Origin of the sequence: Mycobacterium sp. NPDC050551, from assembly GCF_040674075.1 — a bacterium.
In the GTDB taxonomy this organism is placed as follows: domain Bacteria; phylum Actinomycetota; class Actinomycetes; order Mycobacteriales; family Mycobacteriaceae; genus Mycobacterium.
In genome coordinates, this window is sequence record NZ_JBFARC010000002.1 from 282,612 (window position 1) to 340,282 (window position 57,671).

At 67.9% G+C, this 57,671-nt stretch carries 53 protein-coding genes and 2 pseudogenes (2 of these 55 cut by a window edge); 29 read left to right on the forward strand and 26 right to left on the reverse strand.

The genetic code is table 11. From position 1 onward, the window contains the following. A protein-coding gene (locus tag AB0K11_RS07990; protein WP_364974442.1) for an aminotransferase crosses the window boundary here: on the forward strand, positions 1–1,945 show its 3' portion. Its footprint begins 998 nt before the window's first position; 1,945 of the gene's 2,943 nt are visible here — the last part of the coding sequence; the start codon falls outside the window, past its left edge; its stop codon occupies positions 1,943–1,945. Positions 1,946–1,954: 9 nt separating this feature from the next. Here the strand turns inward: AB0K11_RS07990 and AB0K11_RS07995 are convergent, their stop codons facing one another. Continuing rightward, positions 1,955–3,526 (reverse strand): DUF222 domain-containing protein, encoded by a 1,572-nt coding sequence (locus tag AB0K11_RS07995; RefSeq protein WP_364974445.1) that lies wholly within the window; start codon positions 3,524–3,526, stop codon positions 1,955–1,957. A 120-nt stretch (positions 3,527–3,646) separates the two neighbouring features. Between AB0K11_RS07995 and AB0K11_RS08000 the strand changes: the two genes are divergently transcribed. The 3 genes from AB0K11_RS08000 to AB0K11_RS08010 are packed head-to-tail and all read left to right on the forward strand — an operon-like array spanning position 3,647 to position 5,295. Continuing rightward, entirely contained in the window at positions 3,647–4,078 is a 432-nt protein-coding gene (locus tag AB0K11_RS08000) for a hypothetical protein (protein ID WP_364974448.1), read from the forward strand. A gap of 40 nt (positions 4,079–4,118) precedes the next feature. Further along, entirely contained in the window at positions 4,119–4,493 is a 375-nt protein-coding gene (locus tag AB0K11_RS08005) for a limonene-1,2-epoxide hydrolase family protein (protein ID WP_364974450.1), read from the forward strand. Positions 4,494–4,503: 10 nt separating this feature from the next. Next, positions 4,504–5,295: an adenylate/guanylate cyclase domain-containing protein gene (locus AB0K11_RS08010; RefSeq protein WP_364974453.1), complete on the forward strand. Its 792-nt coding sequence runs from the start codon at positions 4,504–4,506 to the stop codon at positions 5,293–5,295. Here the strand turns inward: AB0K11_RS08010 and AB0K11_RS08015 are convergent. Next, complete coding sequence (locus tag AB0K11_RS08015) at positions 5,292–5,450, reverse strand: hypothetical protein (protein WP_269892401.1); 159 nt, start codon at positions 5,448–5,450, stop codon at positions 5,292–5,294. The two genes, AB0K11_RS08010 and AB0K11_RS08015, sit on opposite strands and share 4 nt — an antisense overlap. 42 nt (positions 5,451–5,492) lie before the next feature. On the opposite strand from AB0K11_RS08015, the gene AB0K11_RS08020 reads away from it, so the two are divergent. Then, a complete protein-coding gene (locus AB0K11_RS08020; protein ID WP_364976681.1) occupies positions 5,493–6,176 on the forward strand; it encodes a guanylate cyclase in 684 nt (227 codons plus the stop codon). An 8-nt stretch (positions 6,177–6,184) separates the two neighbouring features. Here the strand turns inward: AB0K11_RS08020 and AB0K11_RS08025 are convergent, their stop codons facing one another. Together AB0K11_RS08025 and AB0K11_RS08030 are read right to left on the reverse strand one after the other, a co-directional pair. Next, positions 6,185–7,024 carry an alpha/beta fold hydrolase gene (locus AB0K11_RS08025; protein WP_364974456.1) on the reverse strand — a complete coding sequence of 280 codons (840 nt, stop codon included), beginning with the start codon at positions 7,022–7,024 and terminating at the stop codon, positions 6,185–6,187. Positions 7,025–7,169: 145 nt separating this feature from the next. Next, entirely contained in the window at positions 7,170–7,343 is a 174-nt protein-coding gene (locus AB0K11_RS08030) for a CsbD family protein (protein ID WP_364974458.1), read from the reverse strand. A 187-nt stretch (positions 7,344–7,530) separates the two neighbouring features. Between AB0K11_RS08030 and AB0K11_RS08035 the strand changes: the two genes are divergently transcribed. Then, positions 7,531–8,274: a cutinase family protein gene (locus AB0K11_RS08035; protein ID WP_364974461.1), complete on the forward strand. Its 744-nt coding sequence runs from the start codon at positions 7,531–7,533 to the stop codon at positions 8,272–8,274. Between the two features lie 7 nt (positions 8,275–8,281). Here the strand turns inward: AB0K11_RS08035 and AB0K11_RS08040 are convergent, their stop codons facing one another. Both AB0K11_RS08040 and AB0K11_RS08045 read right to left on the reverse strand, forming a co-directional pair. After that, complete coding sequence (locus AB0K11_RS08040; RefSeq protein WP_364974463.1) at positions 8,282–9,334, reverse strand: DUF2993 domain-containing protein; 1,053 nt, start codon at positions 9,332–9,334, stop codon at positions 8,282–8,284. 57 nt (positions 9,335–9,391) lie between these two features. Next, positions 9,392–10,690 (reverse strand): serine hydrolase domain-containing protein, encoded by a 1,299-nt coding sequence (locus AB0K11_RS08045; protein WP_364974466.1) that lies wholly within the window; start codon positions 10,688–10,690, stop codon positions 9,392–9,394. A 138-nt stretch (positions 10,691–10,828) separates the two neighbouring features. On the opposite strand from AB0K11_RS08045, the gene AB0K11_RS08050 reads away from it, so the two are divergent. The 3 genes from AB0K11_RS08050 to AB0K11_RS08060 all read left to right on the forward strand — a co-directional run bounded on the left by AB0K11_RS08050 (position 10,829) and on the right by AB0K11_RS08060 (position 12,827). After that, positions 10,829–11,212, forward strand: coding sequence for an HNH endonuclease signature motif containing protein (locus AB0K11_RS08050; RefSeq protein ID WP_364974469.1), 384 nt, complete (start codon positions 10,829–10,831; stop codon positions 11,210–11,212). Positions 11,213–11,490: 278 nt separating this feature from the next. Continuing rightward, complete coding sequence (locus tag AB0K11_RS08055) at positions 11,491–12,312, forward strand: hypothetical protein (RefSeq protein ID WP_364974472.1); 822 nt, start codon at positions 11,491–11,493, stop codon at positions 12,310–12,312. Positions 12,313–12,368: 56 nt separating this feature from the next. After that, positions 12,369–12,827, forward strand: a complete 459-nt coding sequence (locus tag AB0K11_RS08060; protein WP_364974475.1) for an SRPBCC family protein — start codon at positions 12,369–12,371, stop codon at positions 12,825–12,827. A 22-nt stretch (positions 12,828–12,849) separates the two neighbouring features. Here the strand turns inward: AB0K11_RS08060 and AB0K11_RS08065 are convergent, their stop codons facing one another. Then, complete coding sequence (locus AB0K11_RS08065; RefSeq protein ID WP_364974478.1) at positions 12,850–13,419, reverse strand: ester cyclase; 570 nt, start codon at positions 13,417–13,419, stop codon at positions 12,850–12,852. 190 nt (positions 13,420–13,609) lie between these two features. Then, a complete protein-coding gene (locus AB0K11_RS08070) occupies positions 13,610–14,371 on the reverse strand; it encodes a hypothetical protein (protein ID WP_364974480.1) in 762 nt (253 codons plus the stop codon). Positions 14,372–14,579: 208 nt separating this feature from the next. On the opposite strand from AB0K11_RS08070, the gene AB0K11_RS08075 reads away from it, so the two are divergent. The 3 genes from AB0K11_RS08075 to AB0K11_RS08085 are packed head-to-tail and all read left to right on the forward strand — an operon-like array spanning position 14,580 to position 16,148. Next, positions 14,580–15,251 (forward strand): SH3-like domain-containing protein, encoded by a 672-nt coding sequence (locus tag AB0K11_RS08075; protein WP_364974483.1) that lies wholly within the window; start codon positions 14,580–14,582, stop codon positions 15,249–15,251. After that, entirely contained in the window at positions 15,248–15,844 is a 597-nt protein-coding gene (gene nthA, locus AB0K11_RS08080; RefSeq protein WP_364974485.1) for a nitrile hydratase subunit alpha, read from the forward strand. Before AB0K11_RS08075 ends, nthA begins: the two co-directional genes overlap by 4 nt. Further along, positions 15,831–16,148, forward strand: a complete 318-nt coding sequence (locus AB0K11_RS08085; protein WP_364974488.1) for a hypothetical protein — start codon at positions 15,831–15,833, stop codon at positions 16,146–16,148. Before nthA ends, AB0K11_RS08085 begins: the two co-directional genes overlap by 14 nt. A gap of 18 nt (positions 16,149–16,166) precedes the next feature. On the opposite strand, the pseudogene AB0K11_RS08090 reads toward AB0K11_RS08085, so the two are convergent. Continuing rightward, a pseudogene (locus tag AB0K11_RS08090) lies at positions 16,167–16,483 on the reverse strand (DUF933 domain-containing protein); the annotation flags it as partial. Positions 16,484–16,692: 209 nt separating this feature from the next. On the opposite strand from AB0K11_RS08090, the gene AB0K11_RS08095 reads away from it, so the two are divergent. Continuing rightward, positions 16,693–19,479, forward strand: coding sequence for a VCBS domain-containing protein (locus tag AB0K11_RS08095; RefSeq protein ID WP_364974491.1), 2,787 nt, complete (start codon positions 16,693–16,695; stop codon positions 19,477–19,479). A 172-nt stretch (positions 19,480–19,651) separates the two neighbouring features. On the opposite strand, the pseudogene AB0K11_RS08100 reads toward AB0K11_RS08095, so the two are convergent. Next, positions 19,652–20,025: pseudogene (locus AB0K11_RS08100) on the reverse strand (DUF933 domain-containing protein); the annotation flags it as partial. A gap of 204 nt (positions 20,026–20,229) precedes the next feature. On the opposite strand from AB0K11_RS08100, the gene AB0K11_RS08105 reads away from it, so the two are divergent. Further along, on the forward strand, positions 20,230–27,387 hold the full coding sequence (locus AB0K11_RS08105; protein WP_364974493.1) for an Ig-like domain-containing protein: 7,158 nt from the start codon (positions 20,230–20,232) through the stop codon (positions 27,385–27,387). Positions 27,388–27,428: 41 nt separating this feature from the next. Here the strand turns inward: AB0K11_RS08105 and ychF are convergent, their stop codons facing one another. Beyond that, entirely contained in the window at positions 27,429–28,502 is a 1,074-nt protein-coding gene (gene ychF / locus AB0K11_RS08110) for a redox-regulated ATPase YchF (RefSeq protein ID WP_264012296.1), read from the reverse strand. Positions 28,503–28,586: 84 nt separating this feature from the next. On the opposite strand from ychF, the gene AB0K11_RS08115 reads away from it, so the two are divergent. After that, entirely contained in the window at positions 28,587–29,684 is a 1,098-nt protein-coding gene (locus AB0K11_RS08115) for a DUF6542 domain-containing protein (protein WP_364974497.1), read from the forward strand. 2 nt (positions 29,685–29,686) lie between these two features. On the opposite strand, the gene AB0K11_RS08120 is transcribed toward AB0K11_RS08115, so the two are convergent. Then, positions 29,687–30,688: a 4-hydroxy-3-methylbut-2-enyl diphosphate reductase gene (locus AB0K11_RS08120; RefSeq protein ID WP_364974499.1), complete on the reverse strand. Its 1,002-nt coding sequence runs from the start codon at positions 30,686–30,688 to the stop codon at positions 29,687–29,689. A 64-nt stretch (positions 30,689–30,752) separates the two neighbouring features. Between AB0K11_RS08120 and AB0K11_RS08125 the strand changes: the two genes are divergently transcribed. The 8 genes from AB0K11_RS08125 to AB0K11_RS08160 all read left to right on the forward strand — a co-directional run bounded on the left by AB0K11_RS08125 (position 30,753) and on the right by AB0K11_RS08160 (position 38,957). After that, positions 30,753–31,310, forward strand: coding sequence for a lipid droplet-associated protein (locus AB0K11_RS08125; RefSeq protein ID WP_364974502.1), 558 nt, complete (start codon positions 30,753–30,755; stop codon positions 31,308–31,310). Next, a complete protein-coding gene (xseA, locus tag AB0K11_RS08130) occupies positions 31,307–32,527 on the forward strand; it encodes an exodeoxyribonuclease VII large subunit (RefSeq protein WP_364974506.1) in 1,221 nt (406 codons plus the stop codon). Before AB0K11_RS08125 ends, xseA begins: the two co-directional genes overlap by 4 nt. 2 nt (positions 32,528–32,529) lie before the next feature. Further along, positions 32,530–32,742 carry an exodeoxyribonuclease VII small subunit gene (locus tag AB0K11_RS08135; protein WP_264012761.1) on the forward strand — a complete coding sequence of 71 codons (213 nt, stop codon included), beginning with the start codon at positions 32,530–32,532 and terminating at the stop codon, positions 32,740–32,742. A 61-nt stretch (positions 32,743–32,803) separates the two neighbouring features. Then, entirely contained in the window at positions 32,804–33,889 is a 1,086-nt protein-coding gene (locus tag AB0K11_RS08140; protein ID WP_364974509.1) for an NAD-dependent epimerase/dehydratase family protein, read from the forward strand. A gap of 144 nt (positions 33,890–34,033) precedes the next feature. After that, positions 34,034–35,584, forward strand: a complete 1,551-nt coding sequence (locus tag AB0K11_RS08145; protein WP_364974512.1) for an arylsulfatase — start codon at positions 34,034–34,036, stop codon at positions 35,582–35,584. Positions 35,585–35,588: 4 nt separating this feature from the next. Next, positions 35,589–37,142 carry an arylsulfatase gene (locus AB0K11_RS08150; protein WP_364974515.1) on the forward strand — a complete coding sequence of 518 codons (1,554 nt, stop codon included), beginning with the start codon at positions 35,589–35,591 and terminating at the stop codon, positions 37,140–37,142. Then, positions 37,142–38,086, forward strand: coding sequence for an HAD family hydrolase (locus AB0K11_RS08155; protein ID WP_364974517.1), 945 nt, complete (start codon positions 37,142–37,144; stop codon positions 38,084–38,086). The genes AB0K11_RS08150 and AB0K11_RS08155 overlap by 1 nt, the downstream gene beginning before the upstream one ends. After that, positions 38,079–38,957, forward strand: a complete 879-nt coding sequence (locus tag AB0K11_RS08160) for a formylglycine-generating enzyme family protein (protein WP_364974520.1) — start codon at positions 38,079–38,081, stop codon at positions 38,955–38,957. The genes AB0K11_RS08155 and AB0K11_RS08160 overlap by 8 nt, the downstream gene beginning before the upstream one ends. Positions 38,958–38,959: 2 nt before the next feature. On the opposite strand, the gene AB0K11_RS08165 is transcribed toward AB0K11_RS08160, so the two are convergent. Next, the gene (locus tag AB0K11_RS08165; protein WP_364974523.1) at positions 38,960–39,220 is read right to left on the reverse strand and encodes a hypothetical protein; all 261 of its coding nucleotides are present in this window, start codon (positions 39,218–39,220) and stop codon (positions 38,960–38,962) included. A 354-nt stretch (positions 39,221–39,574) separates the two neighbouring features. Between AB0K11_RS08165 and AB0K11_RS08170 the strand changes: the two genes are divergently transcribed. Genes AB0K11_RS08170 through AB0K11_RS08180 form a run of 3 tightly spaced genes read left to right on the forward strand, consistent with a single transcriptional unit; the run spans position 39,575 to position 42,116 of the window. After that, complete coding sequence (locus AB0K11_RS08170; protein ID WP_364974525.1) at positions 39,575–40,375, forward strand: SDR family oxidoreductase; 801 nt, start codon at positions 39,575–39,577, stop codon at positions 40,373–40,375. Next, on the forward strand, positions 40,375–41,610 hold the full coding sequence (locus AB0K11_RS08175; RefSeq protein WP_364974528.1) for an AI-2E family transporter: 1,236 nt from the start codon (positions 40,375–40,377) through the stop codon (positions 41,608–41,610). The genes AB0K11_RS08170 and AB0K11_RS08175 overlap by 1 nt, the downstream gene beginning before the upstream one ends. Before the next feature lie 11 nt (positions 41,611–41,621). After that, a complete protein-coding gene (locus AB0K11_RS08180; RefSeq protein WP_364974530.1) occupies positions 41,622–42,116 on the forward strand; it encodes a TspO/MBR family protein in 495 nt (164 codons plus the stop codon). Here the strand turns inward: AB0K11_RS08180 and AB0K11_RS08185 are convergent. After that, positions 42,113–42,946, reverse strand: a complete 834-nt coding sequence (locus AB0K11_RS08185) for a dienelactone hydrolase family protein (protein ID WP_364974533.1) — start codon at positions 42,944–42,946, stop codon at positions 42,113–42,115. The genes AB0K11_RS08180 and AB0K11_RS08185 overlap by 4 nt on opposite strands. 13 nt (positions 42,947–42,959) lie before the next feature. Further along, positions 42,960–43,592: a DUF4245 domain-containing protein gene (locus tag AB0K11_RS08190; protein WP_364974535.1), complete on the reverse strand. Its 633-nt coding sequence runs from the start codon at positions 43,590–43,592 to the stop codon at positions 42,960–42,962. Positions 43,593–43,646: 54 nt separating this feature from the next. On the opposite strand from AB0K11_RS08190, the gene glpX reads away from it, so the two are divergent. Together glpX and AB0K11_RS08200 are read left to right on the forward strand one after the other, a co-directional pair. Beyond that, the gene (gene glpX, locus AB0K11_RS08195; protein WP_364974537.1) at positions 43,647–44,675 is read left to right on the forward strand and encodes a class II fructose-bisphosphatase; all 1,029 of its coding nucleotides are present in this window, start codon (positions 43,647–43,649) and stop codon (positions 44,673–44,675) included. Between the two features lie 32 nt (positions 44,676–44,707). Further along, positions 44,708–46,114, forward strand: a complete 1,407-nt coding sequence (locus tag AB0K11_RS08200) for a class II fumarate hydratase (protein ID WP_364974540.1) — start codon at positions 44,708–44,710, stop codon at positions 46,112–46,114. Between the two features lie 56 nt (positions 46,115–46,170). On the opposite strand, the gene AB0K11_RS08205 is transcribed toward AB0K11_RS08200, so the two are convergent. The 8 genes from AB0K11_RS08205 to AB0K11_RS08240 form a co-directional block, all read right to left on the reverse strand. Then, the gene (locus AB0K11_RS08205) at positions 46,171–47,247 is read right to left on the reverse strand and encodes an NAD-dependent epimerase/dehydratase family protein (protein WP_364974543.1); all 1,077 of its coding nucleotides are present in this window, start codon (positions 47,245–47,247) and stop codon (positions 46,171–46,173) included. A 36-nt stretch (positions 47,248–47,283) separates the two neighbouring features. After that, on the reverse strand, positions 47,284–47,871 hold the full coding sequence (locus AB0K11_RS08210; RefSeq protein WP_364974545.1) for a TetR/AcrR family transcriptional regulator: 588 nt from the start codon (positions 47,869–47,871) through the stop codon (positions 47,284–47,286). 13 nt (positions 47,872–47,884) lie between these two features. Next, positions 47,885–48,847: an oxygenase MpaB family protein gene (locus AB0K11_RS08215; RefSeq protein WP_364974548.1), complete on the reverse strand. Its 963-nt coding sequence runs from the start codon at positions 48,845–48,847 to the stop codon at positions 47,885–47,887. A gap of 121 nt (positions 48,848–48,968) precedes the next feature. Then, entirely contained in the window at positions 48,969–50,282 is a 1,314-nt protein-coding gene (locus AB0K11_RS08220) for a PhoH family protein (protein WP_364974550.1), read from the reverse strand. Positions 50,283–50,471: 189 nt separating this feature from the next. Then, complete coding sequence (locus tag AB0K11_RS08225) at positions 50,472–51,299, reverse strand: acyl-ACP desaturase (protein WP_364974553.1); 828 nt, start codon at positions 51,297–51,299, stop codon at positions 50,472–50,474. A gap of 59 nt (positions 51,300–51,358) precedes the next feature. Next, positions 51,359–52,831, reverse strand: a complete 1,473-nt coding sequence (locus tag AB0K11_RS08230) for a glycine hydroxymethyltransferase (protein ID WP_364974556.1) — start codon at positions 52,829–52,831, stop codon at positions 51,359–51,361. Between the two features lie 52 nt (positions 52,832–52,883). Beyond that, complete coding sequence (locus AB0K11_RS08235) at positions 52,884–53,357, reverse strand: hypothetical protein (protein WP_364974559.1); 474 nt, start codon at positions 53,355–53,357, stop codon at positions 52,884–52,886. A gap of 1 nt (position 53,358) precedes the next feature. Continuing rightward, the gene (locus AB0K11_RS08240; RefSeq protein WP_364974562.1) at positions 53,359–54,561 is read right to left on the reverse strand and encodes a DUF885 domain-containing protein; all 1,203 of its coding nucleotides are present in this window, start codon (positions 54,559–54,561) and stop codon (positions 53,359–53,361) included. A gap of 57 nt (positions 54,562–54,618) precedes the next feature. Here AB0K11_RS08240 and coaA point away from each other — a divergent pair, with 57 nt between their 5' ends. After that, positions 54,619–55,557, forward strand: coding sequence for a type I pantothenate kinase (gene coaA, locus AB0K11_RS08245; RefSeq protein ID WP_364974565.1), 939 nt, complete (start codon positions 54,619–54,621; stop codon positions 55,555–55,557). Between the two features lie 66 nt (positions 55,558–55,623). Here the strand turns inward: coaA and AB0K11_RS08250 are convergent, their stop codons facing one another. The 3 genes from AB0K11_RS08250 to AB0K11_RS08260 all read right to left on the reverse strand — a co-directional run. Beyond that, entirely contained in the window at positions 55,624–56,022 is a 399-nt protein-coding gene (locus AB0K11_RS08250) for a hypothetical protein (RefSeq protein ID WP_364974567.1), read from the reverse strand. A 92-nt stretch (positions 56,023–56,114) separates the two neighbouring features. Then, positions 56,115–56,525 carry a hypothetical protein gene (locus AB0K11_RS08255; protein ID WP_364976683.1) on the reverse strand — a complete coding sequence of 137 codons (411 nt, stop codon included), beginning with the start codon at positions 56,523–56,525 and terminating at the stop codon, positions 56,115–56,117. 114 nt (positions 56,526–56,639) lie between these two features. Further along, a protein-coding gene (locus AB0K11_RS08260; protein ID WP_364974569.1) for a hypothetical protein crosses the window boundary here: on the reverse strand, positions 56,640–57,671 show its 3' portion. 324 nt of this gene lie beyond the right edge of the window; the window shows 1,032 of its 1,356 coding nt (coding positions 325–1,356); its start codon lies beyond the right edge, outside the window; its stop codon occupies positions 56,640–56,642.

Sequence of the window (57,671 nt, forward strand, 5' to 3'; positions counted from 1 at the left end):
ATGGCGGATGTTCGAACAGGCTGTGTCAGTGCCGCAGGAGGTGATGACGGCGCTGCTGCGGGCGGAGCTCGGGTTTGCTTCGCCGTCCGCGCAGCCTGCCGGGATGCTGGTCGCCGGGGTCGATCCGGAAGCCATTGCCGCGTTGGATCTTTCGGTGACGTCGGATGTGTACGACGACGCCTTCACACCGGGCGGATGGCTGCGGGAGGACGTCGAGGATGCGGCCGCACGCGCGGCCATCGGCGGCGGGGCGGCCCTGGTGGTCACGGCGTTCGGTGAACCGCGGCTGAGCCGTGCTCCGAGGCTGAGCCACCGCAGCGCCGACGTCGTCGCCACGGGGATCGGGATGTGGCCGGCGGAGACCGTTGGCCTGGTGGCGCCGTGGGATGGCGAGGTCGAGCACGTCGACGGTGCCGCGGTGCTTCGGGGCGGTGACTTCACGTTGACGCTGACGGGCGTGGCCGGTGCGCCGGCCGGGTCGGTCGCCGCGGGCGCGCCGCTGGGCGAGGCCGTCGCGGGACAGTGGTGTGAGGTCGCCGTGCAGCCGGCCGGAGCGCCGCGGGCGCCCGCGCTGGTGCGGCCGGAGCTGGCACGGGGCTGGCTGGCGCTGGCGCGGGATCCCCGGCCACTGCTCGGGCTGGCCGCGGTCGACGCCGATGCGCCCGACGACGATCTGATGGCCCGGCGCGACAGGAGTTTCGCGCCTGTGCAGGAGCACTACTACCGTCGGCCGCCGCAGATCGAGCGGGGCTGGCGGCACTACCTGATGTCGATGTCGGGGCGCTGCTACCTGGACATGGTCAACAACGTGACGGTCCTCGGCCATGCGCACCCGCGGGTGGCCGATGCCGCAGCGCGACAGCTGCGCAAGCTGAACACCAACTCGCGGTTCAACTATGAGGCGGTGGTCGAGTTCAGTGAGCGGCTCGCCGCGACGCTGCCCCATCCGTTGGACACGGTGTTCCTGGTGAATTCGGGTTCGGAGGCCAGCGATCTGGCGATGCGGCTGGCGCTGGCGGCGACGGGCCGACGCGATGTGATCGCGGTGCGCGAGGCCTATCACGGCTGGACGTACGCGACCGACGCGGTGTCGACCTCGACGGCGGACAACCCGAATGCCGTTGCCACCCGGCCGGACTGGGTACACACCGTCGAGTCGCCGAACAGCTTCCGTGGTACGTATCGCGGCGCCGACGTGGACCGGTACGCCGACGATGCCGTGGCGAAGATCGAGCAGCTCGTCGCCGAGGGCAGGCCTCCGGCGGCGTTCATCTGTGAGGCGGTGTACGGAAACGCCGGCGGGATGGCGCTGCCGGACCACTATCTCGAGCGGATCTACGCCGCACTGCGTGCGGCGGGCGGGCTGGCGATCGCCGACGAGGTGCAGGTGGGTTACGGCCGACTGGGCCACTGGTTCTGGGGTTTTCAGCAGCAGAATGTGGTGCCCGACATCGTGTCGATGGCGAAGTCGACGGGGAACGGCTCGCCGCTCGGCGCGGTGGTCACCAGCAGGGCCGTCGCCGAGGCTTTCAGGTCGCAGGGCTACTTCTTCTCCTCGACAGGCGGCAGCCCAGTGTCGTGCGCCATCGGCATCACCGTGCTCGACGTGCTGCGCGACGAGGCCCTGCAGCAGAACGCGTCGGACGTCGGCGCCCACCTGAAGGCCCGGCTGCAGGAGCTGCAGACCCGGCACTCCATCATCGGCACGGTGCACGGCATCGGGCTGTACCTCGGCGTCGAGATGATCCGCGATCCAGACACTTTGGCGCCGGCCACCGAGGAGACGGCCGCGATCTGCGAGCGCATGCTGGAACTCGGGGTGATCATCCAGCCGACGGGCGACCATTCGAACATCCTGAAGACGAAGCCGCCGTTGTGCATCGACGTCGAATCCGCCGACTTCTACGTGGACACGCTCGATCGCGTGCTCACCGAAGGGTGGTGACGGCGCCCGCTAGAAGGGCGGGGGTTCGTCGCCGGGTTGGGGTGGTGGCTGGGGGCCGAACAGCCTGTCGAGTGCTTGTCGGCGGGCCAGGCGGCGGGCTTCGCGGTGTTCGTGATTTTGTTGGCGTTCGGCGGCGATGCGGGCGGCTTTGTTCTGGGCTCGGGTGCGTTGCCGTGTGGGCATCATCGCGGTGCGTTCACCGCATGGGTCGTCGGGTCGCGGTGTGATGACTGCGGCCGCGGTGGGGGTGCACAGGTGCGGAAAGAGCAGCGCCGCTCCGGGTCGGGTGGTGTAGGTCTGGCCCGCCGGGCCCGTCCAGATGACCGTCCCGTCGCGGTGTTGTCGGTCGTGCCAACCCCAGAACGTTTTGATCAAATGGTGCAGGCGGCACAGGCATTTGAGGTTCGACGCCTGCGTCGGCCCGCCCTGGCTGTAAGGGACGGTGTGGTCGATGTCGGTGCTGAAGGCCGCCACGTCGCAGCCGGGGAATCGGCAGCCCATGTCGCGGCACCGCACGAACTCCGCCAGATTCCGCGACGGGGTGTAGCGCGGCTCAGGGGCGGCGTCACCGGGATGGATCAGTGGCCGGGTGGCGGCGTTCTCGGCCAGGCCGGTGAGCTGTTCAGGCGGCAGGATGCCGTCGTTGCGCACCAGGCTCGCCACCGAATCAACGACGTGGGTGTCGGCGTCGGGTTCAGTGTCAACGTCGACATCGGTATCCACGGCGTCGGCGTCGGCCGGGGTGTTGGCGTCGGTGTTGGGGCCGGTGATGGTGTGGATGACGAAGGGGGCGGCGATCGCGTTCTTGTTCGGGCAGTCGGGGTTGCCGCACTGGCATCCCAGGTGGTCGGCGCCCTTGGAGAGGGCTTCGATGGCATCGACGCGACGCTGCTTCTTGGTGCGCGGGTCGGCCGGGCAGACGGTGTCGGCGAGCGCGTCGAGGCGGTTGTCGAACACCCGGGCCCCGGCGGTGGGCATGGTGCCGCCGAAACTGCTCATCCCGTCGAGGCCGTCGATGACCCACACCTCACGCTCGTCGGCGGCTTTCTGTCGGCGCCGCACCGCATCCCGATCGTGGGTGGCAATCACACGGTCGACATATCCGCAGAGCTGGCCGTAGCTCAGCCTCATCAGCCGGGCCGCCGCACCGGCCAGGGTGGCGTCGACGTGAGTCAACACCGCGGGGTCGGTGATCAGGGTGGTGCGGTGCAGCAGGGTGTCGACGATGCCGAGGGTCAGCGCACCGGCGCGGAACATCGCCGCGACCAACGGTAGGCGTTCGCGCAGGCCGCGAGCGAGGCTGACCTGGTCCTTGGCCCGCTCGTAGGCGATGTTCAGTGCGGCGCCGATCTCGACGGCCACCGCCGATTCGGTGTCCACCGCCCACTGGTCGCTGAGCTCATCGCGCTCGGCGAACCGCACCGCATACAACTCCCCGATCGCGGTCAACCGCGCGGCGGCCTGCTGGTTCTCCCGGCGCGCCGCCGCCACCACGGCGCAGAGCAGTTCGCGTGCCTCGACCGACTCCGGACGCTCGACGGCCAGCACCTGGTCGAAGCTTGCCTGCGCCGGATCGAACATACATTCGATTATGGCAGAGGGGTACGACACGGATGCCCACGAGACCATGACCGGATTCCAGCGGATCGTGTCCGTCCAGGCGGCGTTCGCCAGACCCCGCGTCACATAACGTCGACGCCGATGTCCGCCGTCTTCCTCAGCCTCCACGTGGTACTGGCGATCCTCGCCATCGGCCCGATCGCCGTCGCGGCGAGCATCTTCCCGCGCTACGCGCGTGCCGCCGCAGGCCCGGACGCCGCAGCCGGGCCGGTGACCATTGCCCTGCACAGGATCTGCCGCACATACGCGATCGTCGGAGTGGCGGTGCCGCTCCTCGGTATCGGCACCGCGCTGTCGATGGATGTGCTGACGCAGGCGTGGGTGCTGGTGTCGATCGCGCTCACCGCAATCGCCGCCGCCGTCCTCGTCGCGAGCATCCTGCCCGATCAGCGGGCGGTCCTCGACGGTCCCGCGGTGCCGCGACTCGCCATGACCACCGGCATCTTCAACCTGCTGTGGGTGGCGGTGACCATCCTGATGATCGTGCGACCGGGGTCGTCGACCGGCGTCTGAAGACTTGCTTTCCAGGCGGACGCTCGCGTTTAGTCGACGCATGACGCGATCCGCGGACGAACTCGTCACCGACTTCTGTGGCCGGTGGACCTCACCCGATCCCCACGAGTTGGCCGACTTCTTCACCGAAGATGCTGTCTTTCACAACATCCCGTTGCGCGCGGTGCAGGGACGCTCGGCCATCGAGGAGTACATTCGCGACTTCCTCGGCAATTTCGAGTACCTCGAGTTCCGGGTGCACCGACAGGTCAGCATGGGCGACCTGGTGATGAACGAACGCACCGACGTCATGCGCCGCCCCGGCGGCACCGACATCGAACTGCCCGTGATGGGAGTGTTCGAGATCGCAGACGGCAGAATCGCGGCATGGCGCGACTACTTCGACATGGCCACGATCACCAACGCGTTCAGTTAGCCGGACAACGGTGAGCGGAGTGCAGATCGCGGCTTACGCGCTGGCCGTCGTCGCGGCGGCGGAGGCGGTGGCCATCGGGGTGCTGTCGGTGCTCCTGACGCGCAGCCGTCGGGAGGCCGAGGAGTTGCACCGCCGATACGACACCCGCAACATGCTGCTGAGCGGCGGCCGTGAAGCGGTCAAGACGATGTGGCAGACCGCCACCCTGGTTCGCGAGAAAGGGTTCGGCGGCGCCATCAGGACGTCGATCGAGGACCTCGCCGACTGGTTCGAGGTGGAGCGGCCCGATCTCGCCCGGCTCGCGCCCGACGGCCGGGTGGCGATCATGTTCTCCGACATCGAGGACTCCACCACTCTCAACAACCGGATCGGCGACCGCGCCTGGACCCGGTTGATCAGCGGCCACGCCCGCCTGGTCCAGCGGCACGTCAAGAACCACGGCGGCCACGTCGTCAAGAGCCAGGGCGACGGCTTCATGGTGGCGTTCGCCCAACCGAATCAGGCGGTGCTCTGCGCCGTCGAACTGCAACGCGCACTGGCCAAGCGGCCGAACGGCATTCGCGTGCGGATCGGCATCCACTCCGGCAAGTCGGTCCGACGCGGAGAGGACCTGTTCGGCCGCAACGTGGCCCTGGCCGCCCGGGTGGCCGCGCAGGCCGAAGGCGGCGAGATCCTGGTCAGCGATTCGGTGCGCGACGCCTGTGAGGGCGACGACTGCGACGGCGTCTCGTTCGACGAGGGCCGCGACGCCGAGCTCAAGGGGTTCAAGGGCTCGTACCGGCTCTACGCGGTCTCCGGCTAGGCGCGATCCGCCTCTTCGAGGCGCTTGTGCAGCCGGGCGCGGATGTCGTCGGCCGTGTACGCATTGCGCCGACGCTGATCGCGCGCCACCAGCGCACCGCCGGCCACCACGCCGGCGACACCGGCCAGCCCAACCCACTTCCAGATGCTCCGCATGATCGACAGTGTGCCTAAGCTGCGCTGGTGATTGCGAACACGGTGTCGCTGACGCAGGCGCTGAACGAGACCCGCACCGGTGACATCTGGCTGTTCCGCGGCGCTTCCGGGCCGGACCGGGCAATCCAGACCATGACGAATGCGCCGGTCAACCATGTCGGCATGACGGTGGCCTTCGACGACCTGCCACCACTGATCTGGCACGCGGAACTCGGCGACAAGCTGCTCGACCTGTGGACCGGCGACCATCACCGCGGCGTCCAGCTCAACGACGCCCGGGAGGCGGCCGAGCGATGGATGCAGAACTACGGGCAGCGGTGCTGGCTGCGTCAGCTCAGCCCGTACGCGACGCGCGAGCAGGAGGATCTGGCGCTCAAGGTGATCGCCCGCATGGACGGCACGCCGTTTCCGTCGACTGCCCGACTGACCGGCCGATGGTTTCGTGGCCGCGTTCCCACGGCGTATGACTGGGTGCGGGGAATCCCGTTCGTGGACCGCAAGGTTCGCACCGCCGCGCAGCGCAGGAAGGCAGAGAACCTCAACGTCGGGCTGCAGACCGCCTACTGCGCCGAGACGGTCGCCATCACCTATGAGCAGATGGGGTTGCTCACCACCGAGAAGCACTACAGCTGGTTCGACCCGGGCAAGTTCTGGAGCGGCGACGACCTGCCGCTCGCCGAGGGCTACCGGTTGAGCGACGAGATCCCGGTGACGCTGGATGGTTGAGGAAGCGTCTACTTGTCGGGATGGCTCGCAAACCAGTCGAGCAGCAGATCGGCGACGAGTTCGGGGTGCTGATCGGGCATCCAGTGGGACATTCCGTGATGTATCTCGAAGCGGTACTCGGCGGTGACGTAGCGGCCGCAGCGACGCGCGGCGCTCTCGCGAATGTACTTGTCGCCGTCGCTCCACACGTACATCGCGGGGACGTCGACCCTCCCGACGCGGCCCGCAAGAGGCGCGGCGCGGTACCAGTTCAGCGCGGCCGTGTACGCCCCCGGCGCGACCATCGCTCGCACATCACGCTCCGCATGCTCTGCGGACTGCCCGCCGGCGACCAGCGAGCGCACCAACCGCGCTCCATCGCGTCCACTACCGAGGTGCCACCACTCGAAGAACCGCGGCACCAGGTAGGCATAGGCGTACCAGGACGCGAATGCTTGCCGGCTGGTCATCATCGCGACCTGCAGCGCGGAGGGATGCGGTCCGGACAGCGCCGTCAGCGACGCAAGCCGCTCGGGATAGCGGGCGGCCACGCTCCACGCCACCAGAGCACCCCAGTCGTGACCCACGACGTGCACCCGTCTTTGACCGAAGTGCTCGATCAGCGCGCGGATGTCTTCGACGAGTTCCCTTGCCCGGTAATCGCGTATCCGCTTCGGTCGCGACGCCGGCGAGCGCCCACGTTGGTCCGGCGCGAGGCACCTGTAGCCCGACGCGGTCAGCCTCGGTATGACCGCGTCCCAGGACGATTTGGTCTGCGGATGCCCGTGCAGGAGCACGACCACAGCTCCGTCCGATGGGCCCTCGTCGAGGAGATCGAAGACGTACGCACCGCGCCGATAGTCAAGCACCGACTCAGCATCACTCCACCACAGCCGGACTCTCGGCACATTCGCCGAAATTCGGTACGGGACCGCACAACGAAGTGCGCCCACAACGGACCAGGTCCGTCATGGGCGCACTTCAATACCCGGCCAACCGCCGGGGGTGATGCGATTACTTCTTGAACGCGTCCTTGACCTTCTCGCCCGCGTCCTTGAGGCTCGCCTTCGACTGATCGCCGCGGCCCTCGTTCTCGGTCGACCGGTCACCCGTCGCCCGTCCCACGGCTTCCTTGGCCTTGCCGCCGAGGTCTTCGATCTTGTTCTTCGCTTTATCGGTGCCGCTCACGGTGCCCACTCCTTCGTTGGCAATGCGGCCCTGGAAAGCCCGGGGCCGAACCTCAGAAGTACCCACCACGGCCCTCCACCGAAACCCGCACACGCACGCGCGAGACGCAGCTAACATTCACGCCGGGTCCGGGATTCTGCGACGGGGTGGGAACGTTTCGGTGGTGCTTTTGACTACACAGGCACGGGTGCGCCCGTGGGAAGTGATGATCCGACGCGGTGCGACGGTGGTGGCTGCGGCTCTGACCTCGGTTTCCGCACTGTTGACGGGGCCGGCACCGGCCGCGTCCGCGCAGCCACCTCCGTGCACCGACGTCGAGGTGGTGTTCGCCCGCGGCACCAACGAGCCGTTCGGCGTCGGCGCGCCGGGGCAGTCCTTCGTCGACGCACTGCGGTGGCACCTCGGTATGCGGACCCTGGCGGTGTATCCGGTCAACTACGCGGCCTCCGGCGACTTCGCCAGCCCGGATTTCCAGCGGACCGTCGTGGACGGCGCCCGGGACGCGGCCGTGCACGTCCAGAACACCGCGGCGGCCTGCCCGGCCACCCGCATCGTGCTCGGCGGGTACTCCCAGGGCGCGGTCGTGGCGGACTTCGTGGCCTCCGGAACCGCGCCTCAGGGTCTGCCGCCCGAGGCGGTGCCCGCGCCGCTGCCGCCGGAGGTCGGTGAGCACATCGCCGCCGTGGTCTATTTCGGGAAGCCGACGGATCAGGTGCTGCGCAAGTACGGCGCCACCGCCGTTCCGCTCAGCGAGCCGCTTGCGGCGAAGTCACTGAACCTGTGCGTGCCGGGCGACCCGATCTGCAGTCCCGGCACTGACGGCCATCTGCACGGCCTGTACGTCGCGAACGGTCTGACCCATCAGGGCGCCGCCTTCGCCGCGGGCCGTCTGGCCCCACCGCCGGCACCCCTGCCGCCGCCGCCGATGTAGACGGCGGTCAGAGCCGGGCGAAGCAGGGATCGGCGTCCTCCTTCGGGATCGACGCGTTCTGGCTGGAGAAAGTGCCCACGACGCCGGTATCGGTGACCTCGACGCTGTCGGCGTGGATACCGAGCGGGTAGTTGTCGTTCAGCTTCTTGGTGAGGTCGTTCAACGCCGACTGCACGGTGTCCTTCGGCAGCGGTCCGTTGACGTCGAGAACCTGCAGGTCGAGGTTCCCGTCGGCCACGACAGGCTTGGCCGTGACGCTGTAGTCGCCGGCGTCCAGGATGATCGTGCCCGCCGCCGGGTCCGTCCGTACGCCGGTGACAAGGCTTCCGACGCCGGGCAGGTTGTCCGCCACGGTGTCCTTGATGCCGGCCGACTTCCACGTCAACGTCGCGTTCAGCGAGCCGATGGTGCCCTTGGCGTCGGCGGTCTCCTGGAGCCGGATGTCCTCGAGCGTGACGTCCGCGGTCATCCCGTCGGCGCTCTGCACGCGGTCGCCGGCGGTGACCACGGAGATGTTCGTGTAGTGGCCGGTGATGTGCTGCCACAGGAACGGCGGGTTCACGCCGAAGGAGATGGTGGCGCCGTCGTCGACCACGCATTCGGCGACCTCGACCAGGATGCTGTCGGCTCTGCTGCGGGCATACAGTTCGGCGCCCGCGAGGCCACCGATGATCGCCGCGACAGCGATCACCGCGATCAGGATGACGGACTGGCGGTTCCCCAACAGAGAGCGTCGCTTGCTCGGCTTGGGGGCGTCAGGTTGCGGCGGCGCTGCCGGCGGGAGCGGCGGGGCAGGCGGCGGCGTGCGGTAGATCTCCTGCGTCGGGGAGATGTCCGCCGGGGACGGCGGCCTCCGCAGCTTCTCGGTGCGCCCGGCGTCGGCTGGACGTCCCACATGGGGAGGTGGTGGGGCGTCGGGGCGTCGCGGCGGCGGGCGGAATCTCTCGGTCGGCAGTTCCGGACGGCCACGCGGGATGCGGTGCGTCGCCGGATCCTGCGGAGGCTGGCCGCGACCACGCCATCCGGGCTGCCCTGGACGCGGCGGCGGGGGCGTCGTCATCGTCGCGATTCTGCCTCATCAACCCGGGACAGGTTGTGGACGCGGCCGCTCCGCCGGCTACCTCGTGGTCGTCGGCGGCGGCGAGCTCAGCGACAGCCCGGCGTAGATCTCGTCGAGCATCGTCGGGAGCATCGCTTGCGCTGTGGTCCTGCCGTCCGGCGACAGCGTCAGATTCGTCCAGATGACGAGGGTGACATCGTTGTCCGGGTCGAAGCCCATGAACGAGTTGAAGCCCGGCAGTTCGCCCCCGTGGTAGTACATCGCGGCCTCGGGACCGAAACGCTGGTACGAGATCCCGTACCCGTACTTCTGACCATCGGGTGCGTCCGGATCCTCCGCCTGCAGCGAGTCCTGCCACCGGCGGTGGTGGTCGGCGTCGAAGATCCGGCCGCTGACGAGTGCGCGCATCCAGGTGGCGAGATCGTCGGCCGTCGAGACGGCACCCCCGGCCGCGGTGGCGTAGGACGAGTTCTGATGGGTGTAGTCGACCGGTTTCAGCGATCCGTCCCGCGCGGCGGCTTGGATGTCGGCGGGGTAGGGATCGTCGCCGAGTGCGTAGAAACTACCGCCGTACATGTAGCCGTGCGAGAACGGTGCGGGCATCGAGGTGTCGTCGGCGGCGGGCAGTGAGGTCTGCACCATGCCGGCCGGAACGAACAGCCTCTCCTTGAACTGTTGGGCCAGCGGCCGGCCGCCCGCCTTCTCGGCCACCAGGCCGAGCAGCGCGTAATTCGTGTTGCTGTACTCATATTCGGCGTCCGGGGCGAAGTTCGGCGGGTGACGGAAGGCGATGGCCAGCACCTCCCCCGGTGTCCACACCCGTCCCGGATCGGCATCCATCATGGCCGACAGGTCCGGGTCGCCGGTGTAGCCGTACAGCCCGGTGCGCATCTTCAGCAGCTGCGCGATGGTGATGTCATCACCACCCGGCACGTCGGCCACGAAGGACGACACGGGATCCTCGAGGCGGAGCTTGCCGTCCTGGGCGAGCAGCACAATCAACGCGGCGGTCATCGTCTTGGTGTTCGACGCGATCCGAAAGTGCGTTTCCGGGGTGGGTGGTGTCATGGCCCCAATCTGGGTGGTCCCGAAGGGCGCGACGAACCTTCCCTGCGGGGTCTGCAGCAGCACCATGGCGCCGGGCACGCGGAGTTCCTTCGCCGTGGCGTCGACCACCGCCCGGAACGCCTCGCCGTCAATCGTTTTCAGCGCCGTCGACGCGACAACGCTGGTGGCGGTCGCCGTCGTCGAGGGTGTCGTCGGCCCGTCGGTGAATGACGAGCACCCGGCCACTGCGAGCAGCAGCGTGCCGGCGAGGCAGCACAGGAGCGTCGTTCGGGTGCGAGTTCCGGTCATGATTGGCCACCGCCATCGGGATCGCTGGTAGCCGGACCCTACGCCGGTAGTGACGTCGCGTTCGGCGATCGGCCTCATCGGCGACACGCGGGAGGTCACCGCACCGGCGGAGGCCGCGACCGGCGTTAGCCTCAGCCCATGCCGCCCCGAAGCCGGACCCGCTCGGCGAGATACGCGCGCCGACGCAGCCGGCGGATGGCCGAGCAGGAACACGATCTGACAGCAGCCCAGTGGGCCGCGCTCAAGCTGGCGTGGGGCGGGTGCGCCTACTGCGGCGCCAATGGCACACCGCTGCAGAAGGACTGCATGCTGCCGATCTCGCGGGGCGGCCGTTACGCGTTGGCGAATGTGGTGCCCAGCTGCCGCTCGTGCAACGCCAGCAAGTGCAACTTCGAAGTCACCGGCTGGATGCGCCGCAAGAAGCTCGACGAAGGCGCGTTCCTGGTCCGGCAGGCCCAGATCGCCCGCGAGCTGATCGACGTCGGCGCCGATGACACCGTCGTTGCGCCTTCCCCTGAGTAGTCGGCGTGAGCGTCCGCGGCATGTGCCGCATATGCGCCCGTCAACAACTGTTGACGGCTGCACAGCGCAGTCGTCCGACGAACCGTCGATCGTCACCCAGTTTGCTCTTGATGACTGCCGGGTACTGAGCTGCCAGCGCAGCGACGTTTCGAGTCGTTCCATCACGTTGCGATTCGTTGCCAGGAGGAGATCGAATGACTGCATTTCTACGGCGGGGACGGGCCGCATCGTCGGTAGCCGTCGTCGCCGGCCTGATCGGCGCGTTGTGCTGCTGGGCCATGCCCACCGCTGCGGCGTTCGCGATTCAGAACCACGAGAGCATCACGCGTGCCGCGCTCCCACCGGATCAGGTCAATCAACTCGGCATCGCGCAGATCCTCAACGGGCCGCCGCCCGGCGGGGGCGCCATGGGCAGTGACGCCTTCGCGCTCGACGACTGGCGACACATCGACAACGCGAGAAGCCCCGCGGAGGTCTGCGCCAAGGCGCAGCGGGCGTGGAACACCTTCTCACCGGTCCTCCTCAGCGGGTCACTCCCTGCCGGCCCGGGTGCAACGGTGTTGGTGAATGGACCCGCCGCGCGCGCCGCGTTCGGCGGCTTACTGCACGCCCAGCAGGATTTCTACGCCCACTCGAACTGGGTCGAGGAGAACATTGCGGCGGGGCAGCCGAACCGGCTGGCTCCCCCGCTGTTCCCGTCCTGCAATCCGGGCGCCTTTCCGGCCGGTCTCCACACCGGTTACTTCAATCTGTTGTTCTTCAATCAGTTTCCGTTCGACGGCTGTCCCCCCGGGGGGCCACCGCCCGGCTTCCAGGAGTGCCACTCGGCGCTGAACAAGGACGGCCCAGACACGGCGCGCGGGAAACAACCGGTTCCCGGGACCGGTATGAACATGTACTCCTTGGCGAAGAGTCTGGCCACCACGGCGAGCACCGACCTGTACAGGCAGGTGCGCACCCTGGTCGTCAGCACCGTTACCGCGAAATACCCTGGCGTGAACGGTGAATGCGTCGTGACGAAGCTCTTCCGTCCCGACCTGTTCGGGCCCTGCGCCCCGTTCTCGATTCCGCTGCCACCCGCACCTGCACCGCCGCGCTGACTCGCGGGCCTTTCTCAACTGTCGCCGAAGGCGTCCATGTCGATTTACCGTGAGTCATGGCTCATGGAACCGCATCAGTCGTCATTGCCCATCCCGCGCAGGTGGTCTGGGACTACATCGTCGATCCGGACTACACCTCGAACGTGTTGCCGGGGATCGTCGCCGTTCGCGCCGAAAAGCGACCACCGTACGTTCCCGGCGATGTCTGGCACGGCACTGCCCGGATGTTCGGCATCACCTACGAGTGGACCGGCGTCTTCACCCGTTTCGAGCCGCCCAGGGTGATGGAATTCCGGTCGACGAAGTCCAGGTTTCCGTTCGTCACCGTCGACACCTTGGAAGAGGTCCCCGGGGGTACGCGCTACACCTGCCAGGCCACGGGTGAACCGGCGTTCGGCGGACCCGTCGGTCGACTTCTCGACGCCGCCATGTCCATGGCCTATCAGCGTGTGCTGGCACGACATCTCGCCCGACTGCCGGCGCATGTCGATGGCTGGGCGGTCAACAGGCGCTGACGGTCGCCGGCCGAACTTGCCGCTATGACCCGCGCATCACCTGCTCGCGGATCGCCTGCAGGTCGATCACCGACCACACCTCGGCGATCCGGCGGTCGTCATCGAACCTGTAGAAGACGTGCTCGGGGAACGAAACCTGCCCGCCCGTCGGCTCGAAGCCCAGAAACGTTCGCCGCGGAGTGCATTCGAAGAACAGCCTGCACGCCACAACGTCATCGGCCGCGATGAGGACCTCCGGCTGGTACTGCAAATCTGGGATCGCGTCGACATCGCCTTCCAGGATCGCTCTGTAGTCGTGCAGGGTGATCCGTCGTCCGTTGTAGGTCAGCTGATCGGCGACGAACTCTCCGAGTCTTGGCCATTGTCGATCGTTCAGGCACTGCAGGTAGGCACGGTAGACGGCCAAGAGATCGCTTTCGCTCATCGGGCCGATCTCTCGGTCGATCCGACGTCGAAGCAGAACCTCCCCATCTCGGTCAGCCCCCTCCGCCACCGCCGCAGCCGCCCCCGCCACCGCAGCCACCTCCACCGCCACAGCTGGGCCCGCCGCCACCGCCATCCCCGCCGAAGTTCCCACCGCCTCCGGCTCCACCGGCCGACCATCGGCGGCGTGAACGCCGAGACATGAAGTGGGTGTTGGCGACAAGCAGCCAGTTCCTGGGCGGCCACAGCCGCCACCACCATCTGGACGACGAACCCACCGATTCTTCGGACATCGGACCCCCAACCAACTGATGGCGCAAGCCTATGCCGTCAGCTCGACATCCACAGCGCCCGCGCGTTCACGATCGACCCATCTGGTCCAAGGCGACCCGCAGAGAAGTGCTGGGGATCTTGACCAGCCCGCCGTACGGCTGATCCATCTCGAGCATCATGAAGATCGGGCCGGCAAGTGCCACAGCGGCGACCACCAATGCCGCGATCACGCTTGCATTCCGCGGTGCGAACAGCCCGAAACTGGCGAAGATCACCGCCAGCCAAGCCACGACAACGACGAAAAAGGCCCATGGGAATCGGCTTCCGATCTGCTCGACGGTGGTCCACCGCGACAGGGCGATCGTGTTGGTGCTCTCCAATGCGTTGGACCGCAGCCACTGCTGTCGCTCCGTCCGCGGCGACAGATCGAAGACGTCCCTCTGAACCAAGAGGATGCCGGCCCCACTGCTGAGCGCCGTGAGCGACACCGCACCGCCTTCCTCCGGCCAGATCTGATGTATTCGTTGTGCGAGCAGATCCTTGGCCAGCGCTCGGATCGGCGCGGTCTCCGGCCCGTACTCTGCCAAGGTCTGATCAAGCATGAGGAATTGGACTCCGGCACTTCGCAGTTCACTCTCCTTCTCGGCGAGCGAACCGATGGAGGAGCCGGTGAGAAGGCCGAGCACCACAGCCGACAGCGTCCCCAGCATGGCCATTATGGTCCTGATGGCGTCGCGCGACTCGGTGCTCAAATGCGGATCGGGAAGGACCTTTCCGAGAAACATCCCCAACATTGCGCCGCCGAAGATGATCGCGAAGACGACGACGCCGATCAGAACGTCTTTCATCAGCCCCTCGCTTTCCACCGCGAAAACGCGTCGAAAAGCGCCTGCGGTCGGCCGCGTTCAACGTACTGCCTGGCGTTCGGCTTATGACGATGATCGTCGAACTTGAGCTCGTATACGAGCAAAGATGCAGTTCAGGCCCAAGGTTGAAGCGGAAATCAGGGCTCGAGATCGGCAGCGCCCAAGTGGGAATCGGGTCTACGCTCGCTACGTGCCCAACAGCCACGATCTGGGCGGCAAGACCGAGCACTTCGGCTCGATCGCCCACACGCCGAGCGAGCCCGTGTTCCACGCGGTCTGGGAGCGCCGAATTTTCGGCATCAACTACTTCCTGCAAACGTTGCTCGGCCCTGACCTCGACACATTTCGTGGGTACTTGGCACTCCTGCCGCCGGAGGAGTACTTCGGCCCGTATTACCGCCGATGGGTCCCTGCCATCGAGCAGATGTTTGCCAAGCACCTCTCGGGTGAACGCTCGGTTCCGAAGCTCAAGGTGGTGGGCACGGCCCTGTTCCTGCGGCGGGTGGCGTTGCGTCCAACCTTGCCCCGCCTCATGAACGCTCGGGTTGCACCGAAGATCATTGGGACGCACAAGAAGTCGAAGCGCCCCGCACGCTTTGCGATCGGTGATGCGGTGCGGGTCCGCCCGGCGCCCGCGGAGGGGCACAGTCAGCAGCCCGATTACGTCAGCGGCCGGCTCGGGCGAGTGACAGACCACCGCGGCGCCGCGATGCTCCCGGACCGACGTTTCGCCACCGGCTCAACTGCCGCTGAGCACCTCTATACCGTCATGTTCGATGGAGCCGAACTGTGGGGCGACGAGGCCGAGCCCAATATTGAGGTGCGCATCGAGTTGTTCGAGCCTTATTTGGAGCCGGCATGAGTGAGCCTGACCCCATCGCTGTCCGCGTTGAAGCGTTGGAGTCGTTGCTCCTGGAGCGCGGGCTGATCGACCCGGCCGCCGTCGATGCGGTCATCGAGCACTATGAGAAGGATGTCGGGCCACTCAACGGCGCCAAGGTGATTGCGCGAGCTTGGACCGATGACGCTTTCCGGAAACGGCTCATGGTCGACGGCACCAAGGCCATCGCCGAACTCGGGTTCGGCGGGGTAGAAGGCGCGGACATGCGGATTGTCGAGAACACCAGCGATGTGCACAACGTGGTGGTCTGCACCCTCTGCTCCTGCTACCCGTGGCCTGTCCTCGGCCTGCCGCCGACGTGGTACAAATCGCCGGAGTATCGGTCGCGCATGGTCGTCGAGCCACGCAAGGTACTTGCCGAAATGGGGCTGGTCGTCTCCGACGACGTCCGTATCCGCGTCTGGGACAGTTCGGCCGAAGCGCGCTACCTCGTGCTGCCCCGGCGACCGTCGGGCACCGAAGGGTGGTCGGCGGAACAACTGGTTCCACTGATCACACGTGACTCGATGATCGGTGTCGCGCTGGCTTCCGAGGCAGCCGATGGCGGACGCTGAGGTGCTTCTCGACGCCGAAGGCCCGGCAGCACCGCCGCGAGCCAACGGGGAGTTGGCATTCGACGCACCGTGGGAGCGTCGCCTGTTCGGCGTGACGATGGCGCTCAGCCAACGCGTCTTCAGTTATGCGGACTTCCGGGAACGGCTCATAGTCCGGGTGGGCGAGGCGCCGACCCGGCCCTACTGGCGCAGTTGGGCGGCGGCGCTCGAGGACGCTCTCGCGGACACCTGCGCGCTCGATCCGGGTGTCGTCGAAGCGCGACATCGGGAGTTTCTGGCGCGCCCGCACGGCCACGATCACTGACCGTTCGATTTGGAGACACTTGCCTTCTATCCGCACTTTGCCCGCCGCCATCGAGCCGGCCTCCACCAGGTCGTCGTAGGACACGATCTCGGCCTTGATGAAGCCCTTCTCGAAGTCGGTGTGAATGACCCCTGCGGCCTTCGGCGACGTGTCGACCTGGTGGATCGTCCACGCCCGCGACTCCTTCGGCCCCGCCGTCAGGAAGGTCTGCAGCATCAGCGTGTGAAACCGGCACGGGCCAGCGCATCCAGGCCGCGTTCGGTCTGCCCGATCGACTCCAGCAGCTCGGCCGCCGACTCCTCGTCGAGTTCCTGCAATTCGGGCTTCGATGCGGCAAGGTCGCGGATGTGTCGCGAAGACGGCGCGGTTGCGGCGGCACCGGGAATCGGTCGCAGAAAGGACACATTCCATGCCGGTTTCCGCTAGGGTTTGACGGCGCAGTCAATTTGCTGCTGCTCTCGGAGTGGCGTGATCGGGCTGGCACCGACCGAAACTTCACCGACCCCGGTTTCGCGGCGACGTCTGGGTCATCGGGGATGCAGACATGGGTTATGCGATGCACATCGGCCGGGTTGGCGCGTTGGCGGTGGCGCTGGGTGTCGGGGCGGCGGCGGCCACCGGATATGGCATCGGCAACCCGGCGGTGGCATGGGCCGAGGAGGGTTCACAGACCACCGGCGACAACTCTGATGACTCCGACAACTCCGACAAACCGTCCGACAAGCCGTCCGACGACGAGGCCGATACCGATACGCCGAAGTCAGATGCCGACGCCAACATCGGCGGCGGACACCTATCCGATGAGGACGAAGACTCCGATGAGGACGAAGACTCTGATCTCGACGAGGACTCTGATCTCGACGAGGACTCCGATCTCGACGAGGACTCCGATCTCGACGAGGAAAGCGCCGAGCAGGATGTCACCACCCCGGCCCCGGTGGTTGACACCCCGCAGACCGCTACGCCGCTGACCGGGACTCCCACACCGGTCGCAGTAACCGACACCACAGTCGTGATACCCGACCCGCCGGCGCTCACCGAGCCGCCGACCGGCTACCTCGCACCCACCGACACCACCACCGCCGCCCTGATCGAAGACCTCAACGGCCCCATCGACCAGGACGGCGACGCCGACGCCGAACAGTTCAGCGACGGGCAACCCAGCGCACGCACGATGAGCACGTTGACCTTCGATGACCCCGCCGCCACACCGCAGATGTTCATCGCCGCCGCGGCCGCGCCCGGCACCCCAGCCCCAGCGCCACTGACCACTCAGCCGGCCAACCTCTCTGAAGCGCTGCTGGGAGCCTCAGAAGTGCTGGGCAATATTTTCAACACCGCCATCACCACCCTGCTGAACTCGATCTTCTCCCCCGGCCCGGCCACCCCCGCCCCGCCGATGATGCTGTTCATCGTGCTGGGCTGGGTACAACGCGAACTGCAACGCAGCCTCTTCAACCAATCCCCCACCGCGGTGGTCGATGCGGTCACCACCTCTGAAGACACCGCCGTGGACATCGCGGTGCTGGCCAACGACACCGACGCCGACCTGAGCGCCCCGGTCGCCGGCCTGCCCGGCGGCGACGTGCTCACCATCACCAATTACACCCAACCCACCCACGGCACCGTGGTGCTCAACGAGGACGGCACGTTCACCTACACACCCACCGCCAACTACACCGGCACCGACACCTTCACCTACACCGTCTCCGATGAAGCCAGCCCCTGGCACATCCACGGCACCGAGGGCCTGCTCTACGGCGGCCAACACACCTCCACCACCACCGCCACCATCACCATCACCGGGTTCAACGACCCCGCCACCATCACCGGCGACACCACCGGCACGGCCACCGAGGACGACACCACCACCACCACCACCGGGGACCTCGACGCCACCGACGTCGACGGCCCCGCCGACACCTGGAACGCCGCCGACACCGCCGCCACCACCTACGGCGACTACACCCTGTCCGCCGACGGCACCTGGACCTACACCCTGGACAACAGCCGCCCCGCGGTGCAGGCCCTGGCCGCCGGCGCGAAGGTCACCGACACCTTCACCGCCACCACCACCGACGGCACCACCCAACTGGTCACCATCACCATCACCGGGGTCAACGACCCCGCCACCATCACCGGCGACACCACCGGCACGGCCACCGAAAACGACACCACCACCACAGCCGGAGACCTCGACGCCACCGACGTCGACGGCCCCGCCGACACCTGGAACGCCGCCGACACCGCCGCCACCACCTACGGCAACTACACCCTGTCCGCCGACGGCGCCTGGACCTACACCCTCGACAACACCAACACCACGGTGCAGACGCTCACCACCACCAGCACCCCACTCACCGACACCTTCACCGCCACCACCACCGACGGCGCCACCCGCACCGTCACCATCACCATCACCGGGTTCAACGATCCCGCCGCCATCACCGGCGACACCACCGGCACGGCCACCGAGGACGACACCACCACCGCCGCCGGAGACCTCGACGCCACCGACGTCGACGGCCCCGCCGACACCTGGACCGCCGCCGACGACACCACCACCTACGGCAGCTACACCCTGGCCGCCGACGGCACCTGGACCTACACCCTGGACAACACCCGCCCCGCAGTGCAGGCCCTGGCCGCCGCCGCGAAGGTCACCGACACCTTCACCGCCACCACCACCGACGGCACCACCCAACTGGTCACCATCACCATCACCGGGGTCAACGACCCCGCCACCATCACCGGCGACACCACCGGCACGGCCACCGAAAACGACACCACCAGCACCACCGGGGACCTCGACGCCACCGACATCGACGGCCCCGCCGACACCTGGACCGCCGCCGAAGACACCACCACCTACGGCAACTACGCCCTCGCCGCCGACGGCACCTGGACCTACACCCTCGACAACACCAACACCACGGTGCAGACGCTCACCACCACCAGCACCCCACTCACCGACACCTTCACCGCCACCACCACCGACGGTGCCACCACCACCGTCACCATCACCATCAACGGGTTCAACGACCCTCCGAAGGTCGCCGACGACACCTACACGATTACTTCGGGCGCCACGCTCACTGTCGCGGCCCCGGGTGTCCTGGCCAACGACAGCGATCCCGAGGGTGATGCCCTCACCGTCGTGCCTTCGTCAAATCCTCATGTGGTCATCAACCCGGACGGCTCATTCACCTACACAGCCGACAGTGTTCCTCCCAATCACGGCTATGGGTTTTCCGTTCGTTACGAGGTCAGCGACGGCAACTCGTCCTCGCCTGTCTGGATCTCCATCTTCGTGTACGGCGGGTCTAGTTAGCGTCGAAAGGCCGCTTACGGAGCTGCACATCGTGTCGGTGATCGACATCGCCCGCCGCGTCCGCGATGGCAACCTACCGCCGCCCGACCGGATGCGCCTCTACCGCTTCGACGCACGAACCTCGAGACATTCCGCGACGAGGCCGGCGCCGGGTAGAGCGGTCTACAGCCCGTTAGACGTTGAAGCGGAACTCCACCACGTCGCCGTCGGCCATCACGTGGTCCTTGCCCTCCATGCGCACCTTGCCCGCTGACTTGCCCGCTGCCATCGAGCCGGCCTCCGCCAGGTCGCCGTAGGACACGATCTCGGCCTTGACGAAGCCCTTCTCGAAGTCGGTGTGGATGACCCTGCGGCCTTCGGCGCGGTGTCGCCCTGGTGGATCGTCCACGCCCGCGACTCCTTCGGCCCCGCCGTCAGGAAGGTCTGCAGCTTCAGCGTGTGGAATCCGGCACGGGCCAGCGCATCCAGGCCGCGTTCGGTCTGCCCGATCGACTCCAGCAGCTCGGCCGCCGACTCCTCGTCGAGTTCCTGCAGTTCCGATTCGATTCGGCACGGTCGCGAAGATGGCGCAATTGCGGCGGCACCGGGAATCGGTCGCAAAAAAAGCACATTGCGATGCCGGTTTCCGCTAGGGTTTGACGGCGCAGTCAATTTGCTGCTGCTCTCGGAGTGGCGTGATCGGGCTGGCACCGACCGAAACTTCACCGACCCCGGTTTCGCGGCGACGTCCGGGTCATCGGGGATGCAGACATGGGTTATGCGATGCACATCGGCCGGGTTGGCGCGTTGGCGGTGGCGCTGGGTGTCGGGGCGGCGGCGGCCACCGGATACGGCATCGGCAACCCCGCAGTCGCATGGGCCGAGGAGGGTGCGCAGTCCACCGGCGACAACTCCGACAACTCCGACAACTCCGAGAAACCGTCCGACAAACCGTCCGACGACCCGTCTGACGACAAGGCCGGCGCCAACATCGGCGGCGCACACCTATCCGATCTGGACGAAGACTCCGATGAGGACGAAGAATCCGATCTCGACGACGACTCCGACCAGGACGACGACTCCGATCTGGACGAGGACTCCGATCTCGACGAGGAGGGCGCCGAGCAGGAGGTCACCACCCCGGCCCCGGTGGTGCACGCCCCAGAGACCGCCACGCCGCTGACCGGGACTCCCACACCGGTCGCAGTAACCGACACCACAGTCGTGATACCCGACCCACCGGCGCTCACCGAGCCGCCGACCGGCTACCTCGCACCCACCGACACCACCACCGCCGCCCTGATCGAAGACCTCACCGGCCCCACCGACCAGGACAGCGACACCGACGCCGAACAGTTCAGCGACGAGCAACCCAGCGCACGCACGATGACGTTGACCCTCGATGACCCCGCCGCCACACCGCAGATGTTCATCGCCGCGACCGCGACCGCGCCCGGCACCCCAGCCCCAGCGCCACTGACCACTCAGCCGGCCAACCTCTCTGAAGCGCTACTGGGGGCCCCCGCGGTGCTGGGCAATATTTTCAACACCGCCATCACCACCCTGCTGAACTCGATCTTCGCCCCCGGCCCGACCACCCCCGCCCCGCCGATGATGCTGTTCATCGTGCTGGGCTGGGTGCAACGCGAACTGCAACGCAGCCTCTTCAACCAATCCCCCACCGCGGTAGAGGATGCGGTCACCACCTCTGAAGACACCCCCGTGGACATCGCGGTGCTGGCCAACGACACCGACCCCGACATGAGCACCCCGGTCGCCGGCCTGCCCGGCGGCGACGTACTCACCGTCACCAACTACACCCAACCCACCCACGGCACCGTGGCGCTCAACGAGGACGGCACGTTCACCTACACCCCGACCGCTAACTACACCGGCACCGACACCTTCACCTACACCGTCTCCGACGAAGCCAGCCCCTGGCACATCCACGGCACCGAGGGCCTGCTCTACGGCGGCGGCCACACCTCCACCACCACCGCCACCATCACCATCACCCCCGTCGACGGCGCCCCCGTTGTCGGCGACCCGGCTTTCACCATCAACGGCGGCCCCGACCCCCAGACGGGCGCTGTGAATGTCACGCTGAACGTCGCCGATCCCGACGGTGACCCTCTCGTCTACACCGTCACCACCGAGCCGACCCGCGGCACGGTGGTCGTCAACGAAGACGGGACGGTCACGTATACGCCGAAGCCGCGAGAACGCCTGGAGGCCTACGAATCCGCCGGCGAGGACGTCGACAGTTTCACCGTCGTAATCACCGACGGGACCCACCCGCCCATCGAGGTCACCGTCAGCAACGTGCCCATCGACCCAGCCGAAGCGGTCGTCACCGCCACTATCGCCGTCGGCGTCGGTCCGAACGCGGTCGTCTTCAGCCCCGACGGAACCCGCGCCTATACCTCCGATTTCAGCTCTAACACCGTGTCGGTCATCGACACCACCACCAACACCGTCACCGCCACCGTTGAGGTCACCGGCAACCCATACGCGATTGCGCTCAGCCCGGACGGCACTCGCGCCTACACCGCCAACTACAACGGTCACACCGTGTCGGTGATCGACACCACCACCAACACCGTTACCGCCACCATCCCCGTCGGAAGATACCCGCAGGGAATCGCGATCAGTACCGACGGCACCCGCGCCTACATCACCAACAATGGCGCCGGCACCGTGTCGGTGATCGACACCACCACCAACACCGTCACCGCCACCATCCCCGTCGGAAGATACCCGCTGGGGATCGCGGTCAGTCCCGACGGCACCCGCGCCTACGTCACCAACCAGATTGACAACACCGTGTCGGTGATCGACACCACCACCAACACCGTTACCGCCACCATCCCCGTGGGCACGGGGTCGCGCGGAGTGGCATTCAGCCCAGACGGCACCCGCGCCTACACCTATAACGGCACGGGCGGCACGGTGTCGCTGATCGACACCACCACCAACACCGTCACCGCCACCATCCCCGTCGGCGGTTACTTGTTGGGGATCGCGGTCAGTCCCGACGGCACCCGCGCCTACACCACCAACGCTGGGGGCGACACCGTGTCGGTGATCGACACCACCACCAACACCGTGATCGCCACCGTCCCCGTCGGCGACTACCCCATGGGGATTGCGGTCAGTCCCGACGGCACCCGCGCGTACACCACCGACTACTCCGGCGGTACCGTGTCGGTGATCTCGTTCGCCAACCGTGCCCCGGTGATCACCGCGCCGCCGACCGTCAACTCGGCCGATCCCCAATTAGGCTTTGTCACAGGCGATCTCAACGTCGCCGACAACGACACCCTGACCTACACCGTCACCACCGAGCCGACCCGCGGCACAGTGGTGGTCAACACCGACGGCACCTTCAGCTACACACCGAAGCCGCAGGCACGCCTCGACGCCTACGAATCCGCGGGCGAGGACGTCGACAGCTTCACCGTCACGGTCACCGACGGGACCTACCCGCCCGTCACGGTCACGGTCAATAATGTGCCGATCGACCCGGCCGAGGCAGTCGTCACCGCCTCCATCGCCGCCGGTGGTTTCCCGTTGGGGGTCGCGCTCAGCTCTGACGGCACCCGCGCCTACGTCACCAACGTTGTCGACGACACCGTGTCGGTGATCGACACCGCGACCAACTCCGTCATCACCACCATTACCGTCGGTGACCGCCCGATGGCGATCGCGGTCAGCCCCGACGGCACCCGCGCCTACGTCGCCAATTACAACAGCGGCGACGTGTCGGTGATCGACACCGCCACCAACACCGTCACCGACACCATTTACGTCGGCGAGGAGCCGCGCGGGGTCGCATTCAGCGCCGACGGCACCCGCGCCTACACCACCAACTCCCACTACAACACCGTGTCGGTGATCGACACCGCCACCAACACCGTCGTGGCCACCATTACCGTCGGCGGCTACCCGATTGGGGTCGCGCTCAGCCCCCTCGGCGGCACCCGCGTCTACGTTGCCAATTTCTACAGTCACACCGTCTCGGTGATCGACACCACCACCAACACCGTCACCGCCACCATCCCCGTCGACTCCGGCCCGTACGGAATCGCGCTCAGTACCGACGGCACCCGCGCCTACATCACCAAATCCGACGGCACCGTGTCGGTGATCGACACCGCCACCAACACCGTCACCGAAACCATCCCGGTCGGCGCTCGCCCGCAGGGGATCGTCCTGAGCCCAGACGGCACCCGCGCCTATGTCACCAATTACTACAGCGGGACCGTGTCGGTGATCGATACCACCACCAACACCGTCACCGCCACCGTCACCGTCACCGTCGGCAACTCCCCGTCCGACATCGCGGTCAGCCCCGACGGCACCCACGCGTACACCACCGACACTGGCAGCGGCACCGTGTCGGTGATCTCGTTCGCCAACCGTGCCCCGGTGATCACCGCGCCGCCGACCGTCAACTCGGCCGATCCCCAATTCGGGGTTATCACAGGCGATCTCAACGTCGCCGACAACGACACCCTGACCTACACCGTCACCACCGAGCCGACCCAGGGCACAGTGGTGGTCAACACCGACGGCACCTTCAGCTACACACCGAAGCCGAAGGCACGCCTCGACGCCTACGAATCTCCCGGCGAGGACGTCGACAGCTTCACCGTCACAGTCACCGACGGGACCTACCCGCCCGTCACGGTCACGGTCAACAATGTGCCGATCGATCCGGCCGAAGCAGTTGTCACCGCCACCATCGCCGTTGGCGGCGCCGCTAGTGGGGTGGCTTTCAGCCCCGACGGCACCCGCGCCTACATCGTCAACAACGGCGACGACACCGTGTCGGTGATCGACACCACCACCAACACCGTCACCGCCACCATCCCCGTCGGCGACTCCCCGAACGGGGTCACGCTCAGCCCCGATGGCGCCCGCGCCTACGTCACCAATTTCATTGGTTACACAGTGTCGGTGATCGACACCGCCACCAACACCGTCACCGACACCATTCCCGTCGGCGCGGGCCCGCGGGAAACCGCTCTCAGTCCCGACGGCACCCGCGCCTACATCACCAACAATCGCGACCACACCGTGTCGGTGATCGACACCACCACCAACACCGTCATCGCAACGATCCCGGTAAGCCGCAGGCCAGATGGTATCGCGCTCAGCTCCGACGGCACCCGCGCTTACGTTGCCCATACCCAGGACGACGGCGTGTCGGTGATCGACACCGCCACCAACACCGTCACCGCCTTCATCCCCCTCGGCAGAGGAGGCCCGACCGGGATCGCGCTCAGCCCCGACGGCACCCGCGCCTATACTGCCAACTCCCAAAGCGGCACCGTGTCGGTGATCGACACCGCCACCAACACCGTCGCCGCCACCATCACCGTCGGCAACACCCCGTGGAATATCGCGCTGAGCCCCGACGGCACCGGCGCCTACGTCATCAACTTTCACGACGGCACCATGTCGGTGATCGACACCACCACCAACACCGTCACCGCCACCATTCCCGTCGGCAACACTCCGTACGACATCGCGGTCCCCCGCGACGGCACCCTGGCGTACATCACGAACTACTTCGACGAGACCGTGTCGGTGATCTCGTTGGCCACACATGTCCCTCTCAGCGCACCGCCGGTCGCCAACAACGACAGCATCACCGTCGCCGAAGGCGGCGTCGCCATTGTCACGGTCACCGCCAACGACACCGACGCCGACGGCACGGTCGATACGTCCACGGTCGTCATCACTCGGCACCCAACCGCCGGGAGCGTCACCGCCGGCCCCAACGGCACCGTCACCTACACCTCGAACGGTGTGGAAGTAACGATCGACAGTTTCGCCTACCGCGTCAATGACAACGCCGGTGCGACCAGCAACGAAGCGACCGTCACCGTCATGATCACCCCGGTCAACGATTCGCCGGTGGCAGTCAACGAGTCCTATTCGACGAATGCGGACACCGCGCTGACGGTGGCCTCGCCGGGCGTGTTGTCCAATGCCAGTGACTCCGAGACAAATTCGCTGATGGCGGTGCTGGTGACGGACCCATCGCACGGAACGTTGACCCTCAACTCGAACGGGTCGTTCACCTACACCCCGGCGGCCAGCTATAGCGGACCGGACAGCTTCACCTACAACGTCAATGACGGCTCGCTCGACAGCAATGTCGCCACGGTGAATTTGACGGTCAACGCGGTCAACACCGCCCCGGTGGCCGCCAACGACGCCTACTCGACCAATGAGGACGCCACGATGACCGTGGCATCGCCCGGTGTACTGGGCAATGACAGTGATCCCGAAGGCGCAGCGTTGACCGTCGTGAGGGTCAGCGATCCCGCACACGGCACGTTGACACTCAACTCAAACGGTTCGTTCACCTACACCCCGACTGCCAACTACACGGGGCCGGATTCATTCACCTACAAGGTGACTGACGGTTCGCTCGACAGCAATGTGGCCACGGTGAACGTGACGGTCAACGTGGTCAACGACGCCCCGGTGGCCGCCAATGACGCCTATTCGACCAATGAGGACACTGCGCTCACCGTGGCAGCGCCTGGTGTACGGGGCAACGACACCGACCCGGAAGGCAGCCCGTTGACCGTCGTGAAGGTCAGTGATCCCGCACACGGCACGTTGACACTCAACTCAAACGGGTCGTTCACCTACACCCCGGCTGCCAACTACACCGGGCTGGACTCGTTCACCTACAAGGTGACTGACGGCGTGCTCGACAGCAATGTGGCCACCGTGTCGCTGACAGTGAACGTGGTCAACGACGCTCCGGTGGCCATTCCGGACTTCTACACCATCGCCGAAGACAACACGTTGACCGTCCCCGCTTACGGACTGCTCAACAACGACACCGACATCGACGGTCCCGGGATATACGTCGTTGCGGTCACCAATCCGGTCCACGCCGCTCCCTCCTCATTCCAGCTCCTGTCGGACGGTTCGTTCACCTACACCCCACCACCCAACTTCAGCGGCACGGATTCGTTCACCTACCAGATCACCGACGGCATCACCAGGTCGACGTACACCACCGTCACCATCACCGTCACCCCGGTCAACGACGCGCCGACACCAACCAACGATTCTTATGCCACCACCGTGAACACTGCGTTGACGGTCGTCACCCGCGGCGTATTAGCCAATGACACTGATCCCGAGGGAAGTTCATTGACTGCGCAGGTGGATGCCGGTCCGTCGCACGGCACACTGTCGCTCAACCCCAACGGGTCGTTCACCTACACCCCCACTACCAACTACATCGGGCCCGACAGCTTCACCTACCGCGCGTCGGACGGCACAGCCACGAGTCCGGTGGCCACCGTGAGCCTCAACGTCAAAGCGGTCAACAACGCCCCGGTGGCCAACCCCGATTCGTACACCGTCACCGAAGACACCACATTGACCGTCGCCGCTCCCGGGGTGCTGGGCAATGACACCGATATCGACAGCGACGCTTTGGTTCTCAGTGCGGGCACCGCGACGGCACATCAGGGCCTGTTCGATCTTCGTTCCGACGGCTCGTTCATCTATACGCCGGCACCCAACTACCACGGCCCCGACTCGTTCACCTACCAAATCAATGACGGCATCGCCACTTCCGCCTTCACCACTGTGAACATCACCGTCACTTCGGTGAACGACGTACCGGTAGTGGCCAACGACACCATTCCGCTGGCCAAGGATGGCTATTACGCAATCGCCCTGTCCAACCGGTCTTTCGACGATGACGGCGATCCGCTGGTCGCGACACTGCTCACCAGCACCCAAAACGGCGTCCTGGTCTTCAACGGCGTCGACCGGTCCTTCACCTACGAACCCAATACCGGCTTCACCGGACAGGATTCGTTCACCTACAAGGTCAACGACGGAACCGTCGACAGCAACGTGGGCACTGTCACCCTCGTCATCAGCTAGGTCGCGCGAGGCCGGCGCCAGGTAGAGCGGTCTACAGCCCGTTAGACGTTGAAGCGGAACTCCACCACGTCGCCGTCGGCCATCACGTAGTCCTTGCCCTCCATGCGCACCTTGCCCGCCGACTTGGCCGCCGCCATCGAGCCGGCCTCCACCAGGTCGTCATAGGACACGATCTCGGCCTTGATGAACCCCTTCTCGAAGTCGGTGTGGATGACCCCTGCCGCCTTCGGCGCGGTGTCGCCCTGGTGAATCGTCCACGCCCTCGACTCCTTGGGCCCCGCCGTCAGGAAGGTCTGCAGCTTCAGCGTGTGGAACCCGGCACGGGCCAGTGCGTCCAGGCCGCGTTCGGTCTGCCCGATCGACTCCAGCAGTTCGGCCGCCGACTCCTCGTCGAGTTCCTGCAGTTCCGCTTCGATCTTCGCGTCGAGGAACACCGCGTCGGCGGGCGCCACCAGCTCGCGCAGTTCGGCCACCCGCGCGTCGTCGGTCAGCACGCCCTCGTCGGCGTTGAACACGTACAGGAATGGCTTGGTGGTCAACAGGTTCAGCTCGCGGAGCAGCGTCGCGTCGAAGCTCGCACCGAACAGCGTCCGGCCGTCGTTGAGCACCTCCTGCGCGGCGAGCGCGGCCTCGTGCACGGGTCTGCGGTCCTTGTGTGTGCGCGCCTCTTTCTCCAGCCGCGGCAGCGCCCGCTCGAGGGTCTGCATGTCGGCGAGCATGAGTTCGGTCTCGATCACCTCGATGTCGGACCGCGGATCGATCCGGCCGTCGACATGGGTGACGTCGTCGTCGGTGAACACCCGCACCACCTGACAGATCGCATCGCATTCGCGGATGTTGGCCAAGAACTTGTTGCCGAGGCCCGCGCCCTCCGACGCGCCCTTCACGATGCCGGCGATGTCGACGAACGTCACCGGCGCGTGCACAATCTTGTCGGAGTGGAACATTTTCGCCAGCTCGTCGAGCCGAGGATCCGGGAGCGCGACCACACCCTCGTTGGGTTCGATGGTCGCGAACGGGTAGTTCGCCGCCAGCACGTTGTTGCGCGTCAGCGCATTGAACAGGGTCGACTTTCCGACGTTCGGGAGTCCGACGATTCCGAGGTTGAGGCCCACAGGGATCACAGTCTGCCAGAGGGCGGCGCGCGCACCCGCGCGCGCTGGCAGCGCGGCACGCCGCGGAGCCGGTACGGTCTACCTGTGTCAGGACAGCGCGCCCGGCCGGCGGTGTCGGCCGACCATCGCTCTGTGCATCCCAATTTCCCGGGTGTGCCGTGGTGGGGTGCCGTGCTGCTGGCGGGCACGTTCACCGCCATCGGTTTCGCGTTCGACGCCGGATCGGGCGATCGTCAGCTCAGCGCCGTGTTCTCCGCCTGCTACGTGCTCGGTTGCCTGCTCGCGGTGCTCGCGGTTCGGCAGAACTCGATCTTCACCGCCGTCATCCAGCCGCCCCTGATCCTGTTCGCGAGCGTTCCCGGCGCCTACTTCCTGTTCCACGGCGGGCAGCTCAGCGGGCTCAAGGATCTGGCCATCAACTGCGGCTATCCGCTGATCGAGCGGTTCCCGCTGATGTTCTTCACCGCCGCGGCGGTCCTGCTCATCGGGATGGGCCGGTGGTATCTCGGCACGTCGGCACGGCGGGCCGCACCCGCCGGGACCAGCGACACCAAAGACGCCAAGCCCAAGCGCAGCGCCTCGGGCGCCGGCCTGCTGTCGACCGTCACCGCCAAGGTGTCGGCTCTCACCGGTGCTGCCACCGAGGACGACGACGAACAACCGCCGCGCAAGCCCGCCGCTGCCGAACGGCCCCGCCGGTCCGCCCGCACCGCCGCCGGTGAGGCCGCGCTGGAAGCCCGCGAGGCCCGTGGCACGCGCAAGCCGGTGAGAAAGGCCACACCGTCGCGGTCGCGGCACACCCGCCCGCCGGAGACCGAGCTCGTCGAGCCGGTCGAGGAGCGTCCGCGCCGGACCAGGAGCGCCAGGTCGCCCGAGCCGCCGTCCGCCGAACCCCGCCGGCGGCCGCGCAGCCAGTCGCCTCGCGAGCCGCGCAAGGAACCCCCCGCCGAGCGACGGTCCTCCTACGACGCCTACGAAAGGCCGGAACGGCGCCGCCGCTACAGCGACTACGACGATTACGAGCCGCTCGAACCGCACCGGACCAATGGCTCCAACGGGAGTTCGACGCACCACCCGGTGTCACGGGTGCGCTACCGGGGCGCCGACGACAGCGACCGCCGTACGGAATACCGCACCCGCCCGCGGCGGCACAGCTGGGACGAATACGACTCCGAGCGCTGAGCTCAGCTGCGCGACGGGCGGATCTCGCGCGGAAGCGCGAACACGAGTGTCTCGTTGGCGGTGGTGACGGGCTGCACGGTGTCGAACCCGTGCTCGGCGAGCCGGTCCAACACGCCGCGCACCAGGATCTCGGGCACCGATGCTCCCGACGTCACGCCGACGGTGGTGACACCCTCCAGCCAGGCGGGATCGATGTCGTCGGCGAAGTCGACGAGGTGCGAGGCCCTGGCGCCGGCGAGCAGCGCGACCTCGACCAGCCGCACCGAGTTCGACGAGTTCGTGGATCCGACGACGATGACGAGGTCGCACTCGGGCGCCATCGCCTTGACCGCGACCTGGCGGTTCTGGGTGGCGTAGCAGATGTCGTCACTGGGCGGGTCCTGCAGCGTCGGGAACTTCTCCCGCAGTCGGCGCACCGTCTCCATCGTCTCGTCGACGCTGAGCGTGGTCTGGGACAGCCAGATGACCTTGTTCGGGTCACGCACGGTGACCTTGTCGACCGCGTCGGGGTTGTCGACGACCTGGACGTGATCTGGTGCCTCACCCGCGGTGCCGACGACCTCCTCGTGACCCTCGTGACCGACGAGCAGGATGTCGTAGTCGTCACGCGCGAAGCGCTTGGCCTCGTTGTGCACCTTGGTGACCAGCGGGCAGGTGGCGTCGATGGTCTTGAGATTGCGGGCCGCGGCCTCCACATGCACCGTCGGCGCGACGCCGTGGGCGGAGAACACGACGATGGCGCCCTCGGGCACCTCGTCGGTCTGCTCGACGAAAACGGCGCCGGCCTTGGCCAGCGTGTCCACCACGTAGCGGTTGTGCACGATCTCGTGCCGCACGTAGACGGGGGCGCCGTGCTTCTCGAGCGCCCGCTCGACGGTCTCGACGGCCCGATCCACCCCGGCGCAATAGCCCCGAGGCTCGGCGAGCAGGACCCGCTTGCCGGCGACGCCGCCAGTGACCGAGCTGGAAGCGCCCGGAATCCCCATGTTGATTGTCGACGGCATGACTCCAGGGTACTTACCCGCAGGGGTATCGGACCAGTTGGCGAGCCCGCCGTAGGCTGGCCCCATGGCTACCGCACCCTATGGGGTCCGTCTGCTGGTCGGCGCAGCCGTGACCGCCATCGAGGAGACCCGAAAGCTGCCGCAGACCATCCTGATGTATCCGATGACGATCGTCAGCCAGGTGGCGCACTTCGTGATGAAGGCGCAGCAGGACGTCGCGGCCCTGGTGATCAAGGGCGACGAGACCCTCGAATCGATCTTCCCGCCCAAGGATGAACAGCCGGAATGGGCGACATTCGACGAGGACGCGGACGACGGGTCCGCCGATTCCGGTGACGACGGCGAGCGTCGCACCGAGGGTCGCTTCGCGCTCTACAGCACCGGTGAGCCCGAGTCGCCGGCCCCTGAGAAGCCGGCCACCCAGAAGACCAAGCCGGACACGCCCGAGATCGTCACCGAGCTGGATTACGAGTCGCTGACGCTCGCCCAGTTGCGCGCGCGGCTGCCCTCGCTGCGGATCGCCGACCTCGAAGCGCTGCTCGACTACGAGGGCGACACGAAGGCGCGCGCCCCGTTCCAGACGCTGCTCGCCAACAGGATCACCCGCGCCAGCGCGAAGTGACCACCTCCGAGCCGGGCCAGTCGGCGGAGAATCCCTGGCCGGTCCGTGCAGTCGCCACCCGGGTGGCCAAGTACATCGACCGGCTCGGCATGGTCTGGATCGAGGGTCAGCTCACCGAGTTGAAGCTGCGCCAGTCGACGGCGTGGATGGTGCTGCGTGACCCCGCGGCGGACATGTCGCTGTCGGTGAGCTGCCCGCGCGACCTGGTGGCCAACGCCCCGGTGCCATTGGCGGAGGGCACGCAGGTGATCGTGCTCGGCAAGCCGCAGTTCTACACCCGCAACGGCTCGTTCAGCCTGCGCATCACCGAGATCCGCGCCGTCGGCCTCGGCGAACTGCTGGCCCGCATCGCCCGGCTGCGCGAACTGCTCGCGGCCGAAGGCCTGTTCGATGCGCGGCTGAAACGGCCGATCCCCTTCCTGCCCGGCACCGTCGGCCTCATCACCGGGCGGGCCAGTCATGCCGAGCGTGACGTGGTCGCCGTCGCCACCGAACGCTGGCCCGCGGTGCGCTTCGCGATCCGCAACACCGCCGTGCAGGGGCCGAACACCGTGCCGCAGGTGGTCGAGGCGCTGCGCGAACTGGACAAAGATCCCGGCGTCGACGTGATCGTCATCGCGCGCGGCGGTGGCAGCGTGGAGGACCTGCTGCCGTTCTACGACGAGACGCTGTGCCGTGAGATCGCGGCGTGCACGACGCCCGTCGTCAGCGCCATCGGCCACGAACCGGACAATCCGCTGTGCGACCTGGTCGCCGACCTGCGGGCCGCCACGCCGACGGATGCGGCCAAGCGCATCGTCCCCGATGCGGCGGCCGAACAGGCCCTGGTCGCGGAGCTGCGGCAGCGCAGCGCGGGAGCTCTGCGCAACTGGGTGAACCGTGAACAACACCTGCTCGCGCAGTTGCGCAGCCGCCCGGTGCTGGCGCAGCCGCTGCAGGCGCTCGACGCCCGCTCCGAGGAGATCCACCGGGCGGTGGCGGCCGCGCGCCGCGACATCGGACGTCTCATCACAGCAGAGAGCGACCGCACCGGGCATCTGTCGGCCCGGCTCAAGACGCTGGGGCCTGCGGCCACGCTGGCCCGCGGCTACGCGGTGGTGCAGACGGGCGGCCGGGTGCTGCACTCGGTCGCCGACGCGCCCGCAGGCACGCGGATCCGGGTGCGGGTGGCCGACGGCGCGGTGACGGCGGTCAGCGAAGGACCCGAAGGAGCCTGAATATGAAGCCCATTAGTCAGATGGGGTACGAAGAGGCCCGCGACGAGTTGATCGACGTCGTGCAACGCCTCGAGCAAGGCGGACTGGATCTCGACGCCTCGCTCAAGCTCTGGGAAAGGGGCGAGGAGCTGGCCAAATGCTGCGAGGAGCACCTGGCTGGCGCGCGTAAGCGGGTGGCCGACGCCCTGGCCGCACGGGATGCCGAGGACGCCTGATTCGGGCAGAATTTCTCCCGACGCGCTTCAAACTAGAACACGTTTCAGTTATAGTCGCCGCATGGGCGATGCATCGTTGACGACTGAACTGGGCCGAGTGCTGGTGACCGGCGGCTCCGGATTCGTGGGCTGCAACCTGGTGACCGAGCTGCTCGACAGGGGCCACCAGGTCCGCTCCTTCGACCGGGTGCCGTCGGCGCTGGCCGGCCGTCCCGGGCTGGAGACGGTCGAGGGCGACATCTGCGACGAGGACACCGTCGCGGCCGCCGTCGCCGGTATCGACACGGTCATCCACACCGCCGCGATCATCGACCTGATGGGCGGGGCGTCGGTCACCGAGGAGTACCGGCAGCGCAGCTTCGCCGTCAACGTCGGCGGCACCGAGAAACTGGTGCGCGCCGCGCGCGCGGCCGGTGTGAAGCGGTTCGTGTACACGGCGTCCAACAGCGTGGTGATGGGCGGCCGGCCGATCGCCAACGGCGAAGAGACCCTGCCCTACACCGCGCGGTTCAACGACCTGTACACCGAGACCAAGGTGGCAGCCGAGCGTTTCGTGTTGTCCCAGAACGGGGTCGACGGGATGCTCACCTGCTCGATCCGGCCCAGCGGCATCTGGGGTCGCGGCGACAAGACGATGTTCCGCAAGGTCTTCGAAGGAGTGCTGGCCGGCCACGTCAAGGTGCTGATCGGCAGCGAGCAGGTCAAGCTCGACAACTCCTATGTGCACAACCTGATTCACGGCTTCATCCTGGCCGGCCAGCACCTGGTGCCCGGCGGCACCGCGCCCGGCCAGGCCTACTTCATCAACGACGGCGAGCCGATCAACATGTTCGAGTTCGCCCGCCCGGTGGTGCAGGCCTGCGGCGAGAAGTGGCCCAAGGTGCGGGTGCCGGGCCGGCTGGTGTGGCTCGTGATGACCATCTGGCAGTGGCTGCACTTCCGCCTGGGCATCGCCAAGCCACCGCTGGAACCGCTCGGCGTGGAACGGCTCTACCTCGACAACTACTTCTCGATCGCCAAGGCCGAGCGCGACCTCGGATACCGGCCGCTGTTCACCACCGAGCAGGCGCTGCAGGAATGTCTGCCCTACTACGTCGACCTGTACAACGAACTCAAGGCCGCGCAGCCGGTGCCCGCGCGGGCCTGATCACCCGCTGAGCTGCGCACAGACTCCAAATGTCCACCCCCGCAACGATCGGCCGAGAATTCACATTCGTTAGACGGCAAGTCGACCCTTTCTGGCGCCAATCGCCCTAGAGTCGAGGCGACCGTCAATAACGAGGGAGTCGCCGTGCCGAACGGTAAGCCGAACATTCTGGTCATCTGGGGCGACGACATCGGGATCTCGAATCTCAGTTGTTACAGCGACGGCATGATGGGCTATCGCACCCCCAACATCGACCGCATCGCGAGCGAGGGCATGCGGTTCACCGACAGCTATGGCGAGCAAAGCTGCACGGCGGGCCGTGCCGCGTTCATCAGTGGACAAAGCGTGTACCGCACCGGGATGAGCAAGGTCGGCGTCCCGGGCGTCGACATCGGTTGGGCGGCCGAAGATCCCACCATCGCCGAGCTGCTCAAGCCACTCGGCTACGCCACCGGCCAGTTCGGCAAGAACCACTTCGGTGACCTGAACAAGTACCTGCCGACGGTGCACGGCTTCGACGAGTTCTACGGCAACCTCTATCACCTCAACGCCGAGGAGGAGCCCGAGCAGTTCGACTATCCACACAAGGACCAGTTCCCGCGGCTCTACGAACAGGCCCTGCCGCGCGGGGTGCTCGACTGCAAGGCGCTCGCAGAGGAATCGACGGAACCGGACGACGAGAAGTTCGGCCCGGTCGGAAAACAGACCGTCGAGGACACCGGTCCGCTGACCGCCAAGCGGATGGAGACCATCGACGACGACATCGCTGACCGCACCGTTGAGTACATCAAGCGCCAGCATGAGGCCGACACCCCGTTCTTCGTCTGGTGCAACTTCACCCACATGCACCTCTACACGCACGTGAAGCCCGAGAGCCGGGGCCAGGCCGGACTGTGGCAGTCCGAGTACCACGACGCGATGATCGACCACGACAAGAACGTCGGCACGGTGCTCGACGCCCTCGACGAGCTCGGCATCGCCGACGACACCATCGTCATCTACTCCACCGACAACGGTCCGCACCGCAACTCGTGGCCGGATGCGGGCACCACACCGTTCCGCAGCGAGAAGAACACCAACTGGGAGGGCGCCTACCGGGTGCCGGAGCTGATCCGCTGGCCCGCGAAGATCAAGGCCGGCAGCGTGTCCAACGACATCATCCAGCATCACGACTGGCTGCCGACGCTGCTCGCCGCCGCCGGCGACCCCGACATCAGCGACAAGCTGAAGCAGGGCCACAAGGCCGGGGCCGACGGGAACACCGAGTACAAGGTGCACATCGACGGGTTCAATCTGCTGCCGTATCTCACGGGCGAAGTGGAGCACAGCCCGCGGCGCGGATTCTTCTACTTCAACGACGACGCCGAGCTGGTGGGCATGCGCTTCGAGAACTGGAAGATCGTGTTCGCCGAGCAGCGCTGCCAGGGCACGCTGCGCACCTGGGCCGAGCCGTTCACCGCGCTTCGGGTGCCCAAGTTGTTCAACCTGCGCACCGACCCGTACGAGTACGCCGACATCACGTCGAACACCTACTACGAGTGGTTCCTGCGGCGCGACTTCTTCGTGTTCTACGCCACCGCGATGGCGGCACAGTTCCTCGACACCTTCAAGGAGTTCCCGCCCCGGCACCCACCGGCCAGTTTCAGCGTCGACCAGATCGTGCAGAAGCTCGAAGACTTCCTAGCAAAGGACTGACACCGTGCCCGACAGCAAGCCGAACATCCTGGTCATCTGGGGCGACGACATCGGCATCTCGAACCTGAGTTGCTACAGCCGCGGCATGATGGGCTATTTCACGCCCAACATCGACCGGATCGCCGACGAGGGAATGCTTTTCACCGATTCGTACGGCGAGCAGAGCTGCACCGCCGGCCGGTCGTCGTTCATCACCGGACAGAGCGTCTACCGCACCGGGATGAGCAAGGTCGGGATGCCCGGGATGGACGTCGGCCTGCAGAAGGAGGATCCGACGATCGCCGAACTGCTCAAGCCGCTGGGCTATGCGACCGGGCAGTTCGGCAAGAACCACCTCGGCGACCTGAACAAGTTCCTGCCGACCGCGCACGGATTCGACGAGTTCTTCGGCAACCTCTACCACCTCAACGCCGAGGAAGAACCCGAGAACGCCGACTACCCCACCGAGGAGGAGGCGCCGATACTGCGGCGCGCGCTGCTCCCCCGGGGTGTCATCCACTCGTGGGCCACCGACGAGGATTCCGGCGAGGTCGACGACCGCTACGGCCCGGTGGGCAAGCAGCGGATCGAGGACACCGGACCGCTGACCAAGAAGCGGATGGAGACCATCGACGACGAGACCACCGGCGCGTGCGCCGAGTTCATCCGGCGCCAGCACGACGCGCAGACGCCGTTCTTCGTCTGGATGAACATGACGCACATGCACTTCCGGACCCACACCAAACCGGAGAGCGTCGGCCAGGCCGGCCGGTGGCAGTCGCAATACCACGACACGATGATCGACCACGATCGCCACGTCGGCACGCTGCTCGACCTGGTGGACGAACTCGGCATCGCCGAGGACACCATCGTCATCTACTCAACCGACAACGGGCCGCACGCCAACAGCTGGCCCGACGGCGCCACCACGCCGTTCCGCAGCGAGAAGGCCACCAACTGGGAGGGCGCCTTCCGGATCCCGGAACTGATCCGGTGGACCGGCAAGATCAAGCCGCGCAGCGTCTCCAACGAGATCGTCCAGCATCACGACTGGCTGCCGACGTTCCTGGCCGCCGCGGGCGATCCGGACATCGTGGAGAAACTCAAGAAGGGGCACACCGCCGGCGCCGACGGCAACACCGAGTACAAGGTGCACATCGACGGGTTCAACCTGCTGCCCTACCTGACGGGTGAGGTCGACAAGAGTCCGCGCCGCGGGATGATCTATTTCTCCGACGACTGCGACGTGCTCGGCATCCGCGCCGAGAACTGGAAGGTCGTCTTCCAGGAGCAGCGCTGCGAGGGCACCTTGCAGATCTGGTTCGAACCGTTCACGAAGTTGCGGGCGCCGAAGCTGTTCAACCTGCGGACCGATCCGTACGAGCGCGCCGACATCACGTCGAACACTTACTGGGACTGGGTGATCGACCGCATCTATCTGGTGCTCTACGGTTCGGCGATCGCGACGCAGTTCCTGGACACCTTCAAGGAGTTCCCGCCGCGCCAGGAGCCCGCCACGTTCACGATCAACCATGCCGTGGAGGAGCTCAACAAGTTCCTCGCGACGCGAGGGGGCTGATGCTCAACCACTGGAACGACGGGCCGACCAAGTCGGCGATCATCGCCTTCGTCGACGCCGTCGCCACCAAGGGCACCCCGGACTACACCGAGCCGGAGGAGCGCATCGCCGTCTTCGACAACGACGGCACCCTGTGGTGCGAGAAGCCGATGTACATCCAGCTCGACTTCATCGTGCGCAGGCTCGCGGAGAAGGCCTCGGCCGACTCCTCGCTGGCCGAACAGCAGCCGTATCAGGCGGCCGTGTCGGGTGACCTCGCGTGGTTCGGCGGTGCGATCACCAAGCACTACCAGGGTGACGACGCCGACCTGAAAACCCTTGCGGGCGCGGTGATGGCGCTGCACGCGACGATGACGGTGCAGGACCACGCCGCCCTGGTCTCGGCGTTCTTCGCCGACGCCCGACATCCCACCCTCGACCGGCCCTACGTCGAGTGCACCTACGCGCCGATGGTCGAGTTGCTGCGCTACCTCGAGTCGAACGGGTTCACCTGCTACATCGTCTCCGGCGGCGGCCGCGACTTCATGCGACCGGTCACGTCGGCGATCTACGGCATCCCGCCGGAACGGGTGGTGGGCAGCGCGCAGGGCCTGCGGTTCGACGGCGCCGACGGCGAGGGCGACCTGCTGATCGAACCGGTGCTCGACATCTTCGACGACGGGCCGGAGAAGCCGGTCCGCATCTGGAGCCGCATTGGACGGCGACCGATCCTGGCCGCGGGCAACTCCAACGGCGACGACGAGATGCTGCAGTACACCCGGGGGCTGCGGCTGCTGGTCAACCACGACGACGCCGAACGCGAATTCGCTTACACCGCAGGCGCGGAGCGTGCCCTCGAGCATGCCGCGGCCTACGGCTGGACGGTGATCAGCATGCGCGACGACTGGTCCGGCGTGTTCGGCACCGGCGCAGGGAGTGGCGTCGTCACAGAGGCCTGTGACTGACGACCTGATCCGGATCCCGGCGCAGCGCGTGGTGCTCGGCTCCGACGACCACTACCCGGAGGAAGCGCCGGCGCGCGAGGTCGACGTCGACGGCTTCTGGGTCGAGGCCCACCAGGTCACCAACGCCCGGTTCGCCGAATTCGTCGACGCGACCGGCTACGTCACCGTCGCCGAGCGGCCGCTCGACCCCGCCGACTTCCCCGGTGCGCCGCCGCAGAACCTGCAGCCGGGGTCGATGGTGTTCACCAGGACGGCGGGCCCGGTGGACCTGCGGCACCTCAACCAGTGGTGGACGTGGACTCCCGGGGCCTGCTGGAAGCATCCCCGCGGGCCGAGGTCGTCGCTGAAGGGCCGCGAGCAGCATCCGGTGGTGCACGTCGCCTACGAAGACGCCGAGGCCTACGCGCAGTGGGCGGGCAGGGCACTGCCGACCGAACCCGAGTGGGAGACCGCGGCGCGCGGCGGACTGGCCGCCGCCGCCTACACCTGGGGTGACGAGCCCGAGGGCCGCGACCGGCGGCTGGCCAACTACTGGCACGGCGAGTTCCCGTACCTACCCGAAACCGGCTACGGCACAACCAAACCGGTGGGCAGCTTCCCACCGAACGGCTACGGCCTCTTCGACATGGCGGGCAACGTGTGGGAGTGGACCGCCGACTGGTACGGCAGCGACCGCACCGCGACACCGTGCTGCGCGGAGGACTCCTACGACCCCGCGCAGCCGCAGTTCGCCGTGCCCCGCAGGGTGGTCAAGGGTGGCTCGTTCCTGTGTGCAGACAGTTACTGCAGCCGATACCGGCCTGCGGCGCGACGGCCACAGCCGGTGGACACCGGCATGAGCCACATCGGCTTCCGGTGCGTGAGGCGCTGAGCCTATTCGTCGGTCTCTGCGACCAGACTGTCGCTGTCGACGAACACCAGACCGCCGTCGTCGGTGCTCACCGCCCACCTGCGCGCCGCCTCGACGATCCTGTTCTCCGCGACGTCGACCGCCATTCCGGCAAGCTCAGCAAAATCCTCGACGACAACGCCGTGCATTTCATGATCAGTTCCCGGATGCACCACAACACGCGTATCGACGGCAATGTCGGAAGACCCGTTGCCGCTGGCCGCCTCGTCGATGTCCGCAGTCATCACAACCTCCCATAAGTGCCCCGACAGCTCTCGAAGTACATCACAGAAATTGACGGGAGACGCAAGTGGTATTGATTTCACGCAAATTCCAAGTCGGTGATTTTCTTTCACCGTCCGCCGACCAATAACGAACCAATTACTTGCGGACAATTCGAGCAAACCCCGTGTCCGCCGCCCGCGGCGTCCCTGCCACCGGAGATACCCGACCGGGACGGCGCCGCGCAGGTCGCTGGCTAACAACCGCCCGCCGCCGCCGGCGATGGTGCGCAACACTCCCCCGCAATCGCCGCGTTCGCTACTGTTGCAACACGTTCCAGTTCTGCGGGCGGGCGATCCTGGACGCAGTGCTGGTCAATGGGGCGATGCAGGCCCGGACAGGAGCACCTCGTGAGTGAGCACCGCACTGCCGTCGTCATCGGCGGCGCCTCCGGGATCGGATGGGCCACCGCACGGGCACTGGCCGCCGACGGCTGCCGGGTCGTGGTCGCCGACCTGAACGCCGAGGGCGCACGCGACCGGGCCGGTGAGCTCGGCGACCCGCACGTCGCGGCGACCGTCGACGTCACCGACGAGGAGTCGGTGCAGCGGCTGTTCGACGATCTCGGCACGGTCGACGTCGTGGTGAACTGCGCCGGGTTCAGCAATGTCGGGCTGATCGTCGACATGCCGGTCGACCAGTGGCGGTCGGTGATCGACGTCTGCCTCACCGGTGCCTTCATCGTCGCCAAGCACGCCGGCAGGCGGCTGACCGAAGGTGGCGCGCTGGTGTCGATCTCGTCGCTGAACGGCCGCCAGCCGGCCGCCGCGATGAGTGCGTACTGTGCGGCCAAGGCGGGGCTGTCGATGCTTACCCAGGTCGCCGCCCTCGAACTGGGTCCGCGCGGCATCCGCGTCAACGCCGTCGCACCCGGTTTCGTGCACACCCCGCTCACCCAGCCGGCCGCGTCGATCCCCGGCGTGGTCGAGGACTACATCGAGAACACCGCACTGGGCCGGGCGGGCACGCCCGAGGACATCGCGGCAGCCGTGGTCTTCCTGTGCTCGCCGCAGGCGTCCTGGCTGACCGGCGAGGTCCTCGACCTCAACGGCGGCGCCCATCTCAAGCGCTACCCCGACGTGCTCGGCCACGTCATGCGACTCGCCGAGGCGCACTGATGGCCACCGCGGGTCCCGAGTTCACCGACTCGCAGAAGCGTGCACTGGCCGTCGCGACGGTGATCGCGCTGGCGTTCGCCGCCTACTTCCTGCGTACCTTCTTCATCCTCGTGGTGGTCGCGGCCGTCGTCGCCTACCTGTTCAACCCGCTCTACGAGCGGTGCAGGCGACGGTTCGGCACGGGCCTGTCGGCGACCCTGACGCTGCTGGCGGTGATCGGCGCGATCATCATCCCGGTGAGCGGGCTGGTGTTCTTCGCCGTCGTCCAGATCACCAACATGGTCGGCAGCGTGTCGGCGTGGATGGGCAAGACCGACCTCGGCGCGCTGGGCACCAGGGCGCTCAACGTGGTCAACCAGACGCTGGCGAAGATCCCGTTTCTCGACGACTTCCGGGTGACGCCCGACATGCTGCAGGAACGCACCGCCACCGTCGCCCAGCACGCCGGCGAGTACCTGCTGGGCATCCTGCAGGGCGCCGTCGGCGGCCTGGTCGGCGGCGTCACGGCGGCCGTGCTCTTTCTCTACGTGTTCATCTCGCTGCTGACCAACCGCGACGAGGTGGTCATGGTGATCCGCAAGCTGAACCCGCTCGGCGAGGAGATCACCGACCTCTACCTGGAGAAGATGGGTGCGATGGTGCGCGGCACCGTCTTCGGCCAGTTCGTGATCGCGGTGGCCCAGGGCTTCGCCGGCGCCGCGTCGATCTACATCGCCGGATTCCACCAGGGCTTCTTCATCTTCGCGATCCTGCTGACCGCGCTGTCGGTGATCCCGCTGGGCGGTGGCATCCTCAGCATCCCGGTCGGTATCGGGATGATGTTGTTCGGCAACGTCTTCGGCGGCATCTTCGTCATCGCGTTCCACCTGCTGGTGGTGACGAACATCGACAACGTGCTGCGGCCGATCCTCGTCCCGCGCCAGGCGCGGCTGGACTCGGCGCTGATGCTGCTGGCGGTGTTCGCCGGCATCGCGATGTGGGGCTTCTGGGGCATCGTGATCGGCCCGGTGGTGATGATCGTCGTCGTCACCACCGTCACCGTCTATCTCGCGGTCTACAAGGGCGTGCCGCTGGACCAGTTCGACGAGGAGGGCGAGGACGAGAAGCCGGGTCGGTTGCGCCGGCTCCTCACCCGCGCGCGCAGGCAGGCACCCGCCGCCGAGCCGGAGCACGACGCGGACGACGCCGACGGACCCGCAGCCGAGCCGGTCCGGCCCGCCGAACCGCCCGCGTAGTCTGCGAGTTCATGGTCACGAACACCGCCGCACCCCGGAGCAGAGCAGCACTCGCCTTGGCGATCTCGGTGCTGGCCGTGGTCGCCGCCTCGGTGATCGGGGGGCTGGCCTCGGCCACATCGGCGCAGGACTACGCGCGGCTGGAGCAGCCCTCGTGGGCGCCGCCGTCCTGGGTGTTCGGTCCGGTATGGACGGTGCTCTACGGCCTGATGGCGCTGGCCGCCTGGCTGGTGTGGCGCACCGGACCGTCCGAGGACACCCGTCGTGCGCTGACGCTGTACGCGGTACAGCTCGTGCTGAACGCGGCGTGGACGCCGCTGTTCTTCGGACTGGGCTGGCGCGGCGTCGCGTTCGCCGATCTCACCGTGCTCCTGGTCGTCCTCGTCGCGACCGTCGTGCTGTTCTGGCGGCGCTCGGTGGTCGCCGGCGCGCTGCTGGTGCCCTACCTGGTGTGGTCGGTCTTCGCGCTGGCCCTGAACTTCGCCGTCTGGCAGCTGAACACCTAGCCGGACTTCAGACGCCGGGTGAGGAACTCGACCACCCGCTTGCGCGCCTCGTAGGCCGGATGGCCGTCGACCTCGCGGACCTCGCGGGTCAGCACCGAGTGCGACATCACGCCGAAGCCGTGCTCGTTGCCCTTCCCGGCGTCGATCTCGATCACCTCGAACGCGTCGCCCAGCCGGTCCTTGAGGGTGCGGAACCGCTCACCCGGCGCCAGTGGGTCCTTGCTGAACCGCAACGCCAACGCGCACAGCCCGTCCTCGTCGGCGCGCTGTTTGACGATCCGCAGTTCGCGCTCCGAGAGCCCCGGGTCGCGCTTGTGCTTGCCGGTCAGCGGTATCGGCACCGAGGGCTGGCTGAGCACCGGCGCCAGCACGCTGTCGTCTACGGCGGCGGCGAGCGCGAAGCCGCCGGTGAAGCACTGCCCGATCACGCCGACGCCGGGGCCGGGCGTGCGGTCGTTGAGGTCGCGGGCCAGCGCGCGCAGGTAGTGGGCCACCGGCCGGTCGACGTTGGTCGCGAAGGCGGCGAACTCCTTGGACACGCAGCCCTTGAGCAGCACGGGCACCGCACCCGGTCCGAGTGCGGGCTGCCCCGGTGTGCCGAACAGGGACGGCGCCGCGACGGTGAAGCCGTTGTCGACGAGGTGGTTGCCGAGCGCGAGCACGCCTGGGTGCAGGCCGGGCATCTCGGGGATGAGCACCACACCGGGACCCTCGCCCCTGCGGTACACGTCGTGGGTGTAGCCGGCTGCGGTGAACGGCTCGCAGGTCCATCCGGTCAGATCGGCTTCCGGAGCCGCTCCAGTGGGGGCATTCGACTCCGGCGAGGTCATCGCAGCTCCTGGGCTAGGGGACGGTCAGCGGCCGCTGACTCTGGGTGGCCTGCGCCAGCGTACGGTACTCGTCTGTACCACCGGCGCCGGTGATCGCGATCTGCGCCGGGCCGCCCGCGCCGTCGAGCCTCGTGGTCCACACCGGCTCCGCGTCCTCGCCGCCCTCGTAGACCACCCACGACCGGCCTGCGACGTCCTGGCTGCCCGTCGGGTAGGCGTCCGGATTGATCGAGCCGACCAGCGCGTCCTCGTCGGCGTTGCTCTGCGTCAGGCTCAGGTACATCCCGTTGGGCGCCAGGTAGCCGACCCGCGTCGCCACCGCGCGCACCGCCTGGCCGGTCGCGGGATCGGTGCGGCCGCCGTCGATGCCCTCGCGGCCACCGGAATTGGCCCGCCAGCCCTCCGGCAGCGCCGGCACCCGCACCGGGATGCGCAGTGCGTCGGCGTCGGCGCGCAGCGCGGCGGGAGCGTCGAAGTTCGGCACCCGGCCCTCCCCGGGACCGGCGGGCGCGAACGAGCACATGCCCAGCACACCGGCCAGCACGACGCACGCCAGCACCAGCGGCCCTATCGACCAGAACATGTCCCGGCCGTCGTGGAGCAGCCGTGACTTCGGCTCCCTGGGAGCGGGCTGCGGCTGCGTCATAGTTGCCAGTATCCCAGCTCCCACCGGCCCATCCGCTTCTGGGACAATCACCGCATGCCCGATCGCCGCCGTGAGGCCCCCGACCGCAACCTCGCCCTCGAACTCGTCCGCGTCACCGAGGCCGGCGCCATGGCGGCAGGCCGCTGGGTAGGCCGCGGCGACAAGGAGGGCGGCGACGGCGCGGCTGTCGACGCGATGCGCGAGCTGGTCAACTCGGTGTCCATGCGCGGTGTCGTCGTCATCGGCGAGGGCGAGAAGGACAACGCGCCGATGCTCTACAACGGCGAGGAGGTCGGCAACGGCGACGGCCCGGACTGCGACTTCGCCGTCGACCCGGTGGACGGCACCACGCTGATGAGCAAGGGCATGCCGAACGCGATCTCGGTGCTCGCGGTGGCCGAGCGCGGCGCGATGTTCGACCCGTCGGCCGTCTTCTACATGAACAAGATCGCCGTCGGCCCAGACGCCGTCGACGCCATCGACATCACCGCGCCGATCGGCGAGAACGTCCGCTCGGTCGCCAAGGTCAAGGGCCTATCGGTCCGCGACGTCACGGTGTGCATCCTGGACCGGCCGCGCCACGAACAGCTCATCGCCGACGTCCGCGCCGCGGGCGCCCGCATCCGGCTGATCTCCGATGGCGACGTCGCGGGCGCGATCTCGGCGTGCCGGCCCGGCTCCGGCACCGACATGCTGGCAGGCATCGGCGGCACGCCCGAAGGCATCATCACCGCGGCGGCCATCCGCTGCATGGGCGGCGCCATCCACGCCCAGCTGGCGCCGACGGACGACGCGGAGCGCCAGAAGGCCATCGACGCCGGCCACGACGTCGACCGCGTCCTGAAGACCGAGGACCTGGTGTCGGGGGAGAACGTCTTCTTCTGCGCCACCGGCGTCACCGACGGCGACCTGCTGCAGGGTGTGAGGTACTCCGGCGGCGGCTGCACCACCCAGTCGATCGTGATGCGCAGCAAGTCCGGCACCGTCCGCATGATCGATGCCTATCACCGGCTGTCCAAGCTCAACGAGTACTCCGCTGTCGACTTCACCGGTGACAGCAACGCCGCCTATCCCCTGCCGTAAGAACTCCGACAACCCAAGGGACACATCACACAATGGCCGACAAAGACGTCGAGTACCGCATCGAGCACGACACCATGGGCGAGGTCCGGGTGCCGATCGACGCGTTGTGGCGTGCGCAGACCCAGCGCGCGGTGGAGAACTTCCCGATCTCGGGCCGCGGCCTGGAGCGCACCCAGATCCGGGCGCTGGGACTGCTCAAAGGCGCCTGCGCCCAGGTGAACAAGGATCTCGGGCTGCTCGACCCGGAGAAGGCCGACGCCATCATCGCCGCGGCCGGTGAGATCGCCGACGGCCGCCACGACGACCAGTTCCCGATCGACGTCTTCCAGACCGGGTCGGGCACCAGCTCGAACATGAACACCAACGAGGTGATCGCCAGCATCGCCGCGCAGAACGGCGTCACGGTACACCCGAACGACCACGTCAACATGTCGCAGTCGTCGAACGACACCTTCCCGACCGCCACACACATCGCCGCGACGGAAGCCGCTGTGCGGCACCTGATCCCGGCGCTCGAGGTGCTGCACGAGTCGCTGGCCGGCAAGGCGCGGCAGTGGCGCACCGCGGTCAAGTCGGGCCGCACGCACCTGATGGACGCGGTGCCGGTGACGCTCGGCCAGGAATTCGGCGGCTATGCCCGCCAGATCGAGGCCGGCATCGAACGCGTGAAGGCGACACTGCCCCGGCTGGGCGAACTGGCGATCGGTGGCACCGCCGTCGGCACCGGACTCAACGCCCCCGACGGGTTCGGCGCCAAGGTCGTCGAGGTGCTGGTGAACCAGACCGGAGTGGCCGAATTGACCACGGCCAAGGACTCTTTCGAGGCGCAGGCGGCCCGCGACGGGCTGGTCGAGGCGTCCGGCGCATTGAAGACCATCGCGGTGTCACTGACCAAGATCGCCAACGACATCCGCTGGATGGGCTCGGGTCCGCTGACGGGGCTCGGCGAGATCCAGCTACCCGACCTGCAGCCGGGCAGCTCGATCATGCCCGGCAAGGTCAATCCTGTTCTGCCGGAGGCGGTCACGCAGGTCGCCGCGCAGGTGATCGGCAACGACGCGGCCATCGCCGTCGGCGGGTTGTCCGGCGCGTTCGAGCTCAACGTCTACATCCCGATGATGGCCCGCAACCTGCTGGAGTCGTTCAAGCTGCTGACCAACGTGTCGCGGCTGTTCGCCGAGCGGTGCGTCGACGGCCTGGTCGCCAACGAGGACCACATCCGCGAGCAGGCCGAGTCGTCGCCGTCGATCGTGACGCCGCTGAACTCCGCGATCGGCTACGAGGAGGCGGCCAAGGTCGCCAAGGAAGCGCTCAAGGAGAAGAAGACGATCCGCCAGACGGTCATCGACCGCGGCCTGATCGGCGACAAGCTGTCGATCGAGGAGCTCGACAAGCGCCTCGACGTGCTGGCGATGGCGAAGGTCAAGGACGGCGACTGACTCTGTGATTTCGGCGCGCTCACGTTCACCGAGCGAACGTTTCCGCGCCGAAATCGCTAGGGGACGCGGCGGTCGGTGATCGGGCCGCGGGTAAGGTCGCGCCGCAGATTGGCCAGCATCGACCGGTACTCCAGCACCGGGCTCTCCGTCTGCCCGCCGTGCAGGAAGCCGTCGCCCATGTCGGCCATCGCCTCGGCCGACGAGTAGGCGGGCGTCCAGTCCAATTCGGTCTGCGCGCGGGTGGTGTCGAGCAGCGGCACGGTGAACGACAGGTCGAGCCAGCCCTCGTCGATCGGTTGCAGCCGGGCCCGCCAGCTCAGGGCTACAGCGCTGCGCAGCAGGCCCGACGGGACGTGAACCGGCTTGGCGCCCAGCGCCTCGGCGACGTCGTCGCGCCGCACCGGCGGTTCGGCCATCAGGTTGAACGGGCCCGCTGCGCGCCGGTCGATCGCCGCGACGAATGCGGCCGCGACATCGGAGGCGTGCACGATCGGCACCACCAGTGAGCGGTCGAGCGGCAGCACGGGCAGGAAGCGCAGCCAGCTCGGCTCGATGAACGCCGGCAGCGAGTAGCGGCGCAGTCCCCCGGCGGCGTTGCGCTGCACGATGAAGCCGGGCCGCATCCGGGTGATGGTGAGGCCGTCGGGGTTGTGCCCCTCGTAGCCGTCGAGCAGTTTCTCCGCGGCGGACTTGTGCCTGCTGTACGCCGACGACGGGACGCCTGCGGTGGACCACGACTCGTCGACGTACTGGCCGTAGCGGCCGGGCGCATAGGTGCCGACCGACGACATGTGCAGCAGATGACCGACGCCGGCGGCATCCGCGGCGGTCAGCACCGCACGGGTCCCGCCGACGCCCAGGGCCTCCAGGTACTCGATGTTGCGGGTCGGCTGGAAGCCCCACGCCAGGTGCACCACGCAGTCGGCGTCCTTGACGATCGGCTGCAACTTGAGCGTGGCGTCCCGCTCGGCGAGGTCGACCTGGTGCCACGTCGCCGAGCGGTAGATGCCCGAGTCGGGCGGCCGCCTGCGCGCGACGCCGGTGACGTCGTAGCCGCCGGCTTCGGCGAGGGCGGTCAGCAGGGCGGTGCCGACGTTGCCGCTGGCACCGGTGATCACGACGCGTGTAGCCATGGTCGTGCCATACCCGACGCGGCGCGGCTCAATCCCTCACCAGACCAGGGGCACCAGGAATCGCCGGGCGTATGCGCGGACGGCGTCGTCGTCGCGGATGTCGAGGGTGGGCGTCGGCACCTGCGCGAGCGAGCAGGCCAGCCGGATGTGCAGCTCGGCGACGGCCTGCAGGTCGGCGTCGGGCATGGTGGCGCCCGACGCGCGCAGCGCTTTGGCCATCGCGGTCGACGCGCTGGTGAGGAACGTGACGGCCTCGGCGTAGACGCCGGCCACCGACGTCATCTCCGCGTCGGGCTGCAGGAATCGCTGGATCACCGGTTCGGTGCTCATCAGCCGCAGCCCTTCGCAGAACGCGGCGACCGCAACGTCTTTCGGCCCGGAGTCGATGCCCACCGTGCGCAGCCGGACCATCGCGGCCTCGAACGTGCGCCTGCCGAGTTCGGTGATCAGCAGGTCGCGGCTCGGGAAGCGCCGGTAGAGCGTGCTGCGGCTGACACCGGCCTGGCGGGCGACGACATCCATGCTGGCGCGGCCGACGCCGACGAGCGCGACCTCTTCCGCCGCGGCCTTGAGGATCGCCTCCTCCTGCTCCGAGGGCGTGGCGGTGCTGCGCGAACGGGCCATCGCTACCAGTGTGTCACCCGACGGGGCATCCGCTCGGCGGCCCGAACGAGTCGAGCGACACCGAGCGGTGCAGCCGGACCAGCTTCTCGTACTGCAGCCGGTTGTAGGCCAGCGGGATCAGCAGCAGCCGGTCGGGCAGAGTGCGCCAGATCAGTTGCAGCACCCGGGTGTACACCGCGAACTCGGCGTCGTGACGGGACTGCCAGTCGAAGCCGGTGAGCTCGCGCACGCCCGGATGCATGATGCCGAACGAGCACACCTTGATCACGCGCCCGGCGACCGGCCGCACGGCGGCCCACAGCGGCGTCAGCCCGGCCCGCAGCGGCGGTGGCAGCAGAAGGGTCGGCAGTGGTAACCGGGTGAGGTTGTCGACGACCCGGTCGAGGAACGGGTTGGCCGCGAGTTCCGTCTCCACCATGCGGTCGTAGTAGCGGACCGCTTCGGCGTAGGTGCCGGGCAGCCTGCCGGCCTTGCCGGGCAGTTCGATCGACCTGAACGCCTCGAGCAACTGCTGGTACGCGGCTTCACGTTCGGCCGGGTGCAGCGTGATGCCGGTGGCAGGGGTGAACGAGTTGAGGGTGATGAAGATGCCGCTGACCGCGATCCAGTTCCACAGGTCGGGGTTGAGCGCGCTGTAGCGGGTCTCGGCGAACTCGCCCTTGCCGCGGCCACGCACCTCGCGGTGCATCGTCTTGAGGCGCTCGCCTTCGGCTGCCCGGTCGGCGGGGTCGCCCCAGATCGCCAGCAGTGCCGAGAATCCGCTGCGCACACCGCGATCGGCGAAGTTGCGCTCGAAGCGGCCGGTCCGGTCGACGGCCGCGGCGACCGGTACCAGCGCGACTTCGTCGAAGGCCGCCGCGCCGAAGACGCCGGTGAGCACGCTGCCGCTGTGCTTGCGGAACTGCCGCATCGCCCAGGGCCGGACCGTCGCGTCCTCCGCCGCGCCGTGCACGCGCGCTGCCACTGCCTCGGTCATGACGACTCCCCTCGACCCCGTTGACACAAAGACTAGGCTTTTGTGTCAACGTGTCAAGGCTACCGGGATTTCGGCGCGCCCCCGTTCACTCACCGAACGAAAGCGCGCCGAAATCGCCGGCTCAGGGCAGGGCGCCGGGGCTGAACTCCTCGAGCATCTCGGTGACCAGCGCCGCGATCGGCGAGCGCTCGCTGCGCAGCAGCGTGATGTGGGCGAACAGCGGGTGACCCTTGAGCTTCTCGATCACCGCGGCCACGCCGTCGTGGCGGCCGACGCGCAGGTTGTCGCGCTGGGCGACGTCGTGGGTGAGTACCACCCGCGACCCCGCGCCGAGGCGGGACAGCACCGTCAGCAGCACGTTGCGCTCCAGCGACTGTGCCTCGTCGACGATCACGAACGAGTCGTGCAGCGAACGGCCGCGGATGTGGGTCAGCGGCAGCACCTCGAGCATGCCGCGCGAGAGCACCTCCTCCAGCACCGCGGGGCTGGCGAGGCCTTCGAGCGTGTCGAAGACGGCCTGAGCCCACGGGCCCATCTTCTCGCTCTCGCTGCCCGGCAGATAGCCGAGGTCCTGCCCGCCGACGGCGTAGAGCGGGCGGAACACCACGACCTTGCGCTGAGTCCGCCGCTCCAGCACCGCTTCCAGGCCCGCACACAGCGCCAGCGCCGACTTGCCGGTGCCCGCCTTGCCGCCCAGCGACACGATGCCCACCGACTCGTCGAGCAGCAGGTCGAGCGCGACGCGCTGTTCGGCGGAGCGGCCGCGCAGCCCGAACACCTCACGGTCACCGCGCACCAGCTGCACCCGCTTGGCCGCGTTGACCCGCCCGAGTGCGCTCGAGCTGCCGCCGATCAACCGAATACCTGTGTGGCACGGCAGGTCTCGCGCAGCCTCCAGGTCGATCTCGCTCTCCGCGAAGAGCGTGTCGATCTCCTCGGCGCTGACGTCGACCTCGGTCATCCCGGTCCACCCGGAGGTGACGACGTCCTGAGCGTGGTACTCGTCGGCGGCAAGACCCACCGCGCCCGCCTTCACGCGCAGCGGAATGTCCTTGGTCACCAAGGTGACTCGCTTGCCCTCCGCGGCGAGGTTGGCCGCGCAGGTCAGGATCCGGGAGTCGTTGCTGTCGGTGCGGAAGCCCGCGGGCAGCACCGCCGGATCGCTGTGGTTGAGCTCGATGTGCAGCGTGCCGCCCTGCGTCCCAACCGGAATGGGCAGATCGAGGCGTCCGTGTTCCAGCCGGAGGTCGTCGAACATCCGCAGCGCCTGGCGGGCGAACCAGCCCAGCTCGTGGTGATGGCGTTTGGCCTCGAGTTCGCTGATCACGATCAGCGGGACGACCACTTCATGCTCGGCGAATCGCGTCGCCGCCCATGGATCGGACAGCAGAACGGACGTGTCGAGCACGTAGGTCCGGATGGAGGAATCAGTCACGTGGCGCTCCTCGAGTCCGCGCGGCCCCGCACGAACCTCTCGGCGGACACTGCGGTCCCAGGACCGGGGCCGGCCCTCTCATCGGGTACCGCCCGGATAGCAGAGCATGTCGCTAGCCATCGACTGCGACGCTACTCCCGCAACGGCATCCGTGCCTTTCGGCGCGCCGCGTGTCGAGGGCCCGCCGGGTTACGCCTGGGTGAACTGCGCGAGGCTCGGCTCGTCGGCCACACCCCAGGCCGCGATGCGGTCGGCGATGACCTTGCGCAGGGTCGCCTCGTCGAAGATGCCCGCCTCGGCCACCCGCGCCAGCTTGTCCTGGTAGGCGTCGATGTCACCGCCGACGACACCCATCTCGCCGGCGATGCGTGCAATCGCGGGGAGGGTCTCGTCGCGCATGGACCCCAGGCAGTAGGCGACCAGGTTCGAGAAGAACTCCTCGTGGCGTTCCTCGTCGGCGGCGATGCGGCCGATCAGACCCTTGAGCACCGGCTCGTCGATCTGCGCCTCGAGGTTGCGGGTGAACACCGCGTGCGCCCGCTCGAAGAGCGACATGAACACCAGCGTCTCGATCTGGGAGTGGCCCTCGGCGCGGTAGCCCTTCATCACGTGCTCGACGCGTACGTCCTCGTTGGCGGTCGGGTCGACCTCGCGGGTCACCACCAGGTAGTTGCGCAGCGCGACGGCGTGCAGGTGCTCCTCGGCGGTCCAGCGGCCGATCCAGCGTCCCCACTTGTCCTGCAGGATGAAGTTGAACACCATCTCGCGGTGGTATCCGGCGAGATTGTCCTTGGTGATGAGCAGGATCTCGACCGCGTCGGTCACCTGCTTGGGCAGCGTGACCTGTGACGGATCCCAGTCGCGGCCGCCGAGGAAGGCGAAGTTCTCACCCTGGTCGAACGGCACGTAATCGTGTCCGTACCAGACGTCCTCGGTGTCGATGTGCCGACGGAACTCCTGGCTGACCACGGGCTCCAGCTCCAGCAGGAACGCGTTAGGGACAGGTATCTGTGCCATGGGGTTACATTAACCCAATCCTGTGGGAATCGTAAAATTCCCACGTCCGCGCGTCGCGGCTAGAGCGTCAGGCCCGGGTACAGCGGGTTGGCCGCCAGCATGTCGGCCGAAGCCTCGTGCACCCGCGCGGCCGTGCCCTCGGTGATCGTGTACTTGGCCTTGGACGGACCGGACGACGCCTGCGTCGGGGTGGTGTTGTCGAGCACCTCGACCACCAGCTCGGCGACCCGGTCGAACTCGTCGGCGCCGAAGCCGCGCGTGGTCAGTGCCGGCGTGCCGAACCGGATGCCGCTGGAGTACCAGGCGCCGTTCGGATCGTTCGGGATGGAGTTGCGGTTGGTGACGATCCCCGCGTCGAGCAGCGCCGACTCCGCCTGGCGGCCGGTGAGCCCGAACGACTGCACGTCCAGCAGCACGATGTGGTTGTCGGTGCCACCGGTGACCAGGTTCGCACCGCGCTTGAGGAAGCCCTCGGCGAGCGACTTGGCGTTATCGGCGACATTCTGCGCGTAGGTCTGGAATTCCGGGCGGCGCGCCTCGGCCAGTGCAACGGCCTTGGCCGCCATCACGTGGCTGAGCGGTCCGCCGAGCACCATCGGGCAGCCCTTGTCGACGGCGGGCGCGTACTCCTCGGTGGCCATCACCATGCCGCCACGCGGCCCGCGCAGCGACTTGTGCGTCGTGGTGGTGGTGACGTGGGCGTGCGGCACCGGATCCTCGTCGCCGGTGAACACCTTGCCGGCGACCAGGCCCGCGAAGTGCGCCATGTCGACGAGCAGCGTGGCGCCCACCTCGTCGGCGATCTCGCGCATCTTCGCGAAGTTCACGCGCCGCGGGTAGGCCGAGTAACCGGCGACCAGGATCAGCGGCTTGAACTCGCGGGCCGCGGCGGCCACGGCGGAGTAGTCGATCAGGCCGGTCTGCGGGTCGGTGCCGTAGCTGCGCTGGTGGAACATCTTGCCGGAGATGTTCGGCCGGAAGCCGTGGGTCAGGTGGCCGCCGGTGTCGAGCGACATGCCCAGCAGCCGCTGGTTGCCCAGCTTGTTGCGCAGGCTCTCCCAGTCCTGCTCGGACAGGTCGTTGACGTGCTTGGCGCCGAGCTCGGCCAGGCCCGGGGCCTCGATCCGGGTGGCGAGGATCGCCCAGAACGCCACCAGGTTGGCGTCGATGCCGGAGTGCGGCTGGACGTAGGCGTAGGGCGCACCGAACAGCTCGCGGGCGTGTTCGGCGGCGATGGACTCGACGGTGTCGACGTTCTGACAGGCCGCGTAGAAGCGGTGGCCGATCGTGCCCTCGGCGTACTTGTCCGACAGCCAGGTGCCCATCGTCAACAGCACGGCCGGCGACGCGTAGTTCTCACTCGCGATCAGCTTCAGCGAGTCGCGCTGGTCGGCGAGTTCCTGACGGGTGGCCGCCGCGATGCGGGGCTCGACCGATTCGATGACTTCGAGCGCCGAACGGTAGGCCGCGCTGGCGGTCTCGGCGTACTCGGCCCCGGGAGCTGCCGACGAGGTCAGAGGATCTGCAGTCATGCCGTCGAGGGTAGTCGGGCGGGCTGTCGGTCCGGTACCGGCCACCCGCGCGTCACGGGGTCGGCGGGTAGGGATACGGCTGCTGCGGTAGCGGTGTGGCCGCGGGCCGCCTGTTCAGCGTGATCAGCAACACGAACCACGCCACGATCCCGGCCGCGATGCAGCCGTACCAGAGCAGACCGCTCACCGTCTCCACCGCCGACCCGTCGCCGACCAGCTTCGTGAGCACCGACCCGGTGGTGCCGCCGTCTCCCCCGTCGACGCAGGTGAGGCCGAAGCCGAACATCGCCGCCCACAGCGCGATCTGCGCCCACGCCTGCACAGCGGAGAGCTCGCGGCCGAGCGGGCGTCGCATCATCAGGCTTGTGATCCCCAGACAGATCACGAGCACCGGGGATGCGAGTACGCCGAACACCACCATCCAGCCGAGCGGGACGAACAGCCCCCGGCCGATCACCATCCAGACCAGCAACAGGATGTTGACCGGAATCACCAACGCCGGGATGTCTCGGCGCAGTGCCGACATCTCAGGCGGCGCGCAGCGACGACGGGATCAGCGGCTCGTCGAGCAGCCGGCCGAACCGCTGGGTGAGGCTGACCTCGGCGGGGCGGGCGTCCAGCCAGCCTCGCAGCAGCCGGTAGCCCTCCACATAGGTCGACGTGTAGGCGCGCCACAGCGGTGACGACAGGAACCGCAGCGTCTGCCGGGCGCGCTTGTCGTCGACGAGCAGCCAGCGCCGCAGGAAGTCGACGACGTCGTCGACGTCGCGGTGCTCGTCGTGAAGCATCAGCGCGGCGTCCTGCCGGACGTCGGCCAGCGCGGCCGTCGCCTCCGACACCGCCGCGGCCCGATGACCATCGAACCGCAGGCCCAGATCGGCGTAGATCTCGGACGCCCACGCGCCCCAGCCCGGCCCGATCGCCGCGTGCAGCGCCAGATCGGCCAGCCCTTCGGCCATCAGGCACTGCGGGGTGTTCACCAGGAAAATCGTCTGCTCGACCTGGCCTTGCCCCTCGACCAGCCCGGCCTCCTTGCGGCAGTGCTCGGTGTGGTGGCCCGGGTAGGACTCGTGCGCGACGAGTCGCGGCAGGTTCGCCATCTGCTGTTTCAGGTCGGCGTTCACCGCGACGGTCGAGGTGTAGTTGCCGAGGTAGTAGTTGAAGCCCGACCACGGCTTGTCGGTGACCACCTCGTAGTTGATGGTCTCGGCGTCGGGCAGCGGGAAGTCGGCGCGCACACGGTCGCGCAGGGCGCTGGAGAACGCGTGGATGCACTCCTCGAGCCGCTCCGGCGGGATCTCGTCGGCGGTGCGGTGGGCCTGCACCCGGTCGGCCAGCGGGCCGTCGCCGGGCAGCGCCTCCTCGAGCTTCGCGTGGGCGGCCTCGTAGCGGGCCGGGTCGCCCTTGCCGATGCGCACGTCGAAGTAGGCCTCGACCTCGTCGACGAAGCCGACCTGTTCGCCGGCGAACTTTCGGGCCGCGCAGTCCAGCGCGCGCAGATGGGCGGCCAGGTAGTCGGCGCGGGCCTCTTCCAGTCCCCCGCTCTGCGGGATCTCGGCGAGCAGCCGTCGGGCCTGGCGGGCAAGGTCGGCGGGGTCGGGCGGGGGCTCGTCGGCGACGGCGCGGCGCAGCGCCGGATCGCCGGTGAACGAGTCGACGTAGCCGTCCTCGATGCGGTCGAAGCGCAGTCCCAGCAGCAGGTACTCACGGATGAGCGTGTCGGCCTCCATGGCCGTCAACGCTACCCAGGCTCTGCCGGGTCGCGCGCGTGCTGCAAGACTGGCCCCATGCCGCGGCTGAGCGAGCCGAGTCCGTATGTGGAATTCGACCGGGGTCAATGGCGCGACTTGCGCATGTCGACGCCGTTGAAGCTGACGGAGCAGGAAGTCGCGCAGTTGCGCGGCCTCGGCGAGAAGCTCGACCTGCTCGAGGTCGAAGAGGTCTACCTGCCGCTGGCACGGTTGATCCATCTGCAGGTCGCCGCCCGGCAGCGACTGTTCGCGACCACCGCGGAGTTCCTCGGCGAGCCGCAGCAGAATCCGGACCGGCCGGTGCCGTTCGTGATCGGCGTCGCGGGCAGTGTGGCGGTCGGCAAGTCGACCACCGCGCGTGTGCTGCAGGCGCTACTGGCCCGCTGGGGCAATCACGCCCGCGTCGACCTGGTCACCACCGACGGGTTCCTGTATCCCAACGCCGAACTGAACCGGCGGAACCTGATGCACCGCAAGGGTTTTCCGGAGAGTTACGACCGCAGGGGCCTGATGCGGTTCGTGACGGCGGTGAAGGCCGGCGCCGACGAGGCGTGCGCGCCGGTGTACTCGCACCTGATCTACGACATCGTGCCGGGCGAGAAGCAGTTGATCCGCCACCCCGACATCCTGATCCTCGAGGGCCTCAACGTGTTGCAGACCGGCCCCGCGCTGATGGTGTCGGACCTGTTCGACTTCTCGGTCTACGTCGACGCCCGCATCGAGGACATCGAGGGCTGGTACATCTCGCGGTTCCTGAACATGCGGGCCGGCGCGTTCGCCGATCCGAAGTCGCATTTCCACCACTACTCGACGCTGACCGACGAGCAGGCGGTGTTCGCCGCCCGAGACATCTGGCATTCGATCAACCGGCCCAACCTGATCGAGAACATCCTGCCGACGAGGCCGCGGGCGACGCTGGTGCTGCGCAAGGACGCCGACCACAAGATCAACAGGCTCCGGCTGCGCAAGCTCTGACTGACGCAGCGATTTCGGCGCGCTCGCGTTCGGTGAGCGAACGGGAGCGCGCCGAAGCCGGGCGGATCAGGCCGCGATGCGCTTGACGCCGACGTACTGCAGTTCGGCGAACACCGCGGTGTAGACGCCACTGGCGAGCATCATCACCACGCCGAGCGTGGTGAGCGGCCACACGTCGGTCAACACCACGGCCACCGCCCCGACGGTGCAGATGACATTGGCGATCGCGGCGCCGATGCCGGCGGCGCGGACGGCGGGTCGCGAGGCCAGCCAGGTGACGATAACGCCCCAGGCGATGAAGAACGCGGCCAACCCGTACGCGGCGGCGACGGGCAGGCCCAACACCGGGGACAGCGGCTGCGCGGCGGCGGCGAAGACGATGCCGACGACGCCGACCGGGATGGCGTCGGCGCGCATGGCGAAGCGGAGCAGGGAGTCGGACGTGGTGGTCGAGACTGCGGTCATGACAGTTCCTTTCAGAGTGATCGGGTGAAGACCGGTGCGGGGCGGCGCGCCGTAACCTCTTGCGGCGGCGCCCCGCACCGGCGGGGAGGGAGTCACGCCGAGAGGCGGCGCACTCCGAGGTATTGCAGCCCGCCGAAGAAGGCGGTGTAGAGGGCCATCGCGAAGCTGACGGCGATTCCGGCCTGGGTGAGCGACAGCGTGCCCGCGGCCACCACGGCGATGGCGGAGACGGTGCACGCCACGTTGGCGATCGCGACGCCGATGCCCACGCCCCGCAGCGACTCCACCGCGGCCAGCGCGTAGACGATCAGGCCGTAGAACACCAGGGCGGCGCCCAGGCCGTAGGTCTGCGCTCCGGTGAGTCCGGTGAGCGAGGCCGTCGGGCCCGCGGTGGCGGCAATGAGCAGTCCGGCGACGCCGGTGAGAGTGGCGTCGGCGCGGAGCGCGAAGCGCAGTAGCGAGTCGGTGGAATCGGACAGTGGTCGGTGGGTGATGGTGGCCATTGCGGGCTCCTCGGCGTTGAGGTCGGGGTGGAACACCACCGATATTGCTTCCGAGGCACTGCCAGATCGACGCCTGCTACTGCCAGGCGCTGCCAACCGCAGGTCAGCGGGGTGTCAGTCGTCCGCGGTGACGAGGGTGCCGCGCAGATCGGCGGCGATGACGCGGGCTGCCGCGTTCTGCCAGTTGTGCAGGGAGCGTTGCGGGACCTCGGTGACGAACCACTGCCACGCCTTGCGGGCGACCGGGTCGAGCCCTGAGGCGGTGGCGTTCTGGGCGTAGGCGCGCACGCCGACGACGTAGGGGAAGTAGAGCGAGTTGTAGTGCCGCCAGTGTTCGGTGGTGCCGAAGTCGCCGCCGTCACGCGGTTTCAGGGCGGCGATGCGGTCGGCCAGCAGGGCGCGCAGTTCGTTGGCCCGTTCGATCGGCTGGTCGGGTGCGCCGCGGGCGGCGAGCCGCTCGTCGATGACGGGCAGCGCGGTCAGCGGGCTGGCGACGAGCTTGGACAGGTCGCCGTAGTGGCCGAGTGCGCGGCGAGTGAGGCGGGCGAAGGTGTCGTCGTCGACGTCGTCGAGCGGGTTGGCCGATCGCAGCGGCAGCGCGGCCTCGGTGCGGCGCAGCGCGGCGCGGTCGGCGCGCAGGGCGGGTGAACGCGAGAAGGCGAGGCGGTCGAGTACGCCGGCGAGCGGGTCGGCCAGCACGTTGATGGAGATGGCGATGGCGAGGCTGGTGAACAGCAGGACGGTCAACGCGGTGGCGGCGCCGTCGGTGGCGGCGAGGCCGACCAGCGCCTGGCCGCCGAAGAGGAACGCGACCACGGCGGTGGCCGCGAAGGAGCGCAGCATGTCGGCGCGCAGGGCCTGGCCTTCGTCGAAGGCGTCCCAGATGGCGACGGCGATGCCGAGCAGGGCGACGTCGAAGCCGGTGGACGCGAGTGCGAGCCAGCTGGGCACCAGGCCGAGCGGGATGATGAGGATCGCGTTGCCGAGCGCGAAGAAGAGTGTGGCGATGACGAGAAAGCCGACGACGGGGACGGGCCGGACGCCCTGCAGGACAGCCCGGATCATCGCGCCGAGCGAGGACACGCTGACGACGGCGAACATCATCCAGTGGCCGGAGTTCAGCGGCCCGTCGACGGAGTCGGCCAG

Coding starts and splice junctions, on each gene's coding strand:
- AB0K11_RS07995 (WP_364974445.1), bottom strand. CDS start 3,526: ATGTTCGATCCGGCGCAGGCAAGCTTCGACCAGGTGCTGGCCGTCGAG.
- AB0K11_RS08000 (WP_364974448.1), top strand. CDS start 3,647: ATGTCCGCCGTCTTCCTCAGCCTCCACGTGGTACTGGCGATCCTCGCC.
- AB0K11_RS08005 (WP_364974450.1), top strand. CDS start 4,119: ATGACGCGATCCGCGGACGAACTCGTCACCGACTTCTGTGGCCGGTGG.
- AB0K11_RS08015 (WP_269892401.1), bottom strand. CDS start 5,450: ATGCGGAGCATCTGGAAGTGGGTTGGGCTGGCCGGTGTCGCCGGCGTG.
- AB0K11_RS08040 (WP_364974463.1), bottom strand. CDS start 9,334: ATGACGACGCCCCCGCCGCCGCGTCCAGGGCAGCCCGGATGGCGTGGT.
- AB0K11_RS08045 (WP_364974466.1), bottom strand. CDS start 10,690: ATGACCGGAACTCGCACCCGAACGACGCTCCTGTGCTGCCTCGCCGGC.
- AB0K11_RS08050 (WP_364974469.1), top strand. CDS start 10,829: ATGCCGCCCCGAAGCCGGACCCGCTCGGCGAGATACGCGCGCCGACGC.
- AB0K11_RS08055 (WP_364974472.1), top strand. CDS start 11,491: ATGCCCACCGCTGCGGCGTTCGCGATTCAGAACCACGAGAGCATCACG.
- AB0K11_RS08060 (WP_364974475.1), top strand. CDS start 12,369: ATGGCTCATGGAACCGCATCAGTCGTCATTGCCCATCCCGCGCAGGTG.
- AB0K11_RS08070 (WP_364974480.1), bottom strand. CDS start 14,371: ATGAAAGACGTTCTGATCGGCGTCGTCGTCTTCGCGATCATCTTCGGC.
- nthA (WP_364974485.1), top strand. CDS start 15,248: ATGAGTGAGCCTGACCCCATCGCTGTCCGCGTTGAAGCGTTGGAGTCG.
- AB0K11_RS08085 (WP_364974488.1), top strand. CDS start 15,831: ATGGCGGACGCTGAGGTGCTTCTCGACGCCGAAGGCCCGGCAGCACCG.
- AB0K11_RS08095 (WP_364974491.1), top strand. CDS start 16,693: ATGGGTTATGCGATGCACATCGGCCGGGTTGGCGCGTTGGCGGTGGCG.
- AB0K11_RS08105 (WP_364974493.1), top strand. CDS start 20,230: ATGGGTTATGCGATGCACATCGGCCGGGTTGGCGCGTTGGCGGTGGCG.
- AB0K11_RS08120 (WP_364974499.1), bottom strand. CDS start 30,688: ATGCCGTCGACAATCAACATGGGGATTCCGGGCGCTTCCAGCTCGGTC.
- AB0K11_RS08125 (WP_364974502.1), top strand. CDS start 30,753: ATGGCTACCGCACCCTATGGGGTCCGTCTGCTGGTCGGCGCAGCCGTG.
- AB0K11_RS08135 (WP_264012761.1), top strand. CDS start 32,530: ATGAAGCCCATTAGTCAGATGGGGTACGAAGAGGCCCGCGACGAGTTG.
- AB0K11_RS08140 (WP_364974509.1), top strand. CDS start 32,804: ATGGGCGATGCATCGTTGACGACTGAACTGGGCCGAGTGCTGGTGACC.
- AB0K11_RS08155 (WP_364974517.1), top strand. CDS start 37,142: ATGCTCAACCACTGGAACGACGGGCCGACCAAGTCGGCGATCATCGCC.
- AB0K11_RS08165 (WP_364974523.1), bottom strand. CDS start 39,220: ATGACTGCGGACATCGACGAGGCGGCCAGCGGCAACGGGTCTTCCGAC.
- AB0K11_RS08170 (WP_364974525.1), top strand. CDS start 39,575: ATGGGGCGATGCAGGCCCGGACAGGAGCACCTCGTGAGTGAGCACCGC.
- AB0K11_RS08175 (WP_364974528.1), top strand. CDS start 40,375: ATGGCCACCGCGGGTCCCGAGTTCACCGACTCGCAGAAGCGTGCACTG.
- AB0K11_RS08180 (WP_364974530.1), top strand. CDS start 41,622: ATGGTCACGAACACCGCCGCACCCCGGAGCAGAGCAGCACTCGCCTTG.
- AB0K11_RS08185 (WP_364974533.1), bottom strand. CDS start 42,946: ATGACCTCGCCGGAGTCGAATGCCCCCACTGGAGCGGCTCCGGAAGCC.
- AB0K11_RS08190 (WP_364974535.1), bottom strand. CDS start 43,592: ATGACGCAGCCGCAGCCCGCTCCCAGGGAGCCGAAGTCACGGCTGCTC.
- glpX (WP_364974537.1), top strand. CDS start 43,647: ATGCCCGATCGCCGCCGTGAGGCCCCCGACCGCAACCTCGCCCTCGAA.
- AB0K11_RS08200 (WP_364974540.1), top strand. CDS start 44,708: ATGGCCGACAAAGACGTCGAGTACCGCATCGAGCACGACACCATGGGC.
- AB0K11_RS08205 (WP_364974543.1), bottom strand. CDS start 47,247: ATGGCTACACGCGTCGTGATCACCGGTGCCAGCGGCAACGTCGGCACC.
- AB0K11_RS08210 (WP_364974545.1), bottom strand. CDS start 47,871: ATGGCCCGTTCGCGCAGCACCGCCACGCCCTCGGAGCAGGAGGAGGCG.
- AB0K11_RS08215 (WP_364974548.1), bottom strand. CDS start 48,847: ATGACCGAGGCAGTGGCAGCGCGCGTGCACGGCGCGGCGGAGGACGCG.
- AB0K11_RS08225 (WP_364974553.1), bottom strand. CDS start 51,299: ATGGCACAGATACCTGTCCCTAACGCGTTCCTGCTGGAGCTGGAGCCC.
- AB0K11_RS08230 (WP_364974556.1), bottom strand. CDS start 52,831: ATGACTGCAGATCCTCTGACCTCGTCGGCAGCTCCCGGGGCCGAGTAC.
- AB0K11_RS08235 (WP_364974559.1), bottom strand. CDS start 53,357: ATGTCGGCACTGCGCCGAGACATCCCGGCGTTGGTGATTCCGGTCAAC.
- AB0K11_RS08240 (WP_364974562.1), bottom strand. CDS start 54,561: ATGGAGGCCGACACGCTCATCCGTGAGTACCTGCTGCTGGGACTGCGC.
- coaA (WP_364974565.1), top strand. CDS start 54,619: ATGCCGCGGCTGAGCGAGCCGAGTCCGTATGTGGAATTCGACCGGGGT.
- AB0K11_RS08250 (WP_364974567.1), bottom strand. CDS start 56,022: ATGACCGCAGTCTCGACCACCACGTCCGACTCCCTGCTCCGCTTCGCC.
- AB0K11_RS08255 (WP_364976683.1), bottom strand. CDS start 56,525: ATGGCCACCATCACCCACCGACCACTGTCCGATTCCACCGACTCGCTA.